Genomic DNA, 48,196 nt, shown 5'->3' on the forward strand with positions numbered 1-48,196 from the left:
GAGGAAAGCCGAAAATGATGAATCAAACCCTAATGCCACTCCGGGGCGGCGTTTATCCGCTGGTTCGGCATCACTGCGGGCGATCTCAAGAAGCTCAAGATTGAAGTATTGAGTGGCATATATATCTCTATAGCGTCAAACTAATCTCCCAATAGTGCGTATTGTATTAGTTGTTACGAAGATATTTTTGAAACAGAAACCTATTCTCGGCTCTTGTAATTCATAAATTCGGCGTTAACCATCGAAATAACGGTCGCGAAATTGGGCGAATTCTTCGGTTCTCTTAACTGATCGGCAAGGGGCGCAGGGTAGTGTCCTCCTTGTCGCTGACCGAAGCCGCTAGAGCGAAGGCAGCAGTCAAACCGTGGTGCAAAAGGAGTTCCATCATGAAGAATCTGTTCGCTCGCTTTGCCAAGGACGAGTCCGGCGCAACCGCCATCGAATACGGCCTGATCGCTGCCCTGATCGCCGTCGCTGCCATCGGCGCCATGGGCCTGGTCGGCACCGAACTGAAGACGCTGTTTGGGACGATCAAGGACTCGCTCGCGGGTACTGCTGCGTCCTAAGCGACGCGACGCTCGACCCTCAGGTTGGCCGTGGCCTTTCTGAACGCCTCGGATCCATCCGGGGCGTTTTCCTTTGGGGTGGGCACGCTGCTTCCAGCGCGCCTCCCCTATCCGTTTTCAGTAAGCCTTTGGTGAGGCCTCCGTGGCATGCTCACTCACATTGCGCTCTTCCGGATCGGACCGATGTCGCTCCCTCTCCTTGTCATGCTCGTCGTCTTCCCAGCCGCCATGGCGTTTGCGGCTGCAAGTGACCTCGTTTCGATGACGATCTCCAATTGGCTCTGCCTCGCCCTGGTCGCGCTCTTTGCAGTCTGCGCCCTTGTGCTCGGCTTGTCCTGGGCGGAAGTTGGCTGGCATCTCGCCGCCGGCAGCCTGGTGCTCGTCATTTGCTTCGGCCTGTTCGCTGCTGGCTGGATCGGTGGCGGAGACGCCAAACTGGCGGCTGCGACCACTCTCTGGTTCGGCTTCGATCACCTGATGGCCTATCTCCTGATCGCTGCCGTCTTCGGTGGAGTTCTTACGCTCATCATTCTGCAACTGCGGGCCCGCCCCCTGCCGGTCGTCGCCGAGAACTGGTCCTGGGCGCGGCGCCTTCATGCCGCCAATCAGGGTGTCCCCTACGGTATCGCGCTCGCCTTTGCGGCGCTCTTCATTCTGCCCGAGACCGCGATTTGGTGCTCCGCCGTCGCGGGTTGAGAAATGCCGAAGTCGGGCAAATCCCGGCAAAAAAGATACGCTCTGTTAACCACAAGTTGACGATTCCGATGGCACGATCCTGACCAGAGCCAATCCAGATTGGCTGGGGATCGTTGTCCATGAGTCCTGCCCGCATCATCATCCTTGTCGTCGCGCTCGTCGCGGGACTTGGCGCGGCGTTGTTGATCCAGCGCCCCAATGCGCCTGCGCCCGTGACCCGCTACGAGGCGGCGCCGACGGTCCCCGTGCTCGTCGCGGCCGCCGATATCCCGCTCGGTAACACGCTCGCAGCCAATGACCTGAAATGGATCGACTGGCCGGCCGCCAATGTMCCGGCCGGTGTCATCCGCAGGGACGAGGCGCCAGAGGCCGAAACCGAGATCACCGGCCAGCTCGCGCGCTTTGCCATGGTGGGCGGCGAGCCGATCCGCCGCGACAAGCTGATCAGGACCGATGGAACGGGATTCCTTTCGGCCGTCCTGCCCACTGGTATGCGCGCCATCGCGATCAGCACCGACAGCCGCGGCGCCAACACCGCAGGCGGTTTCATCCTGCCGAACGACCGGGTCGACATCATTCGCACCTACAAGGAAGACAACGGTCCCAACGCCAGCGAGAATTTCGTCAGCGAGACCATCTTGATCAATGTCCGCGTTCTGKCGATCGGCCAGAACATTCAGGAACGCAACGGCGAAAAGGTCGTCATCGGCGAGACTGCGACGCTCGAACTCGACCCGCGGCAGGTCGAGAACGTGGCTCACGCGCAGAAGACCGGCACGCTCTCGCTGGCGCTCCGCAGTCTCAAGGACGCGGGCGAACTCGGACGTCCCGACACCGAAGGCGGCCTGACCCTCGTGCGTTACGGCGTCACCAGCAGAAACGTGAAGCCATGATCGTCATCCGTCTTCCCCGATCTGCTGTGGTTCCAGCCCTTGGGCTGCTGCTCGGCACTTCGGCCATGGCCCAGTCCTCCGGTCCGGCTCCGGTGTTGAATGTCAGCGCGAGTGAGCACACCATCGCCAGAAAGCTCGATCTCTCGATCGGACGCTCGCTGATCGTCGAGCTGCCGCGAGACGCCAAGGAGGTGTTTGTCGCCAATCCGAAGGTCGCCAACGCGGTGGTCCGTTCGGCGCGCAAGCTCTTCATCATCGGCATCGCCGACGGATCGACCTCGATGTTCGTGATCGACGCCGAAGGCCGCCAGATCTCGGCTCTCGAGATCGAGGTCGGGCGCGATCTCAATGTGCTGCGCCAGACCCTGCGCGCCGCAATGCCCAAGGCGCAGATCGAGGTGAGGCCGGCGGGGAACACGATCCTCCTCACCGGCAATGTCGCCAACGCATCAGAAGCGACCCAGGCCGTAGATATCGCCAATGCCTTCGTCGGCACGTCCGGCGGCTTCTTTTCCGGGGGCAGGGGCACCGTCATCAATTCGATGACGATTCGCGGCCGCGACCAGGTCATGGTCAAGGTCGTGGTGTCAGAGGTCTCGCGCAAGGCGATCAAGCAGCTCGGTATCAACTCTTCCGGCGAATGGAAGCTCGGCAACTTCTCGGTCATGCCCTCGATCGAGAACCCCTTGCCGCTTCAGCCGCAGGCACTGGCTGCAACCGCGATTACGGCCGGTATCGGCAATTCGACGAACTTCACCTTGCGTGCTCTGGAGCGGGCGGGCCTCGCGCGAGTCCTGGCCGAACCGACGGTTACGGCAATCTCCGGCGAAAGCGCGAAGTTCACCGCGGGCGGTGAGGTCCCGGTACCCAATGGCTATACCTGCGATGGTGCAGGTGTGTGCACGCTTGGCATCACATATAGGCCCGTCGGCGTTGCTCTCAATTTCACGCCGATTGTTCTCTCCGACGGCAAGATCAGCATGCGCATCGCCACAGAGGTCACGGAGCTCGACTTCGAGAACCAGCTGCGCCTCAGCAATACGAGTAACGTCACCCGAGGCAGCAACACCCGGGAAGCCGTCAACGCTCCCGCCTTCCGCGTGCGCAAGTCGGACACCACCGTCGAGCTGCCTTCAGGCGGCACGCTGGCGACCGCAGGCCTCATCCAGCGGGTCTCGAAACAGTCGATCAACGGCTTCCCCGGCCTGATAAACCTGCCTGTCATCGGCGTCCTCTTCCGCTCGCGCGACTACCAGCGCGAGGAGACGGAGCTGATGATCACGGCGACCCCCTATATCGCCAAGCCGATGGAGCCGAACCAGGTCCAGCGCCCGGATGACGGCTTCGTCGATGCCCATGACGCACAGGCCGTCCTGCTMGGCCGGCTCAACAAGATCTACGGCACCAGCAGCGGGCCGTTGCCGCAGGCCTACAAGGGTCGGGTCGGCTTCATCGCCGACTGAATTGCTTCTGTGAACCTGCGAGGGATGGCTGCGCCATGACRGTTCGAGTACAGCACGGGTCACACCGCTGGCAGGTCGCCGCTGTCCTGGCCGCCGGGCTTGGGCTCGGTGCCTGCGCGACGAAGACCGACGTCACCGGCTCGATCAGTGCCAGCGATCTGCGCGAGCGGCATCCGATCGTCCTGCGTGACGCCCCTCGTTCGCTCGATGTCTTCATCGTGCGGGCCGGTGCTGGTCTCGACAGTCGCCAGGCCGAGGATGTCGCCAGCTTTGCCGCAGAATACCGGCGCAGCGGGCGCGGCGGGCTCGTTGCCCAAGTGCCGACCGGCGGCGGCCGGGAAATGGCAACGCATGACACTCTCGAATCTGTGCGCAGGGCCCTGGCGCGTGGCGGTGTGTCGCCTGCCTCGCTCTCGGTCAGGACCTATCCGATCGCAGACCCGAACCTCGCCTCGCCCATCCGCCTGTCATTCGCGTCACTGCAGGCGGGCCTACCGCATTCCTGCGGGCAATGGACCCAGGATGCAGGTGTGTCCGACTGGAAGTTCGATGGCTCGAACGAAACCATGTGGAATTTTGGCTGCTCCAGCCAGGCGACGTTGGCAGCGCAGGTCGCCGACCCGATCGATCTTGTCCGCAGCCGTACGGAGGGCAGGGCCGACATCGTCAAGCGCATGAACGCCATCGGCAAGCTGCGTGAGGGCAAGGATCCCTCGACCCAGTACCGGCAGGAGACGCCGCAGATCAACTCGACGGTMGGAGGCCGCTGATGGATCCGACGCAGAATTTTGAAACCCAGGCGGCGGGCGCTGCGGGAGACGAGGTCATCGCGCCGCTGCCTCGCATCACGCTGCAGGCCTTCTGCGAAACGCCGGCCATCGCCGCCGCCATGCAGACTGCGAGCACCGATCGCCGCATGGATAAGACGCATTCGCGCGTCCAGATGGGGGGACCGGCAGCCGCAGTCGAGGCATTCCGGACCGCTCCCACGCCCAACGTCATTGTGCTGGAAACGGTGTCCGACGGCACCACGCTCGTCAGTCATCTCGATGCCCTGGCCCAGAGCTGCGATGCCGGCACGAAGGTCGTCGTCATCGGCCATGTCAACGACGTCCAGCTCTATCGCGATCTGATCCGACGCGGCGTCAGCGACTATCTGATCGCTCCGCTCGAACCGCTCGATATCCTGCGGACCTTGTCCGAGCTCTATGTTGCGCCCGGGGCTCGCAATCTCGGCCGAATCGTCGCGGTGATCGGCGCCAAGGGTGGGGTCGGCGCCTCGACCGTGGCCCATAATGTCGCCTGGGCCATGGCGCGCAATCTCGATGCCTCGACCGTGATCGTCGACCTCGACATCGYCTTCGGCACGGCGGGGCTCGATTTCAACCAGGATCCGCCGCAGGGCATCGCGGAGGCGGTGTTCGCGCCTGAGCGGCTTGATGCCAACATGCTTGATCGGCTGCTCTCGCGCTGCAGCGACAATCTCGCCTTGCTGGCGGCGCCGGCGATCCTGGACCGGACACTCGACCTGCCGGAGGATGCCTTCGAGCAGCTCTTCGATCTGTTGCGCGCGAGTGTTCCTTGCGTGGTTCTCGATGTGCCGCATCTCTGGAGCGGCTGGGTCAAGCGCTGCCTGATCGGCGCCGACGAGGTCATGGTTGTCGCGGGGCCCGAACTCGCCTCGCTGCGAAACGCCAAGAACCTGATCGATCTGGCCCGAGCCAGCCGCCCGAATGATTCGCCGCCACGTCTGGTGCTCAATCAGGTCGGCTTGCCCAAGCGGCCCGAGATCGATGCGGGGGAATTCGCCAAGGCCTTGGGTGTCGAGGTGCTCGCCGCGATTCCCTTTGATGCGCAGGTCTTCGGCACGGCCGCCAATAACGGGCAGATGATTGCGGAGGTCCAGGCCGGCGGCAAGATCAACGAGGCCTTCATTCAGATTGCGAGCACGCTGACCGGCCGTGGCGAGGCCAGGCGCGGAAAGCGTAGCCTGCTGGAGCCGCTAGTCGCCAAGCTCAAGCGTCGCAGGGCTTGAGCCGTGGAGCCGTTTTTCGCCGCTGCCTGCTCGCTCGGACCGGCCGGCTGGCCGTTTCCCGGCGCGAAAGGGGGATGACATGTTCGGAAAGCGATCCACGAACGCTGCGACGGCGCCAGCCCTGAATCCAAGGGCCGCCGCCCTGACTTCAGCTGCCCGCCTGCCCGAATTGAATGCGCCTCCGCCCGACATGCGCCGTCAGGTACCGGTAGCCCCCGTGGCTCCGGTCGAGACACCGAAGTCCGATGACTATTACCAGATGAAGAGCATGATCTTCGGGGCGCTGATCGAGGCTATCGACCTCTCTCAGCTCGCGAAGCTCGACGGGGAATCGGCGCGGGAGGAAATCCGCGACATCATCAACGAGATCATCTCGCTCAAGAATGTCGTGCTTTCCATTGCCGAGCAGGAAGAACTGCTCGACGACATCTGCAACGACGTGCTCGGTTATGGCCCCCTGGAGCCGCTGTTGGCCCGCGACGATATCGCCGACATCATGGTCAATGGTGCCTCACGCACCTTCATCGAGACCGGCGGCAAGATCCAGCTGACAAACATCCGCTTTCGCGACAACGCGCAGCTGATGAACATCTGCCAGCGCATCGTCAGCCAGGTGGGCCGGCGGGTCGACGAATCCTCGCCGATCTGCGACGCACGCCTTGCCGACGGTTCGCGTGTCAATGTCATCGCGCCGCCGCTGGCGATCGACGGGCCGGCGCTCACCATCCGCAAATTCAAGAAGGACAAGTTGACGCTGGATCAGCTCGTCCGCTTTGGCGCGATCTCGCCGCCGGGTGCCGAAATCCTCAAGATCATCGGCAAGGTGCGCTGCAACATCGTGATCTCCGGCGGTACCGGCTCCGGCAAGACCACGCTCCTGAACTGCCTGACCAATTATATCGAGCTGGACGAGCGGGTCATCACCTGCGAGGACGCCGCCGAATTGCAGCTCCAGCAGCCGCATGTCGTGCGGCTCGAGACGCGCCCGCCCAACCTTGAGGGCACCGGCGCGGTCACGATGCGTGATCTCGTCAAGAACTGCCTGCGCATGCGGCCCGAACGGATCATCGTCGGCGAGGTGCGTGGCCCGGAAGCCTTCGACCTGCTGCAGGCGATGAACACGGGCCATGACGGTTCAATGGGGACGCTACACGCCAATACGCCACGCGAATGCCTTAGCCGCATCGAGTCCATGATCACCATGGGCGGGTTCAGCCTGCCCTCCAAGACATTGCGGGAGATGATCTGCTCCTCGGTCGATGTCGTCATCCAGGCCCAGCGCATGCGCGACGGCTCGCGCCGGATCACCCATATCACCGAGGTGATGGGGATGGAGGGTGACGTCATCATCACCCAGGACCTGATGAATTACGAGGTGCTCGGCGAGGATGCTTCAGGCAAGCTGATCGGTCGTCACCGCTCGACCGGCATTGGCCGCCCGCGCTTCTGGGAGCGCGCTCGCTATTTCGGTGAAGAGCAGCGGCTTGCCACGGCGATTGACCAACTCGCGGTCCAGGATGAAGCCAATGCGGCGTGATCGCGGCTATGGACGGAACTGAGCCATGGACCTGAGTGTCATCGCGGTTGTCGTCTTGGCGACCCTGGCGGCGGGAGGCGTGGTCTACGCGCTGTTCTATCCGCTGTTGACCGGCGAGAATCGAGCGGAGAAGCGCCGCAGGGGGTTTACTGGGCCGGTCGCCGCAAAAACGGTCGATCGCGAGGTCCAGGCGCGGCAGAAGCGCGGCCAGATCGCCCAGAGCCTCAAGGACATAGAAAGCCGCGAGAACGCCCGCAACAAGCTCACGCTTGAGGCCCTGATGCTGCAGGCTGGGCTGAGCTGGGACCGTCGCAAATTCTACATCGTCAGCGCGGTTTCGGCGGTCGCGACCGGCATCCTGCTCTTCCTTGCGACAGCCAATTCACTGCTCCTCCTGGTCGGCCTGTTCATTGGCGGCTTCGGCCTGCCGCGCTGGTTTCTGTCGCGGACTCGGACGAAGCGGCTGAAGAAGTTCGGCAACGAATTTCCGAATGCGCTCGACATCATCGTGCGCGGCATCAAATCCGGCTTGCCGCTCAACGACTGCCTGCGGATCATTGCCGCGGAAGCCGTCGAACCGGTCCGAACGGAGTTTCGTCTCATCATCGAAAGCCAGGGGCTGGGCCTGCCGCTGACGGAGGCCGCGGCAAAACTCTACGAGCGCATGCCCTGTGCCGAGGCCAACTTCTTCGGAATCGTGCTGGCGATCCAGCAGAAGACTGGCGGCAACCTTGCGGAGACCCTCGGCAATCTGTCGAAAGTCATTCGCGAACGCCGGAAGATGCGCGACAAGATTCAGGCGGTATCGATGGAGGCGAAGGCATCGGCTGCGATCATTGGAGCTTTGCCGCCGGTTGTCGCCCTGCTCGTCTATCTGACGAGCCCCAAATATATCGAACTGCTCTGGCTGACCCAGACCGGAAAGGTTGCGCTCGTCGCCGGTGGTGTCTGGATGCTGATCGGCATCATGGTGATGCGCAAGATGATCAACTTCAACATCTGAGGATGCGCGGATGATTGCCCTGATTGCGGACAAGCTAGCCGACAGCCAGTTCCTGGTCGCGCTGCTCGCCGCCGTCGCCGCAGCCGCGACGGTGTTGACTCTTGCGATGCCGCTGGTCGAGGGCAACGACCTCAACAAGCGCATGAAAAATGTGGCGATCGAACGCGACAAGATTCGCGCCCGCGAACGCGATCGACTCAACCGACAGCAGGATAAGGTCTCGCTGCGCCAGGAACCAAAAGTGTTCATGCGGCGCATCGTCGATCAGTTTAAGCTGGGCGACTGGCTCGGGACCGAAACGGCGAAGAAGCAGCTCGCAATGGCGGGCTATCGTGGTCCGCAGGCCGAGATTGCTTTCCTGTTTTTCCGGTTGGTGACGCCGATCGGTCTCTTCCTGTTCACGCTCTTCTACGTCTTCTTCATCAAGGATTTTGGTCAGCCGCCTTTGATCCGGTTCGGCATGGCGATCGGCGGCGCCTATCTGGGCATCAAGGCACCGGAGATATTCCTTTCGAACCAGATCTCGAAGCGCCAGGCTTCGATGCAGCAGGCCTTTCCCGATGCGCTCGACCTGCTGCTGATCTGTGTCGAGGCGGGCATGTCGATCGAGCATGCCTTCCGCAAGGTCTCGACCGAGATTGGCGGCCAGTCTGTGCCCCTGGCCGAGGAGTTTGCGCTCTGCACGGCCGAACTGTCCTACCTGGCGGAACGACGCCAAGCCTATGAGAACCTTGCCGTCCGCACCGGACTCGAGGGCGTCAAGTCAGTTTCGACGGCACTGGTTCAGGCCGAGCGCTATGGCACGCCGCTGGGCACTGCGCTGCGTACGCTGGCGCAGGAAAGCCGCGACCAGCGCATGATGGCAGCGGAGAAGAAGGCTGCCGCTTTGCCACCAAAGCTGACCGTACCGATGATCCTGTTCTTTCTGCCGGTGCTCTTCGTCGTTATCATGACGCCGGCAATCATCCAGGTGATGAAGCTGAAGTAACCTCGTGGGCTCGACCGGCGAGCCGCCACGCACATATTGGCGCTGAGCAAGGGCAAGGGGGCGCGCAGCGGATGCAGCCGATCCCTCCCGACGGCTCATATGCTCGTGGGTTGAAGGCCTCGCCGAGGTGACCGGCGGCCCTAACCCTGTGGGACGGGCCGATCCGCTTGCTCAGGCTGCGCTGATGCCGCTGTCTTTGCCTTGCTGCTGCCCTTGAGCATGTTCCAGCTATTGGGCTGGCTGACGCTGCGCTTGAGATAGGCGATGGTTGCGGCTGCTTCGGCCGGGCTCTGGTCCTGCTGCGCCAGCGTTTCCGCTTCGCCAAACCTCCCCTGCAGGCCGAGCACCAGCACGAGATTCTGCCGGATGCGCGCGTCGGCCCGGTTGGAGTTCGACGCCTCGCGCAGCACGCGCTCGGCCTCGGGCAGGCGCTTTGACAGCGCGAGCGACAGACCGAGATTGGACATCACCGTGGGCTCGCCGGGAGCGAGCTTGAGGGCGGTCTCATAGATCTGCTGGGCGCGGGCGTGTTCGCCAAGCTGGTCGGCGACGGTGCCTTGTGCCGACAGGATGCGCCAGTCCGGACGCTCCGGCGAATGGGCGCGCGAGAGCACCTCGTCTGCTTCCTTGTAGCGGCCATTATCGGCCAGCGAACGACCATAGGCGCCGAGCATCTCGCGATCGTCGTTGTGTATGAGGACAGCGTTCTGCAGAACGGCGAGGGCCTGGGCATTCTGGTCGAGCGCCCGCAGCGCGCGGGCATAGTAGAAGGCGGAGTTCCGGTCCTTCTGGTTCGCGTCGTAGCGCTTGCCCCATTGGTCGGCCTCGGTGCGCCATTCGGCAGGTCCGCGTGGCTGGGTCGGGGCGGATCGCCCGATGGAGCCGGTGATGTCGCCGATCCCGCCGCGACTTTGGCAGCCGGCCAGGGCGAGCGAGGCGAGGCAGACGGCTGCCAACAGCCGGACGCGGGGGGCTGCAGACGAAGGATACAAAACTGCGGAGAAGCAGCGGGACATGGGCCAGAGTGCCTTGCCACGAGAGAGAACTGGTCGTTCTGGTGGTAAAACGTTAACCCTAATGCTTCCTTAACTGGCTCCGCCGCTCACTCCTTCGAACAGGTTCCTTCAGCCGTGCACAGCCTGCTCCTTGCCTCTGCGCCCTCCGCCGTCCCGGTTCATCTCGTCTCGAAGGCGGGCTGGCCGGCACTCATCGAGCGCCTCGCGCCCGAGGCCGCGCGCTTTGCGAAGGCCCATGGCTTCGCCGCGCGTCCCGGGCAGCATGTCGTGCTGCCGGATGGGCTGGGCGCTGTCAGCGCGGTGCTCCTTGGTGTCGAGGGGGCATCGGCGCGCCGACGCGACCCATTTGCTCCCGGCCGGCTCGCCGCGGTCCTGCCGGAGGGCGATTATCGTCTGGAGGGCGAGATCGGTGATTTCGGCCTTGCGGCGCTGGGTTGGCTGCTCCAGTCCTATCGTTTCGAGCGCTACCGCAAGCCGCAGCCGGTCCGCGCTCGGTTGGTATTGCCCGAGGGCGTGGATGGTGTGGAGCTGAGCGCGCTCGCCGAGGCGGTCGCCTTTGCCCGCGATCTCGTCAATACGCCGGCAAGCGACATGGGGCCCGCTGAGATCGAGGCCGCGATCCGTCAGCTCGGGCAGGATTTTGGTGCGAGCGTCACCAGCCAGGTCGGGGACGATCTGCTCGAGCACAACTTTCCGATGATCCATGCCGTGGGCCGGGCGTCGCCGCGCGCTCCGCGCCTGATCGACCTTGTCTGGGGCAATCCGGCCGATCCCAAGGTGACGCTCGTMGGCAAGGGGGTGGCGTTCGATACGGGCGGGCTCAACCTCAAGACAGATGCCGGCATGCTGCTGATGAAGAAGGACATGGGCGGTGCCGCGGCCGCGGCTGCCGCTGCGCGCATGATCATGCAGGCGAAGCTTCCGGTACGGCTGCGCCTCCTTGTGCCCGCCGTCGAGAATGCCGTTTCCGGTGCATCGTTCCGCCCGGGCGATGTGCTCCGGAGCCGCAAGGGGCTGACGGTCGAAATCGGCAACACCGACGCCGAAGGCCGGCTCATCCTGGCCGATGCGTTGGCCTTGGCGGATGAGGAAGCCCCGGAGCTGCTGATCGACTATGCGACGCTGACCGGTGCCGCCCGCGTTGCGCTCGGTCCCGAGCTGCCACCCTTCTACACCCATGATGAAGGGCTCGCGGTCGAAATCTCCCGGTTGGGGCAGGCGGTAAACGACCCGGTCTGGCGCATGCCGCTCTGGCCGCCCTATGACGGGCTGCTCGATTCCAAGATCGCCGACGTCAACCACGTCTCCGGGGGCTCGTTTGCCGGCTCCGTCACGGCTGCGCTCTTCCTCAATCGTTTCGTCGAGAAGACACAGTCCTACGCGCATTTCGATATCTATGCCTGGAACCCATCGTCGAAGCCCGGCCGCCCCGAGGGCGGCGAATGCCAAGCCGCGCGTTTGACCTATGCATTGGTCAAGCAGCTCTATCCGAAGGTCCAGGGATGAAGCCCGGCGATCTCCGCGCGGCATGCCATCGATRGTCGGCGGTTAAGTCTGTTCGACGAGAGCGATTGCAGCCGCAGCTTGGCGCGATAATGATACGGACCCGTAACGATCGGGGTTCGTATCAGTCATGGCGTTGGAGATCAGGCCTTCGCAGGCGCTCAGGCTCTGGCGGCAGGTGCATCTCGATCTGGTGCATGACGGTCAGGCGGACCTCTCGGCCCGCCAGACCGCGATCCTGCTGACGATCTATCTCGAGTTGCCACCGCATACCGTGCGCGGCCTTGCTCAGCAGCTCGGCGTCACCAAGCCCGTGATTACCCGCGCGCTCGACACGATGGGCAAGCTCGGCCTCGTCACGCGCAGGCGCGACGAGTTCGACCGGCGCAATGTCGTGATCCAGCGGACCGTGGCGGKGGCCCTCGCTGTCGAACGGCTTGCCGACCTGGTGGTGCAACGGGCGCGTGATCTCGGGCCGGGCTGAGCAAAGGCGTCTTCGCTCATGAGCAGGCTCCGGCTATGGTGCCCGCATGAACACGATTCTCGACCGTCGCCTGACCCCGGCCCGCCCTGACCTCGCCGCCCGGCATCTGATCGGCCAGGTCGAGGCGCGCGCCTTTGCCGATCCCGTCACCATGCGCGTCGTTGCCCCTTCCGCACCGGTTCGGCGTGAGCCGCGTCCCGATGCCCCGCTCGATACCGAGGCACTCGCGGGCGAGGTCGTGCAGGTTTACGAGCAGCATGAGGGCTGGGCCTGGGGCCAGCTCGGCGCTGATGGCTATGTCGGCTATTTGCCGGACGATGCGCTGCGTGCCGATGTGCCCGCGCCGACGCACTGCGTTCGTGCATTGCGGACCTTCGTCTATCCCGGAGCCTCGATCAAACTGCCGCCGCTTGCCGCGCTGTCTCTGGGTGCCGGCCTGGCCGTTGCTGGCGAGAGCGGCAATTTTCTCGTACTCGCGGATGGCGGCCATGTCTGGCGCACGCATCTCGCGGAATTCAGCGAGGGCGAGACCGATTTCGTCGCCGTTGCCGAGCGCTTCGAGCATGTCCCCTATCTCTGGGGCGGCAAGACAAGCCTCGGTCTCGATTGCTCCGGCCTTACTCAGTTGGCTCTGGCTGCGGCCAGGATCGCCTCGCCGCGTGATTCCGACATGCTGGAAGCGGCGATAGGCGAGCCAATCGCCTTCGACGAGAGCCTCCTCGGCCTGAAGCGCGGGGACCTCGTGTTCTGGAAGGGGCATGTCGGCATCATGACCGATGCCGAGACGCTGCTGCACGCCAATGGCTATACGATGACGGTCCATCGCGAGCCGTTGCGCACCGCTCGCGACCGGATCCTAGACAAGAGCTTCGGCGCCATCACCAGCATCCGGCGGATTGCTGGCGCTTAGATCATCGGAGCGGAAATCGTATCCGGTCCGATGATCTAAGTCTTTGTGTTCGCATCGGTTTTACCGAAAATCGCAATCCACTTTTCGGGCTGATGCTTTAATCCAGCGCTTTCAGCCGATAGAGTGCGTCAAGCGCAGCGCGTGGCGTCATCTCGTCGAGATCGAGCGCGGCGAGCGCTTCGCGCAATACGTCCGGGCCAGGTTCGGCCGCCGCAACTGGTGCAGGAGGCCGGGCCGGCGCCGCAAAGAGCGGCAGATCATCGACGAGCGAGGCGACAGGCTTCTCGCGCTCCGTCTTCTCCAGCTCTCCGAGAATGGCGCGGGCCCGCTCGACCACGGCCGGCGGCAGGCCGGCAAGCTTGGCGACCTGGATGCCATAGGAGCGATCGGCAGCGCCGGGCACGACCTCGTGCAGGAAGACGACCTCGCCATTCCACTCTGTCACGCGCACAGTGGCATTGGTGACGCGGGCCAGCCGGTCTCCAAGCGCTGTCAGCTCGTGATAATGAGTCGCGAACAACGACCGGCAGCGATTGATCTCGTGCAGGTTCTCGATGGCGGCCCAGGCGATCGACAGGCCGTCGAAGGTCGCCGTGCCGYGGCCGATCTCGTCGAGAATGACGAGCGCGCGCGGCCCGGCCTGATTCAGGATCGCGGCGGTCTCGACCATTTCGACCATGAAGGTCGAGCGCCCCCTGGCGAGATCGTCGGCGGCGCCGACGCGTGAGAACAGCCGGTCGACAATGCCGATATGGGCGCTGGCGGCGGGCACATAGGAGCCCATCTGCGCCAGCACGGCGATCAGTGCGTTCTGCCGCAGGAAAGTCGATTTACCCGCCATGTTCGGGCCGGTGATGAGGCAGATGCGTCCGCCGGTGCCGGCTCCGCCAAGAGCCGAGAGCTCGCTGTCATTGGCGACGAAGGGTTTTCCGTCGCGCTTCAGTGCGGCTTCGACAACCGGGTGGCGCCCCCCCTTGATGGTGAAATCGGCGCCGTCATCGACGAGGGGCCTCGTCCAGTTTTCGTTGGCCGCGAGTGCCGCAAGGGCTGCGGCAACATCGATCTCGGCGAGAGCGAGCGCCGCCGCCTTCACGGGCTCGGCTTCGTCGAGAACGGCGGCATTGAGCGAGGCGAAGACCGAGAGTTCGAGCTTCAGCGCGCGGTCGGCGGCTGAGGCGATCTTCGATTCGAGCTCGCCGAGCTCGACCGAGGAGAAGCGCATCGCGTCCGACATGGTCTGACGGTGGACGAAGGTGGCGCGCCAGGGCTCCCTCAGGAAGTCCTCGCCGGCGGCCTGCGGCACCTCGACGAAATAGCCGAGCATGGAATTATGCTTGATCCGCAGGGTGCGGCAGCCGGTTTCGGCCGCATAGCGCGCCTGGAGCTGGGCAATGACCTTTCGCGAATCGACCTGGAGCAGCCTGAGTTCGTCGAGGGCCGGGTCATAGCCGTCGCGCACGAAGCGTCCGTCGCGGCGGTTGAGCGGCAGATCGTCGGCCAGCGCCTCGGTCAACCGGGCGGGCAGGGCCGGGTCGGTTGCGGCCAGCGTTCGGGCGGCCTGGGTCAGGGCTTCCGGCAGAGTGTCTTGGTCGGCGAGCGACTGCGCGATCGCCCGTGCCGCACTCAGGCCTGCGCCCAGCGCCGCCAGGTCGCGCGGACCGCCGCGATCGAGCGAGAGCCGGGCGAGGGCGCGGGCGATATCCGGCACGTGGTCGAGCTCTCCGCGCAGGGTCTCGCGCAGGGGCGCATCGTTCAGCAGCGCCTCGACGGCGTCGTGCCGCATGGCGATCGCCGCCGGCTCGGTCAACGGCCCGGCAAGACGCTCCGCCAGCAGCCGCGCTCCGCCGGGGGTCACCGTCCGGTCGATGCTGGAGAGAAGGCTGCCGGTTCGCTCGCCCGAAAGCGTGCGCGTCAGCTCGAGATTGGCGCGTGTCGCAGCGTCGATCAGCATGGTCGCGCTGCCGGAATCGCGTACGGGTGGCGACAGGGGTGGGCGCGCGCCGAACTGGGTCCGCTCGACATAGGCCAGCGCTGCGCCTGCGGCTGCAATCTCGGCGCGGCTGAAGGCGCCGAAGGCATCCAGAGTGGCTACGCCGAAGAACTCCTTGAGTCGGCGCTCGGCCGAAGCCGCATCGAGGCCCTCGCGAGCCAGTGGGGTCACCGGCACTGTGAGTTCGCGCCAGAATTCCTTCAGCTCGGGGTCGTCGTGGATCGCCTCCGGGCAAACGATCTCGCGCGGCTCAAGCCGGGCGAACTCGACGGCGAGCCGCTCCGGCGGGGCCTCCATGACCGAGAAACGTCCTGTCGAGATGTCGACCGACGCGAGGCCGTAGAGCGCGCTCGAATCGCTGAGCTTGCGGCGTGCAACCGCGACCAGAAGGCTGGCGCGGCCGGGTTCCAGCAATCGCTCTTCGGTGATGGTGCCGGGCGTCACCAGTCGCACGACGTCACGCTGGACCACGGATTTGCCGCCGCGCTTCTTGGCTTCAGCGGGGTCTTCGGTCTGCTCGCAGACGGCGACACGGTGTCCGGCGGCGATCAGGCGCTGGAGATAGTCATCGGCGCGGTCGACCGGCACACCGCACATCGGGATGTCCTCGCCGAGATGCTTGCCGCGCTTGGTCAGCACGATGCCGAGCGTGCGCGAGGCGATCTCGGCGTCCCGGAAGAACAGCTCGTAGAAATCGCCCATCCGGTAGAACAGCAGGCAATCGGGATTGGCCGCTTTGATCTCGACATATTGCGCCATCATCGGCGTGACGCGGCCGGCGTCGACCGCGGCCGCAGCCTTCGGGACTGAACTCGCTGCTTCGGTAAGGCTCGGGGATTCTGGAATGTCGCGGCGCATGGCTGGCGGACGCTATCAAAAACCACGCGCGCCGCCATCCGTTAGCGAGACTTTCAACAATTGAAAGCACGGTCATTTCATCATTCCGGCCCAAGGCCCGTTCATGCTGCTTCTGATCAGTCTCGTCGAAAGCCTTTCGTTCCTGCTGCTTGCGGCGTTGATCCTGACCATTGCGGCCCCGTTGATCGAGGGGCGGCCCTGGCTGCGCCAATGCTGTGTCGGAGTCCTGTTTTCGATCGGCGGCCTACTCAGCATGGCGCATCCCTTTGTGCTCCAGCCCGGCATCGCCATTGATTCCCGCAATGTCTTCGCCATTCTGGCCGGGCCGGTTGGAGGGCCCCTGGCCGCCGCTGTCACTGCTGTTTCGCTTGCCGCCATGCGTTACGCCAATGGCGGGGCCGGTATGCAGACCGGGGTTGCGGGAATCGTGCTGCACGCCCTTGCCGGTGTCGCCTACGCCGCCTGGCTGGGTCGGCGCAGGCGCCCGCTGGCGTTCCGCGATCTTGCGGCGCTGAGCCTGGTCGGGGCCGGTTGCCTGCTCGCCTCGGCGGTCTTCATGCCGAGCTGGGTTGTCGCCGAGCGGTTTCTCCGCGAGGCCGTGCCGGCCATGATTGCCGTCAGTGCTGCGGGCACGATGCTCGTTGGCCTCGTCATCAATAATGATCGTGAGCGGCGCGAGAATTCCTACAGGCTACGGACATTGATCCAGCGGGCGCCGGGCACGCTCTATCAACGCATCCTTCATCCCGCGGGTGGGACGAGCTATCGGTTCGCCTCCTTCTCCATAGACAAGTCGCTTGGCATTGCCAGGGAAGAGGTCGAGCGCGACCCGGAGATCTGGCTCGGCAGGATGCTGCCCGAGGACCGGGAGCGGTTCGAGCAGCTGCGGGCGGCGCCGGAAGGGGCCGCCACGCTCTGGCGTTTTGAGGCGCGCTACCGCGGCGCGGGCGGATCGATCGTCTGGCTGCGCAGCGAATCGACGCGGCGCAAGATGGCGGATGGCTCTGTGGTCTGGGACGGCATCCTGCTCGACATTACCGACGAGAAGACTCTGGAAGCGCGCCAGCAGACCCTGGAGGAACAACGCAAGGCAGCCTTGACCGAACTTGCCGGTGACCTCGAGGTCACCGTGGGGCAGGCCTTGCGGCAGGTTGGCGCTTCGGTGCGCGATATGCACCAGGCTGCGAGCCAGATGGCTGAGAACGCCAATAGCACGGCACTGCGCGCCGTCGATGTGACGCACCAGGCCGAGAATGCCTCCCAGCGCGTCGGCAGCGTCGCGGTCGCCGCCGAGGAGATCGATGCCTCGATCCGCGAGCTGACGCGCCAGACCTTGCACGCCGACGACACCGCGCGCGAGGCGGCAAGCTATGTCCGCTCCACGCGCCGCGATGTTTCCGGTCTCACCGAGGCTGCCGACAAGGTCAGCTCCGTGCTCGCCTTCATCGAGGACATCGCCTCCCGGACCAATCTGCTCGCGCTCAATGCCACGATCGAGGCGGCGCGTGCCGGGGCGGCAGGGCGCGGGTTTGCCGTCGTTGCCGGGGAGGTGAAGAACCTTGCGGAGCAGACGCAGAAGGCGACGCGCGACATCGCCGACACGCTGCAGGATATCCGCTCTGCCGCCTCCACCGCTTCAGATGCGATCGCGCGGATCGAAGGCACGATGAGCGCGATCGAGCAGACCTCCAGCGCCATTGCCGAGGTCGTCGGTCGGCAGGCCGGGATCGTCTCCGGCATCGCCTCGGACGCGGTGCTTGTCGCCGGCAGCACCAATGCGGTCAGTGAGAGTGTMGGCAGCGTCGGCGGCGAGGCCYGGATGACCGGCGAGAGCGCCATTCAGGTGGTGGAGGCTGCGCGCCAGGTCAGCGAGCAGACGGTTGCGCTCGATCGCTATGTCGGTGATTTCGTCCGCAGCGTTCGGGGCAGGCTCTGAAGTCGGCGACCGCCCTTCATTCTTGCGTCATCGTCATCAGCCCTGATCCGCAATCGCGCCTTGTGGAGCGGCTGCCGGCTGACCTAATGTCGGTACCCTTCAGGAAACGCTCACAAAAAGAACAGTCGCATGAACGATAGCCCGCCGACCAAACGCGCCCGCCCGACCTTCACCGATCAGGAGGCGTTGCTGTTCCACTCGCAGGGGCGGCCGGGCAAGCTCGAGATCGTGCCGACCAAGCCGATGGCGACCCAGCGAGACCTCTCGCTGGCCTATTCGCCGGGCGTTGCGGTGCCGGTGCTGGCGATCGCGGAAGATCCGTCGCGGGCCTATGACTACACCACCCGTTCGAATCTCGTGGCGGTGATCACCAACGGAACGGCGATCCTCGGTCTCGGCAATCTTGGCGCGCTTGCCTCCAAGCCGGTGATGGAAGGCAAGGCGGTGCTGTTCAAGCGCTTCGCCGATGTCGACTCGATCGATCTCGAGGTCGACACCGAAGACGCCGACGCCTTCATCAATGCGGTGCGCTATCTCGGACCGTCTTTCGGCGGCATCAATCTCGAGGACATCAAGGCGCCGGAATGCTTCATCATCGAAGAGCGCCTGCGCGAATTGATGGATATTCCGGTCTTTCATGACGACCAGCACGGCACTGCGATCATCGCCGCCGCCGGCCTGATCAATGCGCTCGATCTGACTGGCCGCGACGTCAAGACGACCAGGCTCGTCGTCAATGGCGCGGGCGCTGCCGCCATCGCCTGCACCGAGTTGCTCAAGGCGATGGGCTTCAAGCCCGACAACGTCATCCTCTGCGACACCAAGGGCGTGATCTATCAGGGCCGCACGGAGGGCATGAACCAGTGGAAGTCGGCGCATGCAGCCATCACCGACCGGCGCACGCTCGCCCAGGCGATGGAGGGCGCCGACGCCTTCTTCGGCCTCAGCCAGAAGGGTGCGGTGACGTCGGACATGGTTCGCTCCATGGCTCCGAACCCGATCATCTTCGCCATGGCCAATCCCGACCCGGAGATCACGCCGGAAGAGGTCGCAGCAGTGMGTGACGACGCCATCATGGCGACGGGTCGCTCGGATTATCCGAACCAGGTCAACAACGTCCTCGGCTTTCCCTTCATCTTCCGTGGCGCACTCGATGTCCGCGCCACCACGATCAACATGGAGATGAAGATCGCCGCTGCCGAGGCTCTTGCCTCGCTCGCACGCGAGGATGTGCCGGACGAGGTGGCAGCCGCCTACCAGGGTGCGCGCCCGCGCTACGGCAAGGACTATATCATCCCGGTCCCGTTCGATCCGCGTCTGATCCATGTCGTGCCGATGGCTGTCGCCAAGGCCGCGATGGAAACAGGCGTTGCCGGCAAACCGATTGTCGATACCGGCGCCTACAAGGCGCAGCTCTCGGCGCGGCGCGATCCGGTCGCGGGCACGCTGAACCGCATCTTTGAGCGGGTTCGCCGCTACCCCAAGCGCGTCGTCTTCGCCGAGGGCGAGGAGGAGCAGGTCATTCGCGCCGCGACCTCCTTCGTCAATCAAGGACTGGGCCACGCCATTCTGGTCGGCCGCGAGGACCGGATCAGCGAAACCGCGACCTTCCTCGGTGTCGACCTTGAAGCCAAGGGCATCGAGATCCAGAACGCGCGGCTCTCGCATCGAAACACCGCCTATGCCCAGTATGTCTATGAGCGCCTGCAGCGGCATGGCTACCTGTTCCGCGACTGCCAGCGCCTGATCAACCAGGATCGCAACCATTTCGCTGCTGCGATGGTGGCGCTCGGCGATGCCGACGCGATGGTGACGGGCGTCACCCGCAACTACTCGATCGCCCTGGAGGAGGTCCGGCGTGTCATCGACGACAAGCCGGGGCACCGGCTGATCGGCGTCTCCGTCGTGATCTCTCGCGGCCGCACGGTGCTTGTCGCCGACACGGCGATCACGGAGATGCCTTCGGCGCGGGAACTGTCTGAAATCGCCATCGAGGCAGCAGGTGTGGCGCGGCGTCTCGGCTATGAGCCGAAGGTTGCAATGCTCGCTTTTTCGACCTTCGGCCATCCGGCGGGCGAGCGCTCCGAGAAGGTGCGCGAGGCGGTCAAGATCCTCGATGGGCAGCGCGTCGATTTCGAATATGACGGCGAGATGGCGGCCGATGTCGCGCTCAATCGCGACGTGATGAGCCAGTACCCGTTCTGTCGCCTGACCGCGCCGGCCAATGTGCTTGTCATGCCGGCGTTCCACTCGGCGTCGATCTCGACCAAGATGCTGCAGGAACTCGGAGGCTCGACCGTGATCGGTCCGCTGATCGTCGGTCTCGACAAGCCGGTGCAGATCGTGCCGCTCGGCGCCAAGGATTCCGACATCGTTAACATGGCGGCGCTGGCAGCCTTCAATATCGGCGGCTAAGCGCGCTCGGCAATCCAGCGCCCCCGGTGCTGGATTGCGTCGCGGCCTCTTGGCGATGACGGCCAGGAGTTCGGGACGCCTTCTTCCTGCGGGTCTCGGCCGTCCTCCTGGCCGGGGCCGAGCGTTCGGGGTCCGGCCTTTGGTGCGGCCGCTCGCAATCGGTATGCTCCGGCCCGAACAGGTCTTGTTGCCGCCGCCGCTCTCATTCGTGCGCCTGGCCTCGCGCCTTTGCTTGTCGGTGCAGGCGGATTTGTTGCCGTGCGGCATGGCTCCATCGCAGGTTTCTCGGTGGGGCAACTCACTGTTCCAGATCGGGTTCGAGCCGGGCGCCGGCGCAGTTCGAAGGCTGGGCCAGTCCTGAAATTGCCACGGATAGCGCAGAATCTGCGCTCTCGGGCCTTCTTCTGCTCAACCCAACTTGGAACGGGACTCGTCCGTCGATGCCGGATGAGTTCGCTCGACCGGGAGGACGTGATGCGTGAACCCGATATGCAAAAACTTGACGCCCTGATCGGCAATCTCGTGGGCGATGTCGGCGCCTCCGTTTCGGGCGCGCTTGTTGTGCTCGGGGACAGACTTGGGCTCTTCAAGGCGATGGCGGATGGAGAGCCCGTCAGCCCGCAGATGCTCGCGCAAAGGACCGGCTTGAAGGAACGCTATTTGCGGGAGTGGCTGTCAGCGCAGGCGGCCGCCGGCTATGTGACCTATGACGAGGGCAAAGACCGCTTCAGCCTGACCGCGGAACAGGCGATGGTCTTCGCCGAGGACGACAGTCCCGCCTTTTTCGCGGGCGCCTTCGAAATCGTCCAGTCGATGTGGATCGATGAACCCAAGGTTGCGGAAGCGTTCCGGACCGGCAAGGGCTTAGGCTGGCATGAGCACAGCAACTGCCTGTTTCGCGGCACCGAGCGCTTCTTCCGGCCCGGGTACAACAGCCACCTTGTGGCAGACTGGCTCCCGGCACTGGACGGCGTGCAGGAGCGCCTGGAGGAGGGCGCCGTCGTTGCCGATGTCGGCTGCGGCCATGGCGCTTCGACCATTCTGATGGCCTTGGCCTATCCCAAGTCCACCTTTACGGGCTTCGACTATCACGGGCCCTCGATAGAACGCGCGCGCGTCGCGGCGGAGGAAGCCGGTGTCGCCGAACGCGTGTCCTTCGCACAGGCCAGCGCGAAGGACTTTCCAGGTCGGTCCTGGGATCTCGTCGCCATGTTCGACTGCCTGCACGACATGGGCGATCCCGTCGGTGCAGGCAGGCACGTCAAGGAGACCTTGGGCCCGAACGGCACCTGGATGATCGTCGAGCCCTTTGCGCATGATAGCCTGAAGGACAATCTCAATCCGGTAGGCCGGATCTATTATGGCGCCTCGACTTTGATCTGCACGCCGGCCTCCCTGTCTCAGGAGGTGGGCCTCGGGCTTGGCGCCCAGGCCGGCGAGATGCGCCTTCGCAAGGTTGTGCTCGATGCCGGATTCTCGCATTTCCGGCGTGCGACCGAGACCCCGTTCAACATGGTCTTCGAGGTTCGGGCCTGAGAGAGCCCCCGCCGGCGTTTCAGCCGGTGGCCGTCGCCGCGTCATAGGCATCCTGCAGCATCAAGCGGCAGGCTTCCGCCTGGTCCCGTGCCGAGGGGAGGGTGATGTACTGGGTGATCTCGGCAAGGTCGCGCAGCGCGACGTCGACGGCCGTCAGAAGGTCGATGTCCAGCGGTTCCGGCATGGTGAGCGGCTGTACGGGTAAGCGGAACTGGAGGATCTGGCCCATTGGGAACTCTAACTGACGGCGAATCGTGCCGTCAGTTTCGTTCCGCAGGGTCAGTAAGACGTTAACGCCGAAGCGGAATGTGACGGGAACAGCGTCCTGCCCGAAATCCGTGGCCGCGCTCGCTCTACACAGTTCAATCATTGTTGAACTATTTGCAAGGATGCTGAAGTATCCAGGCCCCGCGCTGGACTAGTCGATGAGGCCGCAGTCGCGCCGAAATGCTCCCCGGGAAATGATCCCGCGCACTCTGCTTAAAGCGTTCTTTACAGATTTTGGTGATTTGATGGGAAATGCACGGCTCTGCCGTGCAGCCTGTCCGCCAGCCCTTGCCTGCAAGGGCTCCTTCTTCTTGGCCGCAACCACGCGCGAGCGTGTCGCGTTGATAACAAAAAATATAATGCGTCGGGGCGCAGTTCGATGAAGTCCATCCGTATCAAGATCCTGACCATGCTGCTCATTGTTGCAGCGGCCGCGCTCATTTCGGCAGTGCTGAGTTTCTATGCACTCTCGAAGGCGGATAGTCTGAACGAACGCGCAAGCAACCAGGGCGACATCGCCTTGCTGACGGAGCGGCTCAACGGGCACGTAACGGGTGTCGTGATGGAGTCGCGCGGCATCTACATGGCCAAGAACGCGCAGGAGATCGAGCAATACGGCAAGGGGATGGAAGATCGCTTCCCGCAGATGCGGCAGCTCGTCGAACGGCTGAAGGCGCTTTCCCCGGCGAGCGAACAGGAACGTGTTTCTCAGATCGAGAAGGCGGTCGCGGATTTTATCACCTATCGGACTGAAACCGTTCGTATCGGGCGGCAGGTTTCGGCCGCTGCGGCCAATGCGCAGGGCAATACCGATCTGAACCGGGCGAACCGGAAGGCCGTGAACGATCTCCTGGTCGCATTCGGCAAGCGCAACGAGGATGCCGGAAACGCGCTCGGCGACGAGGCGGCGGCCTTCACGACGCAGGCCAGGCTGGTTCTGCCGCTGGTGCTGCTCGTGACCCTGGTGGGTGCGCTCGGTGCAGCATTGATCTTCGCGCAGCGCTCGATCACCTCGCCAATCCTCGCCCTCAGTGCTGTCATGGAGCGCCTGACCGCCGGCGATACCAAGGTCGATGTGCCGCATGTCGCCCGTCAGGACGAGATCGGCACCATGGCCCGCGCCGTCTCGGTGTTGCGTGAAAGCACCGAGCAAGTCGCCGCACTGCAGGCGGAGGAGCGCGCAAGTGCGGAGCGTCGCCTGCGTCAGGCCGAGTCGATGGCCTCGGTCGTGTCGGATGTCGGCGAGGTCGTTGCGGCTGCTGCGTCCGGTGACTTCTCGGCGCGGCTCGCCATCGATGGCGCTGACGAACAGATGCAGAAGCTGATCAGCGGCATCAACGAGATCAACGCGGTGGTTGATTCTGCCACGACCGAGTTCGCGAAGGTGTTGCAGGCTGTTGCCTCCGGTGACCTGACGAACCGGGTCGATACCACTTATCGCGGTCGCTTCGCCGATCTGAAGGGCGCGATCAACGAGACCGTCGATCGCCTGTCCTCGACCGTGCGCACAATCCAGGTGACCGCCGGCGATGTCGGTCTGGCGTCCCGCGAGATCAACACAGGCGCCGACGACCTGTCGAAGCGCACCGAGGAGCAGGCGTCCTCGCTCGAGGAGACCGCCGCGACGACCGAGGAGCTTGCTGCTTCGGTCAAGGCTTCGGCCCAGTCTTCGAAACAGGCCGCGACGATCGCGGAGGACGCGATGCGAGCTGCGCAGTCGGGCGGCGAGATTGCCGGCAGGGCCGTCGAGGCCATGGCGCGCATCGAAAGCGCTTCGAAGAAGATCTCCGACATTATCCGCGTGATCGACGATATTGCCTTCCAGACCAATCTGCTCGCGCTCAACGCGGCGGTCGAGGCGGCGCGAGCCGGAGATGCCGGCAAGGGGTTTGCGGTCGTTGCGTCGGAAGTGCGTACCCTGGCGCAGCGCTCAGGCGCCGCCGCCAAGGACATCTCGGGGCTGATCTCCTCCTCGAATGCAGAGGTCACCGAGGGCGTCGAACTCGTGCGTCAGGCCGGTGCGGCCCTGACCGAAATCCTCGATGCGTCGCAGAAGGTCGCCGCCACCATCGCTGAGATCTCGACCGCGTCCGGCGAACAGGCCAATGGCATCGACGAGATGAGCCAGGCTGTCGCGCATCTCGATGAAATGACCCAGCAGAACGCGGCTTTGGCCGAGCAGAGTGCTGCCTCCGCTGCGTCGCTGACGTCGCGGATCGGCCAACTCAACGACCTCGTTGCGGCCTTCCGGACCGGGCCGGAGCAGGGACGGCCGATGGCTGCCCCGATCGCGACCGCTGCCGTCACCCAGATGGCGCCCCGCCCCGCGCGCCTTGCGACCAGGGCAGCGTCCTACGCGCCGCCCGCGTTGCGCGCCTCCGATGTCGAGGCGATCGATGCAGGAGGCCCCGAGCCCGAGCGCCTGCGCCAGCTTGCCGAGGCGGCCTTCGCGCAGACCAAGGCTGCGCCGAAGCGCCCCGTCATGCCGGCCAAGAAGGTCGTGAACGGCCGCGCGTCCGATGCGGGCTGGGAAGAGTTCTGAGCCTGCCGCCTAAGCGCACGATGCACATCAAATGAAAAGGCCACCGGGTTCGCCCGGTGGCCTTTTCGTATCAGCGGAGAGACGTGGCCTGTGCGAGGCTGCTCAGGCCCATTCGCCCTGGCGGAAGACTGCGACGCGGCTGCCATCGGCATGTACACCGTCGATATCGACCTGGTTCGAGCCGATCATCCAGTCGATATGGATGAAGCTCTTGTTGCCGCCTTGCGCCGCGATCTGCTCGGGCGTGAGCCTGGCGCCATCGACGAAACATTTCGAATAGCACTGGCCGAGCGCGATATGGCAGGAGGCGTTCTCGTCGAAGAGCGTATTGTAGAACAGGATGCCACTCTGCGAGATCGGCGAGGAATGCGGCACCAACGCCACTTCGCCGAGGCGACGCGCACCCTCATCGGTGTCGAGAACCTTGTTCAGCACCTCCTCACCACGCGTGGCCCTGGCCTCGACGATACGCCCTTCTTCAAAGCGCACCGAAATGCCATCGATCAGCGTGCCCTGATGCGAGAGCGGCTTGGTACTGACGACATGGCCGGAGACCCTCCTTGCATGCGGCGTGGTGAAGACCTCTTCGGTCGGGATGTTGGCATTGCAGGTCACGCCGTTCTTGGCAGTCGAGGCGCCGCCCTGCCACTCATGGCCGTCGGCAAGCCCGATCGTCAGGTCCGTGCCCGGCCCTGAAAAGTGCAGCGAATGGAAGTTCTGCCCGTTCAGCCACTGCGTCCGGCTGCGGAGCGTCGCATTATGCGCAACCCAGGCCGAAATGGGGTCGGCACGGTCAACCCGTGAGGCGGCGAAAATCGCCTCGGCCAGCTTGGCGACGGCGATGTCCTCTGCCTCGTCCGGGAAGACCTGGCGGGCCCAGGACGCGGTCGGATAGGCCAGGATGTTCCAGTTGATATCGAAGCCGGCGATTTTCTCGAGAGCGGGCTGATAGGCGATCGAATTGGCCTTGTTGGCCCGCGCGACCTTTGCCGGATCCTGGCCTGAGAGCAGCATCGGGTTGTCGCCAACGATGGCGAGGCGTGCGGTGTTGGCGGCAAAGGCCTTGCCGACGCCTTCATAGAGCCAGCCCGGCGCCCGGTCGAAGCTCGCATCCGGGGCATGGCGATAGCGTGAGAGCGTTACCTCCTCATCCGCCAGCATCGGCGTCACGAGCCCGGCACCGGCCTTGTAGGCGTGCTCGGCGATCCGCCGGACCAGTGGCAGGGCGGCGACCGGCGCGGTCAGGAACAGATCCTGCCCGGCCTCGAGATTCAGGCCGACCTTGACGGCGACTTCGGCGAGCCTGTCGAGCTTGGCCGGATCGATCGATGCCAGGATATTCGGCTGATGCGTGGTCATGGAATACGGCCTCTCATGCTTGGCAAATCCCTGATCGGCATCATGCAGCCGATCAGGGCGTCTTTGCGGTTTGGCAACAAGAACATCGCCCACTTGGTCAGGTGCAATGGGCTAAGGCATCGGCCCGAAAAGTGGATTGCGGTTTTCGGGAAAGCCGATGCAAATGCAGAGGCTGGATCCTCGGATCGGATACGATATCGGGTCCGAGGATCTAGCCGAGCAAATTGCGCAGCGTGCGCATGAAGGCGCGCGAACCGGGCTCGATCAGGGCATCGGGAAAATCGAAATCCGGGTTGTGCAGCTGCGGCGAGTTTTCGCCCGAGCCTAGGATGAACATCGCCGATTTCGCCTGGCGGCCGAACAGGCCGAAATCCTCGGAGCCGCGCGAGGGCGAGCCCTCACCGTGCCGCAGCTTCTCGTCATCGAAGGCCTTGCGCAGGAGCGCCACCGCCTCGGCATCGTTTTCGCAGTGATGGAAGACGTCGTGATAGCTCAGCTCGATGCCAAGACCCGATGCTTCAGCCGCTTCGCGCACCAGCGCTTCGGCCCGTGTGCAAAGCGCGCCCATTTGCGCATCGTTCAGCGTGCGCAGCGTCGCCCAAATTTCGGCCCGGCCGGGTGCGATGCCAAAGGCAGCTTCGCCGATTGCAGCGTGGGTCACGGTGACGAGCGCATAGGCCGCGTCGAGTGGACCGCCGGGGCCGAGCGCCGTCAATGCCGGCATCAGCCGGGCTACCGCCGCAACCGGGGAGATGCCGTGTTCCGGCATGGAGGCATGCGAGGTCTTGCCAGTCAGCACGATCTGCAGTCCGCGCGAGGCGCAGTTTGCCGGACCTTCGGAGAGCGTGATGTAGCCCAATGGCAGGCCGGGTTTATTGTGCAGCGAGAATGCGTAATCCGGCGCGATTTCTGCGAATTTCGGATCGGCGATGACGGCGGCGGCACCTGCGCCGTTCTCCTCTGCCGGCTGGAACAGCAGCACCGCGCGGCCGCGCTGCGGCCGTTGGCGGCCGAGCCCGCGTGAGAGCGCAGCGACCATGGTCATGTGCCCGTCATGGCCGCAGGCATGGGATTTGCCCGGCACCTGGGAGCGATGGGGGCTCTCGGAGATTTCCTCGATCGGCAGGGCGTCGAGTTCGCAGCGAACCATCACTGTCGGCCCCGGCTCGCGCCCTTCATAAATAGCCGCGACGCCGTGGCCGCCGAGCCCGGTCACGATACGGTCCGGCTCGCTCGGGGCAAGGAAGGCAACCACTGCCTTCGCCGTCTCCTGCTCCTCGCCCGATATCTCGGGAGAGCGGTGCAACTGCTGCCGCCAGGCGACAAGCTCGACCATGTCGGAGTTGGTGAGAAACATTCCGCTATCCCCTGAGCGCCGGCTGAACCAGACCTGATGCCGGCTTCGTATGGCCAGAGAATTATCAACTTGCGTGGGCCGGCAAGCGCCATTCTTGCCTGCGGGGGGCGCGCTGTGCTCATTCCTGGCCCACAAGCCGAGTTTACTGCGGAGGCAGCCCCCCGACGCAAGGCCTCACCGGCTGCCTTCGAAACCCGCCAGGTACTTGCCCAGCAGTGCGTTGAGGGCCGCGTTCTCATCCGCGGAGAGAATGGAACTCAGCTGCGCCTGGGTTGCGACATGTGCTGTGACAGCAGCCTCGATTGTCGCAAATCCACGCTCGGTCAGTGAAATGATGAAACTGCGGCGATCTTCGGGGTTATGGGTGCGCTCGACGAGGCCCGTCTTCTCGAGCTGGTCGATGCGGTTCGTCAGCGTGCCCGAGGTGATCATCATCGTCGCCAGCAGATCTCCCGGCGACAGTCTATAGGGAGGGCCGGAGCGCCGCAGTGTCGCCAGCACGTCGAAACTTGCGCTGTTGAGGCCATGCTCGGTGAAGGTCTTCTCCATCTCACGGCCGAGATGCTGCGAGAGCCGCTTCATGCGGCCGAACAACCCCATCGGCGTGACATCGAGGTCCGGTCTTTCCCGGTTCCACTGCGCGAGAATTCCGTCGACATGGTCCATGCCGCCATCGTTGCGACCAAATATCTTGACGTCAAGATAATGAGCGAGACCGCCATCATGGCCCGCAATGCCGACTTGCTGCTGACCGCGATCGCCCCAGCTATCTGGGGCAGCACCTATCTGGTGACGACGGAGTTCCTGCCGCAGGGCTACCCACTGACCGTGTCGATGCTGCGTGCGCTCCCGGCTGGCCTCCTGCTGCTGCTCGCCGTCCGGCAATTGCCGCAGGGAATCTGGTGGGGACGGGTTCTCCTCCTCGGCGCGCTCAATTTCTCGCTGTTCTGGTGGATGCTGTTCATCGCAGCCTATCGGCTGCCGGGCGGTGTCGCGGCGACCGTAGGGGCGATCCAGCCGCTCGTCGTCCTGCTCCTCGCGCGTCTGCTGCTCGGTTTCGCCATCCGCCCGCTCGCCATCGTCGCGGCCATCGCCGGCATGGCAGGTGTCGCGCTGCTGATTCTGACGCCGCAGGCTGCGCTCGATCCGCTCGGCATCGCCGCTGGTCTCGCCAGTGCGCTGTCGATGGCGGCGGGCACGGTCCTGAGCCGGCGCTGGCAGCCGCCGGTCTCGCCACTGACCTTCACCGCCTGGCAGCTGACCGCGGGAGGAGCCCTGCTGCTGCCAGTGGTCCTCTGGCTCGAACCCGCACCGCCGACGCTGACCGGCACGAACATMCTCGGCCTTGCCTATCTCGGGCTGATCGGCGCTGCCCTGACCTATATCCTCTGGTTTCGCGGCATTGCCCGGCTGGGTCCCTCGACGGTCTCGCCGCTCGGCTTTCTCAGCCCGGTGACGGCTGTCATGCTCGGCTGGTCGGTGCTCGGCCAATCGCTCAGCCCTGCCCAGATCGCCGGCATGGCGATCGTCCTCGGCAGCGTCTGGCTGAGCCAGCGCGCTCAGCAGACTGTGCCGGCCAGCGCTCCCACGGTGGCGAAACCCCKGGAGGCGTGACGGGGCACGCCTCCTCGCGCGTGTCGTCGGTTATCCCTGAAACAGCTCTTCGTAGGCGAACAGTCCCTGATGGCCGCCGGTGTGCCAGAACACCACTGTCTCGTCGGGCCTGAACGCGCCACGCCGCACCAGCGAAAACAGCCCKGCCATAGCCTTGCCGGTATAGACGGGATCCAGAAGGATGCCCTCGAGGCGCGCGACACTGGTCACGGCTTCGAGCATCGCCGTCGTCGGCTGGCCGTAGCCGGGCCCGATCTGCGTTGCGTCGATCGTGATCGAGACATCGGCGACGCTCTGGCTCCCAGCAAGCGCGAGCGTGTCGCGCGCAAGGCCGGCGACGATACCGCGGGCCTCTTCGGCCTGCCGCGAGACGCTGATGCCGTGGACGGCGCAAGCGAGGCCCAACGTCTGCACACCTGCAACGATGCCGGCATGAGTGCCACCGCTGCCGGTCGCCAGCACGATATGGTCGATCTGTCGGCCTGCGGCCTTGGCCTGCCCGTCGAGTTCGACCAGCGCATCATGATAGGCGAGGCCGCCCAGTGCATTGGAGCCGCCGATCGGGATGAAATAGGGCCGTCGGCCCTGCGCACGCAGCGCAGCCAGGTTCTGTTCGAGCGCCTCCATGGCGTCCTGCTCGGCGGTCAGGATGCGAATATCGGCGCCGAGCAATCGGTCGAGCAGGATATTGCCGTTGGCCCGGTAGCTCGCGCTGCGTCCGCTGATCTTGTCGGTCAGGAGCAGAACGCAGCCGAGGCCGTTCCTGGCGGCGGCCGCAGCCGTCTGCCGCGCATGATTGGACTGGATGGCCCCGAGCGTGACCAGCGTATCGGCCCCCTGCTGCAGCGCTTCGCCGACGAGATATTCGAGCTTGCGCGCCTTGTTGCCGCCGCCGGCAAGGCCMGTGCAGTCGTCCCGCTTGATCCAGATCGAGGGAGCGGGGCCATGGCGCCCGAGTTCCCGCGACAGCCGGGGCAGTTCCTCGAAGGGGGTCGGCAGGATCGAAAGCGGAGCCCGGCTCCGCTCAGCCAATGACCAGGGCTTGTTCATGTCGATTGTTCCTCACCGAGACCGGCGCAGTGGCGCTGCGGCCCACCATAGCGGCGGGTTGGAAAAAGGCAGCCGCGCCAGGGCGGGACAGCCATGCGCCTGGCTGTCACATCCTCCTCGAAATTCGCGGATCGAGCTTGTCGCGCAGCCCGTCGCCGAGCAGGTTGACCGCGAGCACCACCAGCGCCAGCGCGATCGCCGGACAAAAGATCGTCCAGGGCGCGCGCGCCAGGTAGAGTCTGCTGGAGGCGATCATGTTGCCCCAGCTCGGCGTTTCCGGCGGCACGCCGGCGCCGAGGAATGACAGCGACGCTTCCACCAGGATTGCCGACGCGCAGATATAGGTCGCCTGCACGATCAGGGGCGCGATGGTGCTCGGCATGATGTGAAGCACCAGAATCCGCGGCGTCCGCGCCCCACAGGCGATCACCGCCTCAACGAAAGGCAGCTCGCGGACACTGAGCACGATCGAGCGCACGAGCCTGACCACGCGAGGCAGTTCCGGAATGGCGATGGCGGCAATGACGATTCCGATGCTGCCCTGGTTGAGGGCGACCAGCGCGATCGCAAGCAGGATCGCTGGAATCGCCATCAGCCCGTCCATCAGGCGCATGACCGGGGTCTCGATCCAGCGGTAATAGCCGGCCATCAGGCCGATAAGAAGCCCGGCGCTGATCGAGATCGTCGCGACGGTGAGGCCGACGATCAGTGAGACGCGTGCTCCGTAGACGGTGCGGGCGAAGACATCCTGGCCGAGATGGTCGGTGCCGAACCAGAACTGCGCGGATGGCGGCAGCAGCCGGCGTGTTGGCGCCTTCAGCATCGGGTCGCCGGCGAGCAGTGGCGCGAAGATCGCGATCGCGACGAAGAAGATCAGGATGGCGCCGCCCAGCAGCATCGTCGGGTTGCGCCGGGCGAAGCGCCTGAACCGGGCGCCGAGACTGCGCGGCGCAGGGCTGAGGGTGGAAGGGGCGGTATGGGCCGTGATCACGCTCATCGCTTCGCTCTCTCAGTACCGGATCCGGGGATCGATCAGCGAATAGGAGAGATCGACGAGCAGATTGACCAGGACATAGATGCCGGAGAACAGCAGGATCACGCCCTGGATGATCGGATAGTCACGCTTCGAGATGGCATCGACAACGAGCCGTCCGATGCCGGGTATGTTGAACACAGTCTCCGTGATGACGACGCCGCCGATGAGAAGCGCGACGCCTATGCCGATCACCGTGATGATCGGTACGCCGGCGTTCTTGAGCGCATGCTTCATCAGCATCGTCTTCGTCGTGACACCTTTGGCCTTTGCCGTCCGGATATAGTCTTCCTCGAGCACCTCCAGCATCGAAGCGCGCGTCATGCGCGCGATCAGCGCGATATAGGCGAGGCCGAGCGTGACGGTCGGCAGGATTAGGTGGAGCAGCCACGGCCCCACGCCATCGGCGAGCGGCTTGTAGCCCTGGACGGGAAGCCAGCGCAGCTCGATAGCGAAGATGTAGATCAGGCCGTAGCCCACGACGAAGGCCGGCATTGAGAATCCGAGCACGGAGAAGCCCATCAGGGCACGGTCAACCAGGCTTCCGACCCTCCAGGCCGCGATCACACCGAGGCTGACCGCGATGCTGACGGCGAAGAGCATGGTCAGCAGCGCGAGCGAAAGCGTCGGCTCCAGTCGTTGGAGGATCAGCCTGCTGACTGGCGTGTTCGAAAAGATCGAAACCCCGAGATCTCCGCTCAGCACGCGTGCGGCCCAACGCCAGAATTGTACCAGCAGCGGATCGTCGAGCCCGAGCCGCTGACGGATGGCGACGATCTGCTGGGGCGTCGCGTAATCGCCGGCGATGATCGCGGCTGGATCGCCGGCCGAGAAATGCAGCAACAGGAAGACGAAGATACCGACGAGCGTCATCACCAGCAGGGTTTGGGCCAGCCGTTGGGCGATGTAACTGAGCATGGGGTCGATCGTCCTCCTTCAGCCTAAGCAGGCCGGTCGCGCCGCGCGCCGGCTGCGCCGTCCACCAGCCCGCCGGAATGGTCCGACGCCGGCCGGGGCGGAGCCCGGCCGGCGGAGGCGGCTACCCCTTCTTGACATTCCAGAACGGGATCAGCTCCGGCATGCCGATCARCCCGGTGAGATTGCGCAGGGCCGCGGGCTGGAACCATTGCCCGTAATACATGTGCGGCACGAAATCCCACGCGTTCTGCTGCATGTCGCGCGCGATCTGCCGGCGTTCGGCATCATTCGAGGCGGCCGCCCATTTGTCGCGGAAGGCTTCGTGCTTCTCGTCGGTCGGCCAGCCGAACCAGCCCTTCTCGCCATTGGCGGCATGGCCGCTGAGCGCCACGGGATTGCCGAAGGCATTGACCGAACCCGAGGTGAAGAAGACGTTCCAGCCGCCCTGGTCCGGGGGGCTCTTGACGGCACGCCGCGTGATGACCGCGCCCCAGTCCGAGGCCTGCAGCGACACGTTGAAGCCAGCCTGGCGCATCCACTGCGCGATCAGGTTCGCGGCATTGTTCATATAGGCGATGTTGGTAGCGTGCAGCACGACGACGGGGCGGCCGTCATAGCCGGATTCCTTGACGAGCTGCTTGGCCTTCTCGATGTTCTGGCCGCCCTTGAACCAGTCGATATTGGCGTCGTTCTCCATCGGCGTGCCCATGCCGAACAGCGAAGAGMAGMCCTTGAAGTATTTCTCGTCGCCGAAGGTCGCCTTCATCACCTCGGTCGGGTGAATCAGGTAGAGCATCGCCTGGCGGGCCTTGACGTTGTTGAACGGCGGGTGGAGCCAGTTGACGCGAGCCCAGCCGAGCTGGCCCTGTTTGTTCAGGACCTCGAGCTTGATCTCTTTCTCGCCCTCCAGCGAGGACAGCAGATCGACATTCGGGTACTCGATCATGTCGATCTCGCCGGCGCGGATGGCAGCGATCGCCGTCGCCTCGTCCGCGATGTTCTCGTAGACGACGCGGTCGACATTCACGACCTTGCCGCCGGAGGTGAAGACGGCCGGCTCCGAACGCGGCACATAGTTCGGGTTCTTGTCGTAGACGTAGCGCTGGCCCTGGACGACGGCGTCTTGGTTCATGACGAACGGGCCTGAGCCGATGATCGTCTGGATCTGCTGCATCGGGTCGGTCTGCGCTTCCTTCTCGCGCATGATGTAGCAGGCATTGGTCGCCGCCTTGGCGAGCCAATCGACAGCCAGGCTGTAGGGTTCCTTCATCACGATCTGGAAGGTCTTGTCGTCCTTGATCGGCGTATCGGCGAGGCGAGCCATCATGTGCTGGCCGCCGCCGTCGCGCGCGCCCCAGCGCCGGATCGAGGCGACGCAGTCGCGCGCCGTCACCGGCGTGCCGTCGGTGAAGCGCAAGCCGTCACGGAGTTCGAAATTATAGGTCTTGCGATCGTCCGAAAGGCTCCATTTCGAGACCATCTGCGGCTTGGCGTCGAATTTGTCGTCGACCCCAAACAGCGTGTCGTAGACCATGGCAGCATGGTAGGAGGTCATGTTCGCGGTCGTCCAGACCGGGTCGAAGACGCGAAGATCGCCATGCAGCACGGCGCGGACGGTGCGTGAGACGGGTGGGGTGGTCTGGGCCCTCAGGCGGGCAGGCGCGGCGGTCAGTGCTCCAGCGGCGAGACTGCCCTGGACGAATCTGCGGCGTGTGGTCGTCATGTCTCTCTCCCTCCAAGAGATGCTGAATGACCGCGAGCATTCGCTTCGTCTGGCCACCCTCGGTGATCAAATCACGGTCAAGTCTCCATCCACGTGGCCAGGCTCAGACGACGATGCGGCCGGGCGGCAGCGGGTCGTGGGGCCAGAGCGGCCGGGCGATCTTGCGATAGGGGTATTTGCGCACGTCGAGATGCGAGGGGCCGCCGCCGTCGGTGTAGATCACCGCACTGGCGATCGGCCCATAGGCGGCATGGAAATGGTTGGTCGACTTGACGCTGACGATGCGCTTCTGCGTCGGGTCGATGCCGACGCTGGTAAAAATCTCGAGCCCCAGCGCCTGCGTGCGATGCGATAAGAGCGCGACGTCGATGCCGTCGATGCGGATGCCGACGGCATTGCCGATCGGGACCTTGGCTGTGCCGAAGCTCTGGGTGCCGTTGCGGATGGCTCCGAGCACGGTGACGTCGCCGTCGACCGGCTTGCCCGAGGTCGAGGCGGCCTTGCCGCCGAAGCGCAGCGGGATGGTGGCGCCGACACCGGCGGTCAGGCAGAATTCGACGGCGACAGGGTCCCAGACCGGACCGATCGCCGCATCGCGAATACCCCGTTCGCGCAGGCGGTGGATGATGTTGGTATTGTCGGACGCCGCCCCCCCTCCGGCATTGTCGGTCGAATCTGCAATCACGCTCGGGCCGTTAGCAGAACTGCCGAGAGCCCGGTCGAGCGCTTCGTCGAGCGGGACCACCGGCGGAGCGAATTGCCCTTTCAGGGAGCGGAACTCCTCGCCGAGCCGCGCGGCGAGCGCATCTCCGGCGGCCTTGGCATTGTCGGTGACGACCAGGACCCGCGTGCCGATCTCCGGCACGTCGCCTTGCTGGAAACCGTGAGCGAGCGAGACCGAAAGCACGGCGTCCTTGCCCTCGAGTGCGCTCATCCGGTCGACGAAGGAGCGCCCGGGCTCGCGGGTGGTCGGCACCAGCTCGATCATCCGGCAGTCATAGAGCGACATCACCGGCTTGATCGTGCCACGGATCGTCGCAAGGATGATGTCGACCAATTCCTCGGCCCGCTCGACGAAGTCGATATGCGGGTATTCCTTGTAGAGGATGATGGCGTCCGCCAGCCGCACGCGCTTTTCGGTCAGGTGGCAATGCGGATCGAGCTCGACACCGATCGGCACCTTCGGGCCGACGATGGCGCGGACATGTTCCAGAATGTCGCCCTCGCAATCGTCATAGCCATGCGCGACCATGGCCCCGTGCAGCCCGAGCAGGACGCCGTCGACCGGCATTGCGGCGTTGAGTTGGCCGAGGATCTCGTCCCGCATCTCCTCGTAATCGGCCTGGGCACAGGTTCCCGAGGGCTCGGCCCAGAAGCAGGAACCTTCGATCAGCGTGAAACCGTCTCGCTCTGCCCGCTGGCGCGCCACGTAAAGTGGCGCGGTGCAATGCGTCGCCCGGTCGGGATGCTGACCTGCGGGAAAATAGGCCGATGCCTCGAAATTCGCGCGGGATGTCGGGATAGGCGAAAACGTATTCGTCTCGGTAGCAAGCGACGCGGCGAACAGACGCATAATCAGAGCCTTCCCGTTTCGTGCGGAGGCAAGCTCCGACGTCAGCAATGCGCCTGTCAAGCTGCGTCGCAGCAAGAAATCCTGCTTTGTGATGCTCGCAATCCCGGAGCTGAGGTCAATGGCCATTGACGACGGCAATGGGGGCATTCGTCATTCTACATCCTATCCGCGCAAATCCACTTTTCCCGGTCATCAGGGGTGTAGGAGAATCCCGCCGGCCGCGTGAAGCTTGGGCCCCCGGATACCGCCCATCATGTCGCTGCGGGCCGCTGTGGCCGTCGGCCCGCCTGCGCTTTGGACGACTTCGGGCCACACCGCGTTGGAACCGCCGGCCGTCGGCGGCGTTAGCCAGCAAGACGGGTCGCGAGGATTTGCCCCATGAACAGTACTCGAATTGGCGGGCTGCTCAGCATTGGCCTGAGCACCTTTGTTCTTGTGACACCCGCTCACTCTGCCGGGTTCTTCGATGAACTGGCCCGAGCCGTGTTCGGGAGACCGCCTCCGCAGGTTTACCCGACTGGGCCTGAACCGCTCGATGTGACCGTTCGGCCGACGCGTCGTTCGCATCAGCGGAAAGCCGTCGTATCCAGGCCGACGCCTCCAGTCGTAAAACTCGATCCGGCCACCGATCACTATTGGTACCTGGACGACCCGACCCTGCGCCGCGGCGATATCGTCGTTACGCGTTCGGACGTTCTGGTCTTTGAGGGGCGCGCCAGTCAAAACCACAGTGCCAGCGATTTTACTGCCCTCGGGAAGTCTCGCCTTGTATCCAGGTCCACCCAGCAGAGGGTCGAGGCGGCGGCGGGCGGTCGCAAGTTCGAGCCAGACCCCGGCCCACGAACCATCGCCGAGCGCGACCCTGCGAATTGATCCGCGGCGCATGGATCATTGCACGGCAGGCGGCCGCTCGCAGGGCGGCGTAACCCGTTGCTGCTTCGCGAGCTCGCTCTCACGATGCGCCCCGCATCGCGTTCGAGCGAGAAGTGCTGCTGATCCCCGCGGAGAGCGATATAATCAGCCCGATCGAGAGGAACCCGCCTGACCATATCTGCTGCTGACCGTTGAAATCCCCTGGAGGAGGACCCGGATCATGGCCGCCAAGGAGTTGAAGTTCTCGTCCGATGCCCGCGAGAGGATGCTGCGCGGTGTCGAAATCCTGGCCAACGCCGTCAAGGTCACGCTTGGTCCCAAGGGGCGCAACGTCGTGATCGAGAAGTCATTCGGTGCGCCCCGCATCACCAAGGATGGCGTCGCCGTCGCCAGGGAGATCGAACTTGCCGACAAGTTCGAGAACATGGGCGCAAGGATGGTGCGCGAGGTCGCTTCAAAACAGCATGACGCCGCCGGCGACGGCACCACGACGGCAACTGTATTGGCCCACGCCATCGTCCGTGAGGGAGCCAAGGCCGTCGCCGCTGGCATGAACCCGATGGATCTGAAGCGCGGCATCGACATGGCGGTCGAGGCTGCGGTGGCAGATTTCAAGAAGAGGGCCAAGACGGTCACGGCCAATAGCGAGATCGCTCAGATCGGCACCATCTCGGCCAATGGCGACACCAAGATCGGGGCGATGATCGCCGCGGCCATGAAGAAGGTCGGCAACGAGGGTGTCATCACGGTCGAGGAGGCAAAATCGCTCGAGATCGAGCTCGATGTGGTCGAGGGCATGCGGTTCGATCGTGGCTATATTTCACCCTATTTCATCACAGATGCGGAGAAGATGCGGGCCGAGCTCGAAGACGCCTATATCCTGATCCACGAGAAGAAACTCTCCTCGCTCCAGGCCATGTTGCCGCTGCTCGAGGCGGTGGTGCAAACCGGCAGGCCGCTGCTGATCATCGCCGAGGACGTGGAAGGGGAGGCTCTCGCCACGCTCGTGGTCAACAAGCTGCGGGGTGGCCTCAAGGTCGCGGCCGTCAAGGCTCCGGGCTTCGGCGATCGCCGCAAGGCCATGCTGGAGGATATTGCGATCCTCACTGGCGGAACCGCCATTTCCGATGATCTCGGCATCAAGCTCGAGACCGTCACGCTCCAAATGCTCGGCAGCGCCAAGAAAGTCATGATCGAGAAGGAAAGCACCACAATCGTTGACGGTGCCGGCAGGAAGAAGGAGATCGGCGCTCGCGTGGCACAGATCAAGGCGCAGATCGAGGAGACCAGCTCGGACTACGATCGTGAGAAGCTCCAGGAGCGTCTGGCCAAGCTCGCCGGTGGCGTTGCGGTCATCCGCGTCGGCGGCGCGACCGAGATCGAGGTCAAGGAGAAGAAGGATCGTGTCGACGATGCCATGCACGCGACCCGCGCGGCGGTCGAGGAAGGCATCCTGCCGGGGGGCGGCGTGGCGCTGCTGAGGGCGATGAAGGCCCTTGCCGCCGTCAAGCCCGCCAATGCCGACCAGAGAACCGGCGTCGAGATCGTGCGCCGCGCGCTGCAGGCTCCGGCCCGACAGATCGTCGAAAACGCCGGCGCCGACGGTGCGGTCATCGTCGGCAAGCTGATCGAGAAGGATGACTACAACCAGGGCTACAATGCCGCGACAGGGGAGTATCAGGATCTTGTGGCGAATGGGGTGATCGATCCGGCCAAGGTGGTGCGGACCGCCCTTCAGGATGCGGCGTCGATCGCCTCGCTGCTGATCATGACCGAGGCGATCATTGCCGAGCAGCCGAAGAAGGAAGCGCCGCAGGCGATGCCGGGCGGCATGGATTTCTGATGATTGATACGGGCGGACTCGATCGGGTGTCGCTTGCGAAGGAGATCCGGCTGGATCATTGGGGGTGTATCGCGCGCGCCAGCTCGGAGGTTTCTGGCGCTGTCTCTCACGCGCCACCACGGTGCGCCTGCTATTCGTGGGTCAGCTTCAGCGGGTGTACCGGCTTGTTTCGCCTCGCGCGCATTGCAACGGCGAGCCCTGGAATGAGATCGAGACGCCTATAGACACAAATGCCGGTCGCGACATTCCAGAGCACCATGGTCGCCGTGGTGGCCACTGCCGCGCCGATTGCGCCGTAGAGCGCGATTCCTATGGCGCAGGCTGCGACGTTCGCGGCGGCGCTCGCAACCATGATGACCGCGGCGGCGCGCTCATGACCGGTCATGGTCAGGAGGTTCTGATGCGGGCCGGCCGCCGCGGCAAAGACCTGACCGATCATCAGGATCTGAGCAACATGAACTGCGGCGACGAAATCCTTGCCAAACCATCGTAGCCCCGGCTCGAGCACCACCAGAAGCGGCACAGCCAGCATGACCGCCCCGACGAAGGACAACACGCTGGCGCGCGCGAACAGCGCCTGCAGGCCCAGCCGGTCCCCGCGCGCGTGAAGGTCCGCGATCGTGGGGGCAAATACGGTGCTCACGGCGACGCGCGGCAACAGGAGCAGCATCGCCACATTGAAACCGACCGCAAACGTACCAGCATCCCGGATGTTGCCGGTCCAGCCGAGCAGCATCACCCCCGTGCGGTTCATCAGGGTGTCGACGGCCGTCATGATCATGATGGGAAAGACGGCGGTCAACCAATAGCGCGGAGCGTAGGCCGAGCTCACGCCTCGCAGAGCAAGGGGCCAGAGCTGGCGCATGATCACGCAGACAACGCCCACCGTGACCGCCGAGCTGATCAACAGTGCAGCCATGACGAGCGCTGCGTCCAGCCGCCATGAAGCTGCGGTGGCGGCCAGGACGACAAGCACGAGCAAGAGGCCGTCACGGACGATGCGTTCCGGCAAAAGAGCCGAAACGATTCCGCCGAAAGCGCGTAGCAGCGTCGCACCGATCAGATACATCGTGACCAGCGGGACTGTGGCCATTCCGATCAGCAGGCTGATGCTGAGCTCCGAGTGCGGGCGAGCGGAGGAAACGGCCACGATTCCGGTGCCGATTCCGGCGAGAACGATGGCTGCCACGAGGGTCCAGCCCACGGCAAACTGAATCACACCACGCGCCAGAGACCACTCCCCCTTCGCACCATAGGCCGGCACGAACCGAAGCAGGGCAACATTGAAGCCGAGGGTCGCGCTGTAGGCCAGGAGGCTGACCCAGGCAAAGGCGTAGGAATATGTGCCATAGCTGGAAAGGCCGACCAGCCGGGCGATCTCGAACTGAGCAACGCTCGTAAGCCCTGCGCCGCCGACATAGACGACCAGAGCCCAAACGCTCCCGGATGAGAGCCGGTGAGCGAGGTCACTGCTGCCCTTCGAACCGGTTTCGCCGCTTGAGGGCGCGGCCGCGGGCTCAGATAGAGCGGTCGCTGTCGGCGCATTATCGCTGCGGGCCAGCCGGGTGGCGGTGGCGTAACCTGTCAACATCAGATCAATACCCAGCGTTGTGACTGTAATCGATCATGACCGACGCCAGCTCATGAAGCTGCGGATGTCTTTGAAATGGAAGCCGGCATCGTGCTCGGTATCGACCCAGGTCAGCACCGACGCCACTCGGGGAGCGCCATCGGCGTCGGGCCCCGGAGCGCCGCCGACCAGCCGTAGCGCACTCTGCGCCATTTCCCGGCCGGTCTGTGCCCAGCGCACCACGAGCAGTATCTGGTCGGCCCAGCCCGCCAGAAAACTCGCTTCCAGCCGATCGACCGCTGCGGGCCCATCGATCACGATGAAGTCGTAGGTCTCGCGGAACTGATCAAGCCAGTGCGGAACTTGCGGGTTTGCGAGGAAATGAAGCAGGTTGCCATCGAGTCGAGGCGGCGGAATGTAGTCGACCCCAAGCTCAGGAAGGTGCTCCACCGCATCGGCGATCGGTCGGCCGCGGCTCAGGACGTCGACGAGATCGACGCCGGGGGCGGCCGCGCGCGCCATCGTCACGATGTCCCGTTCAGGGAGCCCGCTTGGCTCGCCGAGGTCGATCAGGAGCACGCGCAGTCGAAGGCGCGCCGCCGAGAGGACAAGGCTCCGCGCGACCGTGGTCTTGCCTTCGCCCGGAAGGGCGGAGCTGACAAGGATGATCTTCGACGCGAAGCTGCCGGAGCCCCTTGGCAACACGGAGATCAGCAATGAGCGGATTGACCGCGCATAGACTGATTGAGGCTGCTGCCGCAGCAGATCCTCGATCCGCTTTGCGTGCCGGAGCGTGACCCGCGGGACCTGCCCGAGGCAAGGAACGGCCAGAGCTTCGGCGGCTTCATCCGTGCTGCGAAGAGTGTGATCAAGTCTGTCGATGCCGAGCGCAAGCAGCACGCCCATGATGCCGAAGACCATCACGCCAGGCGGAATGAGGAAGGCCGGGTGAATCGAACTTGGCCTTTCCGGCGGCCACGCCGACGCCATGACCCGGACGTCCGGCTGAATGAGCTGGACCTGTTCGTTTGCCTGCTGCTGACGGCTCAGAAGGGCATCATAGAGCTGGGCCACTGCGGCCGCCTGACGCTCKAGAGCCCGCAAACCGGACATGCTGGCCGCGGTTTCGGTCGCCGCCGCCTTCAGGGACTGCAGCCGCTCCTCGATTGATCTGGCCTGAGCCTGGAGAATGCGACCGTCGGTCTCTACCTGGCTGAACGCCTGATCGATCGCCTGCTCTGTCGCACGGTCCGCTTTCCGGCGCGGCTCCGGCTGAGGCTCCTGACCGACTGTCGCTGGTGCTGCTTCGTTGTGGGCGAACTCGGCCAGGCTCGCTGATCCCAGTGCATCCGCAAGGGCGGAGGTGGGTGCGCCGCGCTGGCGCAAGTCGTTGAACCGGTTCAGCCGTTGTTGCGTCGCGGCGAAATCGGACTTGGCCAGGGCCAATTGCCGGGCCAGCTGTGCGATCTGCTGGCCGGTTACATCAGGGGTGCCATCGACCGCTGCGCCATGGAGCAAGCGGTAGGCCTGCAGCTCCTCTTCGGCACGCGCCACCTCCAGCCTCATTTCGGGAACGCGCTTGGCGAGCCAGACCACAAGCTGCTCCGCGTCGGTGCGCTTTCGTTGCGCAATATCCTCGATGTAGACATTCGCGACGGTGTTCGCGATCTCGGCTGCACGTCCCGGATCGGAATCCGTTGCAACAACTGACAAGACTCTCGAACGTCGCTCTTGGCCGATCTTTACGGAGCGCTTCAACTGCTGGGCCAGCGCGCTTTCGTTACTGTCAGGGGAGTGGCTGTCAGCGCTACGCCGAAACGGCTGCGTGAGAAACGACCAAGCGGCACCGAGCCCATCCTGGACACGGTGCAGCCAGGAGTCCGGTTGCTTCCCTGCCGCCACCACTTCCTCATGGGCAAGAAGGAGCGCGGAAGCGACCCGTCGCAGATGCGCATCGGACGAAAGCACGGCCAAGTGCGTGTCGATCGCCGCATCGTCGATGGCTTGGGAGGCCTGGGATGTGCCACTCGACCCTTCCGAGGCTCGATCGACCACGATTTGCGTCGTTGCCGTATAGGTGGGCGACATGATCAGGCCAACGATCGCGACCCCTCCGCCGCCGAGGAGCATCATTGCAAGGATCAAACCCCGCCGCCTCGACAGCGCGTGGACGATCCGCTGGAATGGCAGCGGCCCTGGCGCCGATCCAATGATCGGTCTGGTTATCCGCGTCGTCGGTTCGAGTGGCGGCAGATCCGAAGGTCGTGCCGTCGCGATGAACCGCTGGCCCTTGCCGGTCAACGCTTCCATCGTCAGCTCCCCTGCAATGCGAGGTCGAATTCACCGACCGGTGTGGTGGCCGGCGGACCTGCGCCCTCGTCGAGCCAGGCCTGGAGCATCAGCACAGCCCAAAGCGCAAGCGAATGGTCGCGGCGGCCGCTCAGATGCTCCGCCCAGCACGCCTGGACCGCCGCCACGTCGAGAAGATCGTGGCGCCGCAGCCGCGATTCGGTCAGCAGGTCGGCCGCCCAGGCCCGTAGCGGCCCCTTCAGCCAGGCACCGACAGGCACGTCGAAGCCCTGCTTGGGGCGTTCGAACAGGTGCCGGGGCAAGTAGCGCGCAAGAACCTGTCGCAAGATCCACTTGCCCTGGCCGTGGCGGACCTTGACCGCTGTCGGCAGGCGCCAGGCGAATTCGACAACGCGATGATCCAAAAGCGGACAGCGGGCTTCCAGGCTCGTCGCCATGCTTGCCCGGTCGAGCTTCACCAGAATGTCGCTCGTCAGATATCCAGTCATGTCCCGAAAGATCAGTTGCGACACCAGATCGTCGAGGACGGGAGCATCGGGCTCGGCAGCTTCGGCGTCGCGCGCCAGGGTTAGCTCCGAGACACGTGTCAGCCGCCGGTAGATTTCCTGGTCTCCGTTCGCGGCGAAGAGATCGGAAAGACGCCTCAGGCGGTCGCCGCGCAGCGAACGCCTCAGCCGGTCCGGCACCGGCAGCCGATTGACGAATTCCTCGCTGGCGCCATTCGCCAGGTGAACCAGGAAATCTGCAGCGGTGCGGCGGAGAATGGGGGGCAGGCCAAGCAGGGAAGCCAGCCGCACCGCAAGAAAATGCCTGGAGTAGCCGGCAAAGCATTCATCGCCACCATCGCCCGACAGAGCCACGGTCACATCAGTGCGAGCGAGACGGGAGACGAGCAGGGTCGGGATTTGCGACCAGTCGGCGAATGGCTCGTCCCAGATGCGTGGCAATTCGGGGATGACCTCGCGAGCCTCCGCTGGCGTCAGATGCAGCTCCGTATGATCTGTCCCGAGGTGCCGGGCGATACGCCCGGCCTCGACCGACTCGTCATAGCCTCGTTCGCGAAATGCAATCGTGAACGTGCGCACCGGCCTGTCGGACTGGGCCTGCATCAGCGCGACGACGGTCGAGCTGTCGATTCCTCCGGAGAGGAATGCGCCGAGCGGAACGTCGGCGACCATCCGCTCGCGCACGGCGAGACGAAGCAGTTCGTCAAGCTCCGCGACCAGTGCGACATCGTCGGAAACGAACGGATTCTTCCGCCCCTCTTCGGCCACGGCAGCCAGGGACCACCATTGGTGGATCCTCGACTTGAGAGTTGCTGTGTCGGGAGCGTCGGCGATCTCGTCGGCGCTCACCGACAGCATGGCTCCAGGGGGCAGCTTGAACACATCGTGCCAGATGCAGCACCGATCCGGCATCGTGCCGCGCGCCAGCATGGCGGCCACAGCCTCTCGATCGATCCGGGCTTGAAAGCCCGGAAAGGTGCGAATTGCCTTCAGCTCGGAGGCAAACACAAGGGCACGTCCGATGCGCGCGATGTAGAGTGGCTTCTTCCCCATCCGATCTCGGACCAGATGGAGAACACGCGCCCTTCGGTCCCAGAGGCCGAGTGCGAACATGCCGGTGAAGCGCTGGAGCGCCCTCTCCAGACCCCAGCTTTCGATCGCGCCGAGCATCACCTCGGTGTCGCTGCCACCACGGAAGCTATGCCCGAGATCTTCGAGTTCGCGGCGCAGGGTATGGAAATTGTAGACCTCGCCGTTGAAGGTCATGACCAGCCGTCCGCTGTGGGAAACCGTCGGCCTTCGCGTGCAGCCCTCGGCCAAGCACAGGGCGAGGGCGAACCAGAAGATCGGGTGGCGAAGAATGAAGTGGCTGATGCTGAACACCGCCACAGAGCAGATCAGTGCCGAGAGGGCATCGAACCGGGCGTGCAGCGTGAGCAAGAGGGTACTGCCGACGAGCCACGCCAGAGTGGCGAGGCYAAGCACGCCTCCTTGGGTGTACAGGTCCAGGGGCGTGCTGTGCGCCTCGAACGGGCCGGGCAGGTTCTGCGGGTTAGGACCCGTGGGGCGTTCGGAATGCGGCCCCGGACCGAGGCCCAGGGAGGCCGACCMCAACCCTTTCAGCAGTGCTTGCTGCCAAAGCAGAAACCGCAGATTGGCTGTGGCTACGGTCCCGTCCCCGCCTTTGTCCTTGGCCAGGCTTTTGGCGAAATCCTCCGCCTCATCGGCAGCGGCGATGCCGTAGGGCAACAGCGCGATCGTGGTGGGCGGGGCCGCCAGGATGAAGAGGACGGCTGCGATGTAACGCATGCTGTATCCTGGCATGGCCAGCCAGGTTCGCAGCCGCAACCCGATCAGGAACGTGCTCGAGATGACCGTGGCGCCCAAGAAGGCGTCGCTCTTCGTCAATCGCCCGAAGACCACGGGCAGGACCGCCAAAGCAAAGCCGGAGACGCGGCCGAAGCCCGTCTCCGCGCTCATCGCCAGATGGAGCGCGAGCGGACCAAACACGGCGCAATAGAGCGCAGCCTGGTTGGGGTTCTCGGACCAGCCGCGAAAGCGGTCCCAGTACCATGGATCGAGCGAACCCTGAGGGAGCAGCCCCCAGCCGATGGCAATCTGCAGCGCGAGGCCGATATTGCCGAAGACGATGACGAACCAGGCGGTCTGCCGCAGGCGGTTGTCACTGTCTGGTTCGGCCATGGACAATATCGTCACACAGGCCATGAGCAGATAGGCGGTGGAGTCATGCACCATGGCGCCGACGTCGGTCAGCGGATCGAAGAGAAGTCCGATGCACGCGCCTATGCTCAAGGTGAGCGCGAACACGGCCCAGAATGCGCTCAGTCGGGTCAAGGCTGAACTGGCCGCCATCGGGTACCCGGCCAGAAATCGGGTCGCCGACAGGGCGATCCAGAGCGCAAGGCAGAGCTCGCCTAGGCCGATCGGCAGGCCGGGCAGGCGGAGCTGCGATGCGGAAGACAGCACGAGCCCCGCTCCGAGGAGCGCATTTCGGATCATTCCCCTTCTCCGACACCGCGGAGCGCGCCGGCGCCCTCCAGAATCGGCGATCGCGACCTGCCCGCAGCCTTGTCCGTACCACCCTGTTCCGACAGAACCTGCCGATAAAGCTCCGTGTAATGTCCGACGATCGTCKAGAGCCCGAATTCGCGTCGAACCAGCGCTACGGATCGACCACCCATTTCAAGCGCTCTGCGCCGGTCTTCGAGGAGCTCGAGGATGCTGCTGGCGAGAGCGCCCGGGTCGCGCGGTGGCACGAGGAGGCCGTTCCAGTGATGCGTGACCACATCGCTGCAGCCGGGCATGTCGGTCGTGACGATCGGCAAGCCCGCAAGGCCGGCCTCCAGCAGCACGCGCGGGATCCCCTCCCGATATTCCGTCGGCAKGACGAACAGATCTGCAAGGCCGAGCAGGGCCGGCACGTCTTTCCTCGCGCCCAGCGCCATCACATGGGGCGCCTGCCGGTMGATCTCGTCCTGAGCGACTGCGAAGGGCCCTTCACTTTCTCGTGGACCGACGAGCAGGAAGCGCACACCCGGGCGCACCTTCCTGACCAGCGAAGCAGCCTCCAGTAGCGTCGGAATTCCCTTCTGTTGCGTCAGCCTGCTGACCGTGATGACGATCTCGTCCGTCCCGAGGCCGAGCTGTTCCCTTAGCGCCGCAGTGACGGGGCCACGGGCGTGCGATCGATCGAAGGCGGCAATGTCGATGCCCGATCCGCGGATCAGATGAGCGCGGTCCCCCCGAACCAGCCTGTGACTCTCGAAATAGGCCTTGTCGTCGCGGTTCYGGAAAACCGTAGCCGCGGTCCAGCGGGAGGCGAGCCATTGCAAGGCGCAGTAGACCGACCGGAGGGCGAGCGCGCGGGCCGTCTCGGACGAGAATACCCAACCMATCCCATTGATGGTTCGCACCACGGCGACCTTGCCCCGGACCGCGAGGGGTGCCAGCAGATTGGGCTTCGTATCGAAGCTTTGGACAATGTCTGGGCCGATATCCGCGATCATCTTCGCGAGCTGGCGGATGGCAGCGAGATCGGCGCCGCGACTGTCGAACCGGTCGAATTGATAACGCCGATGAGCCAGGCCGGCTTGCAAGAAGGCGGCCCCGTCTGTGGTCGAGGCTGCCGTTATCCGAAAGCCGCGGTCCTGCAAGGCTGCGAGGAACGGGATGCGCAGCGAATGGTCCTCCCCTCCCACGCAAAGCACATGCGGAACCATTTTGACTCCTCCTGCCAGGAGCTGGGACTGCGGGGGGCCTGACCCCTGAGTGCAAGCGCTCGGCCTGATGACCTTTTCCGGCGCGTTCCTGCCCCACAGGACCGTATCCGGTAGGAAATCACGGTATGGAGCAGGCTCTGCACTGTCCTCATTCATTTGGATGACGGATCGGAACCGGACGTAAATGGCGTAGGGCGCCRGCATCGGTGCGTTTCCGCATGGTCGGGGGAAGAATCCGGCGATCGCCGGCCTCATCGCTTCAGAGGCGGCAGGGTGTTCGCCTTGAAGCCGACAGCTTCTGCCTCACGCTATGGTTTGCGTGGAAGAGGCCGGCTCGGCCCGGCTGACAGCGGATTCACGTGCTGGCAGGCGTAGGATGCCAGCATTGGGGCGGGGCCGCCGGAAGAGGCGTCGCGGTAGCGGCCGTGGCGCGAAAACCAGACAGCCGGCCAACTGTGCAGGGACCGGAGAGAACATGTAGTCTCCCGACGCATCTTCAGGTCGTCACGAATTTGTGCGTGCAGCCGCCGTGTTTGATCTCGAAACGGCCTCGGAGCGAGCCTGTCCGAATGGAGGGCGAGCCCCCGGGGCTCGAGTCTGTCGAGGGCGGCCACTTCCAGGGGCTCTATCTCCATGCGCGCATGGCGACGATTACTTCTACCCACGGGGGACCGTGAGCATTCCGTGTCACGCTGGCATCAGCCCGCCTGCTGCCCCGCCGCGGCCCGTTCGTCCAATTTGGGTAGCCCTTCCTTGCCGGGGACAGCGGCCGGTGTATGCAGGCCGGCCGGTATGGCCTTTCGGGGGGGCGGGACCTTAACCTTTGGGTGTAGGCAGACTGGCTCCTTTGAATGCGTTTTCGCTCGGGGGTTTTCTGATATTGTTCCCTCATGGTTCCGATATTGTTCTATAGTAATGTATCCGGAGCGTATGAATATATAAGATAATTTTCCATACTGACGATATAATCAAAGGTAATTTGAGTATAATATGTAGTAACTTCCGCTCCTTGTGCGCGATATCTTGCAGCGATTAAGTTTACGTGCGCTGTGAGTAGCTGCGTCATCTCAACCGACATGGTTTGCGGGGCGAGGTTAAGCGGATGGTCTCTGGTCCGGAATGCGGAACATCGAGGAGAGTGCCGATATGTCTTTGGTCAGCGGATCTGTCGAAGCGCCGGCGCCCCTGGGTGCGTCCGTCCGTCATGCGATGCCCTTGAATGCCGGCCTCGTCGGGCCTCTTTGCGCGTCCCCAGTTCTCGACCAGGAAGAGGGCGGGGCGGGCGTAGCGCCCCCAAGCAATTATCGCGGCACCGTGGCTCTGAGCATGCTCGACCGCATCGGCTGCGGCTATCTTGTCCTCGAGGACCGCCGGAAGATCGTCGAAGCCAACGCCACGGCCCGGCTGATCCTTGGCCGTGAGGCGGGCTCGGTTCAAGGCCTCGACCAACTGACGAGCGCCTTCAAGCGATTGATCGCGCGCGCGCCGAACCGCCCGTCACTCGGCCCGCTGACCTGGATCGTCATTTCGGACAAGGACGATGCGCCTCTCGTTCTCAATCAGGTCGCGGACGACATGCCGGACGGCACCAGCGTAGTGATGCTTCTCGATCTTGATGCTCATCTGGAGCCCAATCCCTTCATGCTTCAGCGCATGTTTGGCCTGACCATGGCCGAGACGCGCCTGGCGATTCAAATGGCGCGCGGCGATGTGCCGGCGGATGTCGCCCGCAGTCGGCGTCTCAGCCGAACCACCATTCGCTCCCAGCTGGCCTCGGTCTTCGCCAAGACGCAGACCAGGCGCCAGGCGGAGCTGGTCACGCTGCTTGCCCGTGTCGCGGTCCTGCCGTGAGGAGCGGGCTTGCTTCGGCGCGCCGCCTCGACCCGGAGCAACGCAGCGCCGGTATCGACAGGCTTGTCCGCTGGAAGCACTGGCGGGCTGTCGCCTGGTGCGCCTTCTCCCTCGTCGGCATTGCCTCGATCCTGCCCGGAAGCATCGAGTTCAGAACCCGGGCGCCACCCGAGCTGGAGCACGTGTTCGCCTATGCGATCACGGGCGGAATTTTCGCGGTGGTCTACGGGCGCAAGGG

35 protein-coding genes and 1 pseudogene are annotated in these 48,196 nt (G+C 64.5%); 21 read left to right on the plus strand and 15 right to left on the minus strand.

Annotation, left to right across the window (positions count from 1 at the left end; translation table 11 throughout):
- Positions 1 to 386: 386 nt before the first annotated feature.
- The 9 genes from AC1DJT_RS07150 to AC1DJT_RS07190 all read left to right on the plus strand — a co-directional run bounded on the left by AC1DJT_RS07150 (position 387) and on the right by AC1DJT_RS07190 (position 9,181).
- A complete protein-coding gene (locus tag AC1DJT_RS07150) occupies positions 387 to 566 on the plus strand; it encodes a Flp family type IVb pilin (RefSeq protein WP_476767548.1) in 180 nt (59 codons plus the stop codon).
- 183 nt (positions 567 to 749) lie between these two features.
- Positions 750 to 1,262 carry an A24 family peptidase gene (locus AC1DJT_RS07155; RefSeq protein ID WP_476767549.1) on the plus strand — a complete coding sequence of 171 codons (513 nt, stop codon included), beginning with the start codon at positions 750 to 752 and terminating at the stop codon, positions 1,260 to 1,262.
- A gap of 119 nt (positions 1,263 to 1,381) precedes the next feature.
- A complete protein-coding gene (gene cpaB / locus AC1DJT_RS07160) occupies positions 1,382 to 2,155 on the plus strand; it encodes a Flp pilus assembly protein CpaB (RefSeq protein WP_476833808.1) in 774 nt (257 codons plus the stop codon).
- On the plus strand, positions 2,152 to 3,618 hold the full coding sequence (locus AC1DJT_RS07165) for a type II and III secretion system protein family protein (protein WP_476767551.1): 1,467 nt from the start codon (positions 2,152 to 2,154) through the stop codon (positions 3,616 to 3,618). The genes cpaB and AC1DJT_RS07165 overlap by 4 nt, the downstream gene beginning before the upstream one ends.
- Positions 3,619 to 3,653: 35 nt before the next feature.
- Positions 3,654 to 4,388, plus strand: coding sequence for a CpaD family pilus assembly protein (locus AC1DJT_RS07170; protein ID WP_476767552.1), 735 nt, complete (start codon positions 3,654 to 3,656; stop codon positions 4,386 to 4,388).
- Complete coding sequence (locus AC1DJT_RS07175) at positions 4,388 to 5,653, plus strand: CpaE/TadZ family protein (protein WP_476833809.1); 1,266 nt, start codon at positions 4,388 to 4,390, stop codon at positions 5,651 to 5,653. The genes AC1DJT_RS07170 and AC1DJT_RS07175 overlap by 1 nt, the downstream gene beginning before the upstream one ends.
- Before the next feature lie 79 nt (positions 5,654 to 5,732).
- Entirely contained in the window at positions 5,733 to 7,190 is a 1,458-nt protein-coding gene (locus AC1DJT_RS07180) for a CpaF family protein (RefSeq protein WP_476767554.1), read from the plus strand.
- 25 nt (positions 7,191 to 7,215) lie between these two features.
- Positions 7,216 to 8,193: a type II secretion system F family protein gene (locus AC1DJT_RS07185; RefSeq protein ID WP_476767555.1), complete on the plus strand. Its 978-nt coding sequence runs from the start codon at positions 7,216 to 7,218 to the stop codon at positions 8,191 to 8,193.
- 10 nt (positions 8,194 to 8,203) lie between these two features.
- Positions 8,204 to 9,181 (plus strand): type II secretion system F family protein, encoded by a 978-nt coding sequence (locus tag AC1DJT_RS07190; protein ID WP_476767556.1) that lies wholly within the window; start codon positions 8,204 to 8,206, stop codon positions 9,179 to 9,181.
- 140 nt (positions 9,182 to 9,321) lie between these two features.
- Here the strand turns inward: AC1DJT_RS07190 and AC1DJT_RS07195 are convergent, their stop codons facing one another.
- Entirely contained in the window at positions 9,322 to 10,137 is an 816-nt protein-coding gene (locus AC1DJT_RS07195; protein ID WP_476767557.1) for a tetratricopeptide repeat protein, read from the minus strand.
- 174 nt (positions 10,138 to 10,311) lie between these two features.
- On the opposite strand from AC1DJT_RS07195, the gene AC1DJT_RS07200 reads away from it, so the two are divergent.
- From AC1DJT_RS07200 to AC1DJT_RS07210, 3 genes are all read left to right on the plus strand, one after another.
- Positions 10,312 to 11,703, plus strand: a complete 1,392-nt coding sequence (locus AC1DJT_RS07200; RefSeq protein ID WP_476767558.1) for a leucyl aminopeptidase family protein — start codon at positions 10,312 to 10,314, stop codon at positions 11,701 to 11,703.
- 127 nt (positions 11,704 to 11,830) lie between these two features.
- Positions 11,831 to 12,184 carry a MarR family transcriptional regulator gene (locus AC1DJT_RS07205; RefSeq protein ID WP_476833810.1) on the plus strand — a complete coding sequence of 118 codons (354 nt, stop codon included), beginning with the start codon at positions 11,831 to 11,833 and terminating at the stop codon, positions 12,182 to 12,184.
- A 46-nt stretch (positions 12,185 to 12,230) separates the two neighbouring features.
- Positions 12,231 to 13,094, plus strand: coding sequence for a C40 family peptidase (locus AC1DJT_RS07210; RefSeq protein WP_441504914.1), 864 nt, complete (start codon positions 12,231 to 12,233; stop codon positions 13,092 to 13,094).
- A gap of 97 nt (positions 13,095 to 13,191) precedes the next feature.
- Here the strand turns inward: AC1DJT_RS07210 and mutS are convergent, their stop codons facing one another.
- On the minus strand, positions 13,192 to 15,942 hold the full coding sequence (gene mutS / locus AC1DJT_RS07215; RefSeq protein WP_476833811.1) for a DNA mismatch repair protein MutS: 2,751 nt from the start codon (positions 15,940 to 15,942) through the stop codon (positions 13,192 to 13,194).
- A 103-nt stretch (positions 15,943 to 16,045) separates the two neighbouring features.
- Here mutS and AC1DJT_RS07220 point away from each other — a divergent pair, with 103 nt between their 5' ends.
- The 3 genes from AC1DJT_RS07220 to AC1DJT_RS07230 all read left to right on the plus strand — a co-directional run bounded on the left by AC1DJT_RS07220 (position 16,046) and on the right by AC1DJT_RS07230 (position 21,829).
- Positions 16,046 to 17,878, plus strand: coding sequence for a methyl-accepting chemotaxis protein (locus AC1DJT_RS07220; protein WP_476833812.1), 1,833 nt, complete (start codon positions 16,046 to 16,048; stop codon positions 17,876 to 17,878).
- A gap of 129 nt (positions 17,879 to 18,007) precedes the next feature.
- On the plus strand, positions 18,008 to 20,293 hold the full coding sequence (locus AC1DJT_RS07225; RefSeq protein ID WP_476833813.1) for an NADP-dependent malic enzyme: 2,286 nt from the start codon (positions 18,008 to 18,010) through the stop codon (positions 20,291 to 20,293).
- 474 nt (positions 20,294 to 20,767) lie between these two features.
- Positions 20,768 to 21,829: a class I SAM-dependent methyltransferase gene (locus tag AC1DJT_RS07230; RefSeq protein WP_441490630.1), complete on the plus strand. Its 1,062-nt coding sequence runs from the start codon at positions 20,768 to 20,770 to the stop codon at positions 21,827 to 21,829.
- A gap of 19 nt (positions 21,830 to 21,848) precedes the next feature.
- On the opposite strand, the gene AC1DJT_RS07235 is transcribed toward AC1DJT_RS07230, so the two are convergent.
- On the minus strand, positions 21,849 to 22,058 hold the full coding sequence (locus AC1DJT_RS07235) for a hypothetical protein (protein ID WP_476767561.1): 210 nt from the start codon (positions 22,056 to 22,058) through the stop codon (positions 21,849 to 21,851).
- Positions 22,059 to 22,475: 417 nt separating this feature from the next.
- On the opposite strand from AC1DJT_RS07235, the gene AC1DJT_RS07240 reads away from it, so the two are divergent.
- On the plus strand, positions 22,476 to 24,638 hold the full coding sequence (locus tag AC1DJT_RS07240) for a methyl-accepting chemotaxis protein (protein WP_476833814.1): 2,163 nt from the start codon (positions 22,476 to 22,478) through the stop codon (positions 24,636 to 24,638).
- A 102-nt stretch (positions 24,639 to 24,740) separates the two neighbouring features.
- On the opposite strand, the gene AC1DJT_RS07245 is transcribed toward AC1DJT_RS07240, so the two are convergent.
- The 3 genes from AC1DJT_RS07245 to AC1DJT_RS07255 all read right to left on the minus strand — a co-directional run bounded on the left by AC1DJT_RS07245 (position 24,741) and on the right by AC1DJT_RS07255 (position 28,020).
- Positions 24,741 to 25,997, minus strand: coding sequence for an aminopeptidase (locus AC1DJT_RS07245; protein ID WP_476767563.1), 1,257 nt, complete (start codon positions 25,995 to 25,997; stop codon positions 24,741 to 24,743).
- 211 nt (positions 25,998 to 26,208) lie between these two features.
- Positions 26,209 to 27,354 (minus strand): amidohydrolase, encoded by a 1,146-nt coding sequence (locus tag AC1DJT_RS07250; protein WP_476767564.1) that lies wholly within the window; start codon positions 27,352 to 27,354, stop codon positions 26,209 to 26,211.
- Positions 27,355 to 27,528: 174 nt separating this feature from the next.
- On the minus strand, positions 27,529 to 28,020 hold the full coding sequence (locus tag AC1DJT_RS07255) for a MarR family winged helix-turn-helix transcriptional regulator (protein ID WP_441504906.1): 492 nt from the start codon (positions 28,018 to 28,020) through the stop codon (positions 27,529 to 27,531).
- A 57-nt stretch (positions 28,021 to 28,077) separates the two neighbouring features.
- Between AC1DJT_RS07255 and AC1DJT_RS07260 the strand changes: the two genes are divergently transcribed.
- Positions 28,078 to 28,968, plus strand: coding sequence for an EamA family transporter (locus AC1DJT_RS07260; RefSeq protein ID WP_476833818.1), 891 nt, complete (start codon positions 28,078 to 28,080; stop codon positions 28,966 to 28,968).
- Between the two features lie 30 nt (positions 28,969 to 28,998).
- Here the strand turns inward: AC1DJT_RS07260 and AC1DJT_RS07265 are convergent, their stop codons facing one another.
- The 5 genes from AC1DJT_RS07265 to AC1DJT_RS07285 all read right to left on the minus strand — a co-directional run bounded on the left by AC1DJT_RS07265 (position 28,999) and on the right by AC1DJT_RS07285 (position 35,265).
- Entirely contained in the window at positions 28,999 to 30,018 is a 1,020-nt protein-coding gene (locus AC1DJT_RS07265) for a D-cysteine desulfhydrase family protein (RefSeq protein WP_476767565.1), read from the minus strand.
- Between the two features lie 106 nt (positions 30,019 to 30,124).
- The gene (locus AC1DJT_RS07270) at positions 30,125 to 31,015 is read right to left on the minus strand and encodes an ABC transporter permease (protein WP_441490637.1); all 891 of its coding nucleotides are present in this window, start codon (positions 31,013 to 31,015) and stop codon (positions 30,125 to 30,127) included.
- A gap of 12 nt (positions 31,016 to 31,027) precedes the next feature.
- A complete protein-coding gene (locus tag AC1DJT_RS07275) occupies positions 31,028 to 31,969 on the minus strand; it encodes an ABC transporter permease (RefSeq protein WP_441490638.1) in 942 nt (313 codons plus the stop codon).
- Between the two features lie 121 nt (positions 31,970 to 32,090).
- Positions 32,091 to 33,692, minus strand: a complete 1,602-nt coding sequence (locus AC1DJT_RS07280) for an ABC transporter substrate-binding protein (RefSeq protein WP_476833815.1) — start codon at positions 33,690 to 33,692, stop codon at positions 32,091 to 32,093.
- 103 nt (positions 33,693 to 33,795) lie between these two features.
- Complete coding sequence (locus AC1DJT_RS07285) at positions 33,796 to 35,265, minus strand: M81 family metallopeptidase (RefSeq protein ID WP_441490640.1); 1,470 nt, start codon at positions 35,263 to 35,265, stop codon at positions 33,796 to 33,798.
- 378 nt (positions 35,266 to 35,643) lie between these two features.
- Here AC1DJT_RS07285 and AC1DJT_RS07290 point away from each other — a divergent pair, with 378 nt between their 5' ends.
- Positions 35,644 to 36,138, plus strand: coding sequence for a hypothetical protein (locus tag AC1DJT_RS07290; protein ID WP_441490641.1), 495 nt, complete (start codon positions 35,644 to 35,646; stop codon positions 36,136 to 36,138).
- A gap of 220 nt (positions 36,139 to 36,358) precedes the next feature.
- Positions 36,359 to 37,981 (plus strand): chaperonin GroEL, encoded by a 1,623-nt coding sequence (groL, locus tag AC1DJT_RS07295; RefSeq protein WP_476767567.1) that lies wholly within the window; start codon positions 36,359 to 36,361, stop codon positions 37,979 to 37,981.
- Positions 37,982 to 38,111: 130 nt separating this feature from the next.
- Here the strand turns inward: groL and AC1DJT_RS07300 are convergent, their stop codons facing one another.
- The 4 genes from AC1DJT_RS07300 to AC1DJT_RS07315 are packed head-to-tail and all read right to left on the minus strand — an operon-like array spanning position 38,112 to position 46,107.
- Positions 38,112 to 39,572: a lipopolysaccharide biosynthesis protein gene (locus AC1DJT_RS07300; RefSeq protein WP_441504903.1), complete on the minus strand. Its 1,461-nt coding sequence runs from the start codon at positions 39,570 to 39,572 to the stop codon at positions 38,112 to 38,114.
- Positions 39,573 to 39,605: 33 nt separating this feature from the next.
- A complete protein-coding gene (locus AC1DJT_RS07305) occupies positions 39,606 to 41,861 on the minus strand; it encodes a GumC family protein (RefSeq protein WP_441504902.1) in 2,256 nt (751 codons plus the stop codon).
- Between the two features lie 2 nt (positions 41,862 to 41,863).
- The gene (gene asnB, locus AC1DJT_RS07310) at positions 41,864 to 44,887 is read right to left on the minus strand and encodes an asparagine synthase (glutamine-hydrolyzing) (RefSeq protein ID WP_476833816.1); all 3,024 of its coding nucleotides are present in this window, start codon (positions 44,885 to 44,887) and stop codon (positions 41,864 to 41,866) included.
- On the minus strand, positions 44,884 to 46,107 hold the full coding sequence (locus AC1DJT_RS07315) for a glycosyltransferase family 4 protein (RefSeq protein WP_476833817.1): 1,224 nt from the start codon (positions 46,105 to 46,107) through the stop codon (positions 44,884 to 44,886). Before AC1DJT_RS07315 ends, asnB begins: the two co-directional genes overlap by 4 nt.
- A gap of 1,326 nt (positions 46,108 to 47,433) precedes the next feature.
- Here AC1DJT_RS07315 and AC1DJT_RS07320 point away from each other — a divergent pair.
- Positions 47,434 to 47,958, plus strand: coding sequence for a helix-turn-helix transcriptional regulator (locus AC1DJT_RS07320; RefSeq protein ID WP_069882281.1), 525 nt, complete (start codon positions 47,434 to 47,436; stop codon positions 47,956 to 47,958).
- A pseudogene (locus tag AC1DJT_RS07325) lies at positions 47,955 to 48,196 on the plus strand (hypothetical protein); the annotation flags it as partial. The gene AC1DJT_RS07320 and the pseudogene AC1DJT_RS07325, both read left to right, overlap by 4 nt.

It is taken from the genome of Allobosea sp. 05T422_2 (genome assembly GCF_056396265.1).

Bases quoted from the DNA above. Each gene is read 5' to 3' on its own strand.
- AC1DJT_RS07185 (WP_476767555.1), top strand. From the start codon at position 7,216: ATGGACCTGAGTGTCATCGCGGTTGTCGTCTTGGCGACCCTGGCGGCG.
- AC1DJT_RS07240 (WP_476833814.1), top strand. From the start codon at position 22,476: ATGAAGTCCATCCGTATCAAGATCCTGACCATGCTGCTCATTGTTGCA.
- AC1DJT_RS07155 (WP_476767549.1), top strand. From the start codon at position 750: ATGTCGCTCCCTCTCCTTGTCATGCTCGTCGTCTTCCCAGCCGCCATG.
- AC1DJT_RS07190 (WP_476767556.1), top strand. From the start codon at position 8,204: ATGATTGCCCTGATTGCGGACAAGCTAGCCGACAGCCAGTTCCTGGTC.
- AC1DJT_RS07180 (WP_476767554.1), top strand. From the start codon at position 5,733: ATGTTCGGAAAGCGATCCACGAACGCTGCGACGGCGCCAGCCCTGAAT.
- AC1DJT_RS07150 (WP_476767548.1), top strand. From the start codon at position 387: ATGAAGAATCTGTTCGCTCGCTTTGCCAAGGACGAGTCCGGCGCAACC.
- AC1DJT_RS07285 (WP_441490640.1), bottom strand. From the start codon at position 35,265: ATGCGTCTGTTCGCCGCGTCGCTTGCTACCGAGACGAATACGTTTTCG.
- AC1DJT_RS07290 (WP_441490641.1), top strand. From the start codon at position 35,644: ATGAACAGTACTCGAATTGGCGGGCTGCTCAGCATTGGCCTGAGCACC.
- AC1DJT_RS07300 (WP_441504903.1), bottom strand. From the start codon at position 39,572: ATGTTGACAGGTTACGCCACCGCCACCCGGCTGGCCCGCAGCGATAAT.
- AC1DJT_RS07320 (WP_069882281.1), top strand. From the start codon at position 47,434: ATGCTCGACCGCATCGGCTGCGGCTATCTTGTCCTCGAGGACCGCCGG.
- AC1DJT_RS07270 (WP_441490637.1), bottom strand. From the start codon at position 31,015: ATGAGCGTGATCACGGCCCATACCGCCCCTTCCACCCTCAGCCCTGCG.
- AC1DJT_RS07245 (WP_476767563.1), bottom strand. From the start codon at position 25,997: ATGACCACGCATCAGCCGAATATCCTGGCATCGATCGATCCGGCCAAG.
- AC1DJT_RS07235 (WP_476767561.1), bottom strand. From the start codon at position 22,058: ATGGGCCAGATCCTCCAGTTCCGCTTACCCGTACAGCCGCTCACCATG.
- AC1DJT_RS07250 (WP_476767564.1), bottom strand. From the start codon at position 27,354: ATGTTTCTCACCAACTCCGACATGGTCGAGCTTGTCGCCTGGCGGCAG.
- AC1DJT_RS07230 (WP_441490630.1), top strand. From the start codon at position 20,768: ATGCGTGAACCCGATATGCAAAAACTTGACGCCCTGATCGGCAATCTC.
- groL (WP_476767567.1), top strand. From the start codon at position 36,359: ATGGCCGCCAAGGAGTTGAAGTTCTCGTCCGATGCCCGCGAGAGGATG.
- AC1DJT_RS07210 (WP_441504914.1), top strand. From the start codon at position 12,231: ATGAACACGATTCTCGACCGTCGCCTGACCCCGGCCCGCCCTGACCTC.
- AC1DJT_RS07255 (WP_441504906.1), bottom strand. From the start codon at position 28,020: ATGGACCATGTCGACGGAATTCTCGCGCAGTGGAACCGGGAAAGACCG.
- AC1DJT_RS07275 (WP_441490638.1), bottom strand. From the start codon at position 31,969: ATGCTCAGTTACATCGCCCAACGGCTGGCCCAAACCCTGCTGGTGATG.